General features: G+C 75.3%; 58 protein-coding genes (2 of these 58 cut by a window edge). 29 read left to right on the forward strand and 29 right to left on the reverse strand.

Going from position 1 to position 53508, the window contains the following annotated elements; genetic code table 11:
• Positions 1–640: the 5' portion of an EamA family transporter gene (locus ACZ7JZ_RS27185; protein WP_470943642.1), read on the reverse strand. 416 nt of this gene lie to the left of the window's left edge; the window shows 640 of its 1056 coding nt (coding positions 1–640); its start codon is at positions 638–640; the stop codon falls past the left edge of the window.
• A 46-nt stretch (positions 641–686) separates the two neighbouring features.
• Between ACZ7JZ_RS27185 and ACZ7JZ_RS27190 the strand changes: the two genes are divergently transcribed.
• Positions 687–1256, forward strand: a complete 570-nt coding sequence (locus ACZ7JZ_RS27190) for a MarR family winged helix-turn-helix transcriptional regulator (RefSeq protein WP_470943644.1) — start codon at positions 687–689, stop codon at positions 1254–1256.
• 34 nt (positions 1257–1290) lie between these two features.
• On the opposite strand, the gene ACZ7JZ_RS27195 is transcribed toward ACZ7JZ_RS27190, so the two are convergent.
• Positions 1291–1791: a DedA family protein gene (locus tag ACZ7JZ_RS27195; RefSeq protein WP_470943646.1), complete on the reverse strand. Its 501-nt coding sequence runs from the start codon at positions 1789–1791 to the stop codon at positions 1291–1293.
• Between the two features lie 397 nt (positions 1792–2188).
• Between ACZ7JZ_RS27195 and ACZ7JZ_RS27200 the strand changes: the two genes are divergently transcribed.
• The 4 genes from ACZ7JZ_RS27200 (at position 2189) to ACZ7JZ_RS27215 (ending at position 6589) form a co-directional block, all read left to right on the forward strand.
• Complete coding sequence (locus ACZ7JZ_RS27200; protein ID WP_470943648.1) at positions 2189–3493, forward strand: hypothetical protein; 1305 nt, start codon at positions 2189–2191, stop codon at positions 3491–3493.
• 8 nt (positions 3494–3501) lie between these two features.
• Complete coding sequence (locus ACZ7JZ_RS27205; RefSeq protein WP_470943650.1) at positions 3502–4269, forward strand: bestrophin-like domain; 768 nt, start codon at positions 3502–3504, stop codon at positions 4267–4269.
• 111 nt (positions 4270–4380) lie between these two features.
• Positions 4381–6420 carry a flavin monoamine oxidase family protein gene (locus ACZ7JZ_RS27210; RefSeq protein ID WP_470943651.1) on the forward strand — a complete coding sequence of 680 codons (2040 nt, stop codon included), beginning with the start codon at positions 4381–4383 and terminating at the stop codon, positions 6418–6420.
• Between the two features lie 43 nt (positions 6421–6463).
• Positions 6464–6589, forward strand: a complete 126-nt coding sequence (locus ACZ7JZ_RS27215) for a hypothetical protein (RefSeq protein ID WP_470943652.1) — start codon at positions 6464–6466, stop codon at positions 6587–6589.
• An 82-nt stretch (positions 6590–6671) separates the two neighbouring features.
• Here ACZ7JZ_RS27215 and ACZ7JZ_RS27220 read toward each other — a convergent pair whose 3' ends face one another.
• Positions 6672–8048 carry a lipase family protein gene (locus ACZ7JZ_RS27220; protein WP_470943653.1) on the reverse strand — a complete coding sequence of 459 codons (1377 nt, stop codon included), beginning with the start codon at positions 8046–8048 and terminating at the stop codon, positions 6672–6674.
• A gap of 261 nt (positions 8049–8309) precedes the next feature.
• On the opposite strand from ACZ7JZ_RS27220, the gene ACZ7JZ_RS27225 reads away from it, so the two are divergent.
• Positions 8310–9605 (forward strand): RsbRD N-terminal domain-containing protein, encoded by a 1296-nt coding sequence (locus ACZ7JZ_RS27225; protein WP_470943655.1) that lies wholly within the window; start codon positions 8310–8312, stop codon positions 9603–9605.
• A gap of 354 nt (positions 9606–9959) precedes the next feature.
• On the opposite strand, the gene ACZ7JZ_RS27230 is transcribed toward ACZ7JZ_RS27225, so the two are convergent.
• A complete protein-coding gene (locus tag ACZ7JZ_RS27230; RefSeq protein ID WP_470943656.1) occupies positions 9960–11705 on the reverse strand; it encodes an FG-GAP repeat domain-containing protein in 1746 nt (581 codons plus the stop codon).
• 254 nt (positions 11706–11959) lie between these two features.
• Positions 11960–13153: a serine hydrolase domain-containing protein gene (locus ACZ7JZ_RS27235; RefSeq protein ID WP_470943658.1), complete on the reverse strand. Its 1194-nt coding sequence runs from the start codon at positions 13151–13153 to the stop codon at positions 11960–11962.
• Positions 13154–13277: 124 nt separating this feature from the next.
• Here ACZ7JZ_RS27235 and ACZ7JZ_RS27240 point away from each other — a divergent pair, with 124 nt between their 5' ends.
• The 4 genes from ACZ7JZ_RS27240 (at position 13278) to ACZ7JZ_RS27255 (ending at position 15658) form a co-directional block, all read left to right on the forward strand.
• Positions 13278–14207 carry an AraC family transcriptional regulator gene (locus ACZ7JZ_RS27240; protein WP_470943736.1) on the forward strand — a complete coding sequence of 310 codons (930 nt, stop codon included), beginning with the start codon at positions 13278–13280 and terminating at the stop codon, positions 14205–14207.
• Positions 14208–14355: 148 nt separating this feature from the next.
• Entirely contained in the window at positions 14356–14631 is a 276-nt protein-coding gene (locus tag ACZ7JZ_RS27245) for an early set domain-containing protein (protein WP_470943659.1), read from the forward strand.
• Positions 14632–14762: 131 nt separating this feature from the next.
• Positions 14763–15143 (forward strand): STAS domain-containing protein, encoded by a 381-nt coding sequence (locus tag ACZ7JZ_RS27250; RefSeq protein ID WP_470943661.1) that lies wholly within the window; start codon positions 14763–14765, stop codon positions 15141–15143.
• 107 nt (positions 15144–15250) lie between these two features.
• Entirely contained in the window at positions 15251–15658 is a 408-nt protein-coding gene (locus tag ACZ7JZ_RS27255) for an ATP-binding protein (RefSeq protein WP_470943662.1), read from the forward strand.
• A 272-nt stretch (positions 15659–15930) separates the two neighbouring features.
• Here the strand turns inward: ACZ7JZ_RS27255 and ACZ7JZ_RS27260 are convergent, their stop codons facing one another.
• The gene (locus ACZ7JZ_RS27260; RefSeq protein ID WP_470943664.1) at positions 15931–17451 is read right to left on the reverse strand and encodes an FAD-dependent oxidoreductase; all 1521 of its coding nucleotides are present in this window, start codon (positions 17449–17451) and stop codon (positions 15931–15933) included.
• A gap of 164 nt (positions 17452–17615) precedes the next feature.
• Here ACZ7JZ_RS27260 and ACZ7JZ_RS27265 point away from each other — a divergent pair, with 164 nt between their 5' ends.
• Entirely contained in the window at positions 17616–18710 is a 1095-nt protein-coding gene (locus ACZ7JZ_RS27265; RefSeq protein ID WP_470943666.1) for a carboxylate-amine ligase, read from the forward strand.
• 124 nt (positions 18711–18834) lie between these two features.
• Here the strand turns inward: ACZ7JZ_RS27265 and ACZ7JZ_RS27270 are convergent, their stop codons facing one another.
• Positions 18835–19533, reverse strand: coding sequence for an HSP18 transcriptional regulator (locus ACZ7JZ_RS27270; protein WP_470943668.1), 699 nt, complete (start codon positions 19531–19533; stop codon positions 18835–18837).
• Positions 19534–19670: 137 nt separating this feature from the next.
• Here ACZ7JZ_RS27270 and ACZ7JZ_RS27275 point away from each other — a divergent pair, with 137 nt between their 5' ends.
• From ACZ7JZ_RS27275 to ACZ7JZ_RS27285, 3 genes are all read left to right on the forward strand, one after another.
• Positions 19671–20105: an Hsp20/alpha crystallin family protein gene (locus tag ACZ7JZ_RS27275; RefSeq protein ID WP_470943669.1), complete on the forward strand. Its 435-nt coding sequence runs from the start codon at positions 19671–19673 to the stop codon at positions 20103–20105.
• A 108-nt stretch (positions 20106–20213) separates the two neighbouring features.
• Positions 20214–20609, forward strand: coding sequence for a DUF2267 domain-containing protein (locus ACZ7JZ_RS27280; protein ID WP_470943670.1), 396 nt, complete (start codon positions 20214–20216; stop codon positions 20607–20609).
• Between the two features lie 137 nt (positions 20610–20746).
• Complete coding sequence (locus tag ACZ7JZ_RS27285) at positions 20747–21190, forward strand: DUF2267 domain-containing protein (protein ID WP_470943671.1); 444 nt, start codon at positions 20747–20749, stop codon at positions 21188–21190.
• 31 nt (positions 21191–21221) lie between these two features.
• Here ACZ7JZ_RS27285 and ACZ7JZ_RS27290 read toward each other — a convergent pair whose 3' ends face one another.
• From ACZ7JZ_RS27290 to ACZ7JZ_RS27300, 3 genes are all read right to left on the reverse strand, one after another.
• Positions 21222–22097, reverse strand: a complete 876-nt coding sequence (locus tag ACZ7JZ_RS27290; protein WP_470943673.1) for a tat (twin-arginine translocation) pathway signal sequence — start codon at positions 22095–22097, stop codon at positions 21222–21224.
• 296 nt (positions 22098–22393) lie between these two features.
• Complete coding sequence (locus tag ACZ7JZ_RS27295; protein WP_470943675.1) at positions 22394–22723, reverse strand: hypothetical protein; 330 nt, start codon at positions 22721–22723, stop codon at positions 22394–22396.
• A 94-nt stretch (positions 22724–22817) separates the two neighbouring features.
• Complete coding sequence (locus ACZ7JZ_RS27300) at positions 22818–23243, reverse strand: arsenate reductase ArsC (RefSeq protein WP_470943676.1); 426 nt, start codon at positions 23241–23243, stop codon at positions 22818–22820.
• 68 nt (positions 23244–23311) lie between these two features.
• On the opposite strand from ACZ7JZ_RS27300, the gene ACZ7JZ_RS27305 reads away from it, so the two are divergent.
• The 3 genes from ACZ7JZ_RS27305 (at position 23312) to ACZ7JZ_RS27315 (ending at position 25568) form a co-directional block, all read left to right on the forward strand.
• Positions 23312–23626 carry an ArsR/SmtB family transcription factor gene (locus ACZ7JZ_RS27305; RefSeq protein WP_470943678.1) on the forward strand — a complete coding sequence of 105 codons (315 nt, stop codon included), beginning with the start codon at positions 23312–23314 and terminating at the stop codon, positions 23624–23626.
• Positions 23627–23718: 92 nt separating this feature from the next.
• Positions 23719–24513 carry an aquaporin gene (locus tag ACZ7JZ_RS27310; RefSeq protein ID WP_470943680.1) on the forward strand — a complete coding sequence of 265 codons (795 nt, stop codon included), beginning with the start codon at positions 23719–23721 and terminating at the stop codon, positions 24511–24513.
• Positions 24510–25568 carry an ArsO family NAD(P)H-dependent flavin-containing monooxygenase gene (locus ACZ7JZ_RS27315; RefSeq protein WP_470943682.1) on the forward strand — a complete coding sequence of 353 codons (1059 nt, stop codon included), beginning with the start codon at positions 24510–24512 and terminating at the stop codon, positions 25566–25568. Before ACZ7JZ_RS27310 ends, ACZ7JZ_RS27315 begins: the two co-directional genes overlap by 4 nt.
• A gap of 41 nt (positions 25569–25609) precedes the next feature.
• Here the strand turns inward: ACZ7JZ_RS27315 and ACZ7JZ_RS27320 are convergent, their stop codons facing one another.
• Entirely contained in the window at positions 25610–26107 is a 498-nt protein-coding gene (locus tag ACZ7JZ_RS27320) for a GNAT family N-acetyltransferase (RefSeq protein ID WP_470943683.1), read from the reverse strand.
• Positions 26104–26472: an ArsR/SmtB family transcription factor gene (locus tag ACZ7JZ_RS27325; RefSeq protein WP_470943684.1), complete on the reverse strand. Its 369-nt coding sequence runs from the start codon at positions 26470–26472 to the stop codon at positions 26104–26106. The genes ACZ7JZ_RS27320 and ACZ7JZ_RS27325 overlap by 4 nt, the downstream gene beginning before the upstream one ends.
• 185 nt (positions 26473–26657) lie before the next feature.
• Here ACZ7JZ_RS27325 and ACZ7JZ_RS27330 point away from each other — a divergent pair, with 185 nt between their 5' ends.
• Both ACZ7JZ_RS27330 and ACZ7JZ_RS27335 read left to right on the forward strand, forming a co-directional pair.
• Positions 26658–28022: an NAD(P)-binding domain-containing protein gene (locus tag ACZ7JZ_RS27330; RefSeq protein WP_470943686.1), complete on the forward strand. Its 1365-nt coding sequence runs from the start codon at positions 26658–26660 to the stop codon at positions 28020–28022.
• 206 nt (positions 28023–28228) lie between these two features.
• Entirely contained in the window at positions 28229–29044 is an 816-nt protein-coding gene (locus ACZ7JZ_RS27335) for a sulfite exporter TauE/SafE family protein (RefSeq protein ID WP_470943687.1), read from the forward strand.
• Between the two features lie 91 nt (positions 29045–29135).
• Here the strand turns inward: ACZ7JZ_RS27335 and surE are convergent, their stop codons facing one another.
• Positions 29136–30059 carry a 5'/3'-nucleotidase SurE gene (gene surE / locus ACZ7JZ_RS27340; RefSeq protein ID WP_470943689.1) on the reverse strand — a complete coding sequence of 308 codons (924 nt, stop codon included), beginning with the start codon at positions 30057–30059 and terminating at the stop codon, positions 29136–29138.
• Positions 30060–30128: 69 nt separating this feature from the next.
• Positions 30129–31385: an MFS transporter gene (locus ACZ7JZ_RS27345; RefSeq protein WP_470943690.1), complete on the reverse strand. Its 1257-nt coding sequence runs from the start codon at positions 31383–31385 to the stop codon at positions 30129–30131.
• An 895-nt stretch (positions 31386–32280) separates the two neighbouring features.
• Between ACZ7JZ_RS27345 and ACZ7JZ_RS27350 the strand changes: the two genes are divergently transcribed.
• The 3 genes from ACZ7JZ_RS27350 (at position 32281) to ACZ7JZ_RS27360 (ending at position 34027) form a co-directional block, all read left to right on the forward strand.
• Entirely contained in the window at positions 32281–32514 is a 234-nt protein-coding gene (locus ACZ7JZ_RS27350) for a hypothetical protein (RefSeq protein WP_470943692.1), read from the forward strand.
• A gap of 30 nt (positions 32515–32544) precedes the next feature.
• Positions 32545–32940 (forward strand): glycoside hydrolase family 3 C-terminal domain-containing protein, encoded by a 396-nt coding sequence (locus ACZ7JZ_RS27355; protein WP_470943694.1) that lies wholly within the window; start codon positions 32545–32547, stop codon positions 32938–32940.
• Positions 32941–33019: 79 nt separating this feature from the next.
• Positions 33020–34027: a LacI family DNA-binding transcriptional regulator gene (locus tag ACZ7JZ_RS27360; protein ID WP_470943696.1), complete on the forward strand. Its 1008-nt coding sequence runs from the start codon at positions 33020–33022 to the stop codon at positions 34025–34027.
• Here ACZ7JZ_RS27360 and ACZ7JZ_RS27365 read toward each other — a convergent pair.
• From ACZ7JZ_RS27365 to ACZ7JZ_RS27375, 3 genes are all read right to left on the reverse strand, one after another.
• The gene (locus ACZ7JZ_RS27365; protein WP_470943698.1) at positions 34015–34449 is read right to left on the reverse strand and encodes a phosphatase PAP2 family protein; all 435 of its coding nucleotides are present in this window, start codon (positions 34447–34449) and stop codon (positions 34015–34017) included. The genes ACZ7JZ_RS27360 and ACZ7JZ_RS27365 overlap by 13 nt on opposite strands.
• On the reverse strand, positions 34437–34832 hold the full coding sequence (locus ACZ7JZ_RS27370) for a hypothetical protein (RefSeq protein ID WP_470943699.1): 396 nt from the start codon (positions 34830–34832) through the stop codon (positions 34437–34439). Before ACZ7JZ_RS27370 ends, ACZ7JZ_RS27365 begins: the two co-directional genes overlap by 13 nt.
• Before the next feature lie 97 nt (positions 34833–34929).
• A complete protein-coding gene (locus tag ACZ7JZ_RS27375) occupies positions 34930–35919 on the reverse strand; it encodes an alpha/beta hydrolase fold domain-containing protein (protein ID WP_470943700.1) in 990 nt (329 codons plus the stop codon).
• A 297-nt stretch (positions 35920–36216) separates the two neighbouring features.
• On the opposite strand from ACZ7JZ_RS27375, the gene ACZ7JZ_RS27380 reads away from it, so the two are divergent.
• The gene (locus ACZ7JZ_RS27380; protein WP_470943702.1) at positions 36217–36993 is read left to right on the forward strand and encodes a class I SAM-dependent methyltransferase; all 777 of its coding nucleotides are present in this window, start codon (positions 36217–36219) and stop codon (positions 36991–36993) included.
• A gap of 186 nt (positions 36994–37179) precedes the next feature.
• Positions 37180–38073, forward strand: a complete 894-nt coding sequence (locus tag ACZ7JZ_RS27385; RefSeq protein WP_470943703.1) for a hypothetical protein — start codon at positions 37180–37182, stop codon at positions 38071–38073.
• A 15-nt stretch (positions 38074–38088) separates the two neighbouring features.
• On the opposite strand, the gene ACZ7JZ_RS27390 is transcribed toward ACZ7JZ_RS27385, so the two are convergent.
• Positions 38089–39417 (reverse strand): citrate/2-methylcitrate synthase, encoded by a 1329-nt coding sequence (locus tag ACZ7JZ_RS27390; RefSeq protein WP_470943705.1) that lies wholly within the window; start codon positions 39415–39417, stop codon positions 38089–38091.
• A 64-nt stretch (positions 39418–39481) separates the two neighbouring features.
• Here ACZ7JZ_RS27390 and ACZ7JZ_RS27395 point away from each other — a divergent pair, with 64 nt between their 5' ends.
• Positions 39482–40672: a citrate synthase gene (locus ACZ7JZ_RS27395; protein WP_470943707.1), complete on the forward strand. Its 1191-nt coding sequence runs from the start codon at positions 39482–39484 to the stop codon at positions 40670–40672.
• A gap of 76 nt (positions 40673–40748) precedes the next feature.
• Positions 40749–41327: a dienelactone hydrolase family protein gene (locus tag ACZ7JZ_RS27400; RefSeq protein ID WP_470943708.1), complete on the forward strand. Its 579-nt coding sequence runs from the start codon at positions 40749–40751 to the stop codon at positions 41325–41327.
• Positions 41328–41344: 17 nt separating this feature from the next.
• Here the strand turns inward: ACZ7JZ_RS27400 and ACZ7JZ_RS27405 are convergent, their stop codons facing one another.
• Positions 41345–41776: a hypothetical protein gene (locus ACZ7JZ_RS27405; protein ID WP_470943710.1), complete on the reverse strand. Its 432-nt coding sequence runs from the start codon at positions 41774–41776 to the stop codon at positions 41345–41347.
• 130 nt (positions 41777–41906) lie between these two features.
• A complete protein-coding gene (locus ACZ7JZ_RS27410) occupies positions 41907–42986 on the reverse strand; it encodes a virginiamycin B lyase family protein (RefSeq protein ID WP_470943712.1) in 1080 nt (359 codons plus the stop codon).
• A 375-nt stretch (positions 42987–43361) separates the two neighbouring features.
• Between ACZ7JZ_RS27410 and ACZ7JZ_RS27415 the strand changes: the two genes are divergently transcribed.
• The gene (locus ACZ7JZ_RS27415; protein WP_470943713.1) at positions 43362–43799 is read left to right on the forward strand and encodes an SRPBCC family protein; all 438 of its coding nucleotides are present in this window, start codon (positions 43362–43364) and stop codon (positions 43797–43799) included.
• A gap of 61 nt (positions 43800–43860) precedes the next feature.
• Here ACZ7JZ_RS27415 and ACZ7JZ_RS27420 read toward each other — a convergent pair whose 3' ends face one another.
• The 7 genes from ACZ7JZ_RS27420 to ACZ7JZ_RS27450 all read right to left on the reverse strand — a co-directional run bounded on the left by ACZ7JZ_RS27420 (position 43861) and on the right by ACZ7JZ_RS27450 (position 50473).
• Complete coding sequence (locus tag ACZ7JZ_RS27420; protein ID WP_470943715.1) at positions 43861–44430, reverse strand: hypothetical protein; 570 nt, start codon at positions 44428–44430, stop codon at positions 43861–43863.
• A 29-nt stretch (positions 44431–44459) separates the two neighbouring features.
• On the reverse strand, positions 44460–44945 hold the full coding sequence (locus ACZ7JZ_RS27425; protein WP_470943717.1) for a DUF3291 domain-containing protein: 486 nt from the start codon (positions 44943–44945) through the stop codon (positions 44460–44462).
• 48 nt (positions 44946–44993) lie between these two features.
• Positions 44994–45710, reverse strand: coding sequence for a helix-turn-helix transcriptional regulator (locus ACZ7JZ_RS27430; protein WP_470943718.1), 717 nt, complete (start codon positions 45708–45710; stop codon positions 44994–44996).
• A 72-nt stretch (positions 45711–45782) separates the two neighbouring features.
• Positions 45783–46490, reverse strand: coding sequence for a VanZ family protein (locus ACZ7JZ_RS27435; protein WP_470943719.1), 708 nt, complete (start codon positions 46488–46490; stop codon positions 45783–45785).
• Between the two features lie 85 nt (positions 46491–46575).
• The gene (locus ACZ7JZ_RS27440) at positions 46576–46965 is read right to left on the reverse strand and encodes a VOC family protein (protein ID WP_470943720.1); all 390 of its coding nucleotides are present in this window, start codon (positions 46963–46965) and stop codon (positions 46576–46578) included.
• 118 nt (positions 46966–47083) lie between these two features.
• Positions 47084–49732: a rifamycin-inactivating phosphotransferase gene (rph, locus tag ACZ7JZ_RS27445; RefSeq protein WP_470943721.1), complete on the reverse strand. Its 2649-nt coding sequence runs from the start codon at positions 49730–49732 to the stop codon at positions 47084–47086.
• A 183-nt stretch (positions 49733–49915) separates the two neighbouring features.
• On the reverse strand, positions 49916–50473 hold the full coding sequence (locus tag ACZ7JZ_RS27450; RefSeq protein WP_470943723.1) for a hypothetical protein: 558 nt from the start codon (positions 50471–50473) through the stop codon (positions 49916–49918).
• Between the two features lie 324 nt (positions 50474–50797).
• Between ACZ7JZ_RS27450 and ACZ7JZ_RS27455 the strand changes: the two genes are divergently transcribed.
• Entirely contained in the window at positions 50798–51805 is a 1008-nt protein-coding gene (locus tag ACZ7JZ_RS27455) for an ArsR/SmtB family transcription factor (protein ID WP_470943725.1), read from the forward strand.
• A gap of 42 nt (positions 51806–51847) precedes the next feature.
• Here the strand turns inward: ACZ7JZ_RS27455 and ACZ7JZ_RS27460 are convergent, their stop codons facing one another.
• Entirely contained in the window at positions 51848–52726 is an 879-nt protein-coding gene (locus tag ACZ7JZ_RS27460) for an isocitrate lyase/PEP mutase family protein (protein ID WP_470943727.1), read from the reverse strand.
• A 330-nt stretch (positions 52727–53056) separates the two neighbouring features.
• Here ACZ7JZ_RS27460 and ACZ7JZ_RS27465 point away from each other — a divergent pair, with 330 nt between their 5' ends.
• Complete coding sequence (locus tag ACZ7JZ_RS27465) at positions 53057–53464, forward strand: DUF3224 domain-containing protein (RefSeq protein ID WP_470943728.1); 408 nt, start codon at positions 53057–53059, stop codon at positions 53462–53464.
• 9 nt (positions 53465–53473) lie between these two features.
• Here ACZ7JZ_RS27465 and ACZ7JZ_RS27470 read toward each other — a convergent pair whose 3' ends face one another.
• A protein-coding gene (locus tag ACZ7JZ_RS27470; protein WP_470943730.1) for a hypothetical protein crosses the window boundary here: on the reverse strand, positions 53474–53508 show its 3' portion. It continues 169 nt past the right edge of the window; only the last 35 of its 204 coding nucleotides appear in the window; its start codon lies beyond the right edge, outside the window — the gene reads right to left on this strand; it ends in the stop codon at positions 53474–53476.

Below are 53508 nucleotides of genomic sequence, written 5' to 3' on the forward strand. Positions count from 1 at the left end.
CCGGGACCAGGAAGAGCCCGCCGGCGGTGAGCTGCCAGGCGGTGGACGCCAGTACCCCGGCTTCGGCGGAGGTCCCGCCGGCGGTCCCGACCGCGGCGCTGGAGTCCGTACCGCTTCCGGATCCCTTGCCGCCCCCGGCGTTCCACCGCTTGGCGAGGAGGTGCCCGTAGCAGGAGACCAGTACGGCGGCCGAGGAGGCGAGCACGCCCGCGGGGCTCACGGCCTCCACCCCCGTCAGCAGCATCAGGCAGACCCCGGCGAGCCCGAGGCCCGCCCCGGCGAGGTGGGCGGGGCGGGGCCGCTCGGAGACCAGCGGCCAGGCCATGAGCATCGTGGTCAGCGGGGCCACCGCCATGACCGTGGAGGCGACGCTCGTCGGCAGCATCTGGGCGGCGAGGTAGACCAGTACGAAGAACATGCTCACGTTGAGCAGCCCCAGCACCGCCGACCGCCCCCACCACGCCCCGCGCGGCAGCCGGCGGCACACGAGCAGGAGCAGGAGGCCCGCGGGCAGGGCGCGCAGGGCGGCTCCGTAGAGCGGGTAGTCGGCCGGGAGGTACGCGTCCGTGACGAAGTAGCTCGTCCCCCAGGCCACCGGCGCGAGCGCGGTGAGCGCCACCCAGCGGGCGTTGGCTTCCATGGAAGCTAATATAGCTTCCATGGAAGGTAGTGCGTCTGGAGGATGCGTGGAGAACGTGGTGGAGGCTCCGGCGGAGGTGTCGGCGTCGGCACCGGCTACGGCGCCGGACCGGGTGGCCCGCATCCAGGAGGACTGGCGCCGTGAGCGGCCCGACCTCGACGTGGGCCCGCAGGGCGTGATCGGCCGGCTGCACCGCCTGGCGGACCGGCTCACCGAGGAGCTGTGCCTCGTCTACCGGCGCTACGGGCTGGGGGAGGGGGAGTTCGACGTCCTGTGCGCCCTGCGCCGCGCGGGCGCACCCTACGAACGCGCGCCCGGCGAGCTCGCCGCACACACGATGGTCACCACCGGCGCGATGTCGAAGCGGATCGACCGCCTGGAGGAGGCCGGACTCGTCACCCGCCGCCGCTCCGAAGGCGACCGGCGCGCCCGCATCGTCGCCCTCACCGGCCCCGGCCGCGAACTGATCGACCGCGCCTTCGCCGAGCACATCGGCAACGAGCACCGGCTCCTGGCCCTGCTGGCCCCCGCCGATGCCGACGCCCTCGAAACCCTGCTCACGACCTGGCTCGCCCGCATGGAGCCGCCGCTTCCGCCGGCTCCGCCGAACCCGTAGGCCCACGGACCGCCCGAGATCAGGAAGGGGCGGCCTACGACTCCCCGGCCGTGGGCCCGCCCGGGGTCACGACCGCGGACCCCTTCCTGCGCTGCACGCTCCTGCGGTAGGCGGCCGCCCCGCCCGCCGCCAGCACGAGGACGGCCACGGCGGCCACCCCGAGCGCGGTGTGCTCGGCGAAGAGCCTGCCGAGCCCCGCGAGCACGCCGATCCCCACGGTCGCGTAGATCAGTGCCCAGGCGGCCCCGCCCACGAACAGCGCGGGCAGGTAGCGGCGCAGCGGCATCCGCATGCTGCCCGCGAGGAAGTTGGCGGCGGTCTGGAAGCCGACGGTCAGGAAGGAGACGGCCACCACCGGGGCGCCCCACCGCTGGATCGCGCGCTCGACGCGCTGGAACCGCTCGGAGGAGATCCGCCCGGCGAACCGGCTGCGCCGCGCACCGGCACCGGCCAGCCACCCGACGGCGAAGGTCCCTCCGGCGCGGAGCAGCACGATCACGTACAGGGCCCCGGCGGTCAGCGCGACCTTATCCACGGTGCCCCGCCCAGGGGCAGGGCGCACACGCCCGGTCTCCGTCTCCCACCTGCGCCCCGCCTCTACCCGTACCCGTGCCGTCAGCCGCGCGGCCTGCCGCCGCGCGGCACCAGAACCCTAACCTGCACGTCCGTACGCCAGGCAAGGCCACCCTAACCGAACGCGCATACGGGGGGTACAGGGCGCCGGGTCGGCGGGGCCGGGCCCGCCCTCCCGGGCTGCACCCCCGCCCCGGAGCGCGTGGCGGAACGTCTTGGTTGATCCTTCGATCACATAATGCGTTATGGCTTTCGGTCGGAAAGTGTCCGGAGTTGCGCAGGCAATTGTGCTGTCCGGCCTCGGGATGTGCCTCATCGGTTCGGCGCCTGCCGGCGGGAAAGACGGAGACGTGCTCCGGATGACCGTTACGACCAACAGCGTCTCCGTACCCGGGGTGCGGATCCGTGCCGGGCAGCGGGCGGTGCGCGTGTACCGGCTGCGGAATTTCGCGGAATACGGGCTGCGCGGCCTCGGTGTGCGGGACCCCCAGGTCGCGGGCGGCTCCGTGCGGTGCCCCCGGGACTTCCTGGCGCCGCTGGGCACGATGACCTGCCGTGCGGAGGTCGCCCCCCGCCCCGGCCGCCACCTCGTGCGGGTCACGGCTGCGGGCGCGGCCGCGTGGGAGGAGTACGGCCGCGCCCGCGCCTCGGCCACCGCCGGGTACGAGGTCCGCCCCGCCGTGCTGACCCTGCGGCGCACGGCCTCGCAGAAACGTCTCTTCTATCGCATCGCCTACGCGGGCCCCGCCGCCCTGGAGAACCTGCGCCTGCACGATCCGCTCCTGCACGATCCGCGCCTGCGCAAGGCCGCCCCCCTGACGTGCTCCTCGGGCGCGGGCCTGCCCCGCCGCCTGCCGGCCGGCGGGAGCGTCGAGTGCTGGGCGCCGGGACCCGCGGGTCCGGGACGCCACGCCTCCGTGGCGCGGGTCTCCGGAACGGCGAAGGACCGGGCCGTCTCCGCGAAGGGCGCGAGGCTGCCGCCGCTCGCGCTGTCCGCCCGGGCGGCGGCGGGGTACTCCGTGCCCGTTCCCCCACCGCCCGCCACCAGGCCCTCCGCTCCGCCGGAGGGCGGGCGGCCCCGGCCCCCGGGCACCGCCCCCACCCGCGGTGCGACTCCTCCACCCGTTACGACTCCACCCGGTACGACTCCACCCGGTACGGCTCCCCCCGGGGCGCCGCCCGCCGGGACGCCCCCGCGCCCCGCGCCCCGCCCGCCCGTGCCGCCCCGCCCGCCCGCCGAGGGGACGCCCCCGCAGCCCGAGCCCGGCGGCCAGCCACTGCCCGGCGCCCCGCCGGGCGGCCTGCCCGCGCCCCCGCCGGGGGACGCCGCAGGCCCGGCGGGCGACGCGGCCGCGGCGCCGCCCGCACCACCGGGCGCTGCCGGTGCGGCTGACCCGTACCTCCTGGCGGCCGGCCCGGCGGCTCCCGTGGGCCCGGTGCCCGACGCCCCGCCCTTCACCACGCCCGACCCCCCGCCCGACGGGGCCTCCCCGACCCGGCTCCCCCGGAGTTCGGCCCTGTCGGCGCGGCCGTCCCGGACGGACGGCGACGGGCTCATGCAGCCCGCGGACTGGGCGGTCATGGCCTTCCTGATCGTGCTCATCCCGGCCGTGCTGGCCGCCATGAGTTTCGATTCGCGTAAATCCAAATCCTCGGGGAAATGAAAGCTGACATGCTCGGTCTGGGTATCTTCTACGCATTCCTGGGTGCTGCGACGGCGTGCGGTCTGACATGGGCGCTCTCCCGCAGCGAGGCTTCCAGAAAGGCCCATCTCGAAGCCCCCGCGCTGGGTTTCGTGGGCAGCGCGACGCTGGCGCTGTTCGTGCTGACGGCAGCCTTCCTGGTCGCGAGTTCCTGGCAGCAGCGCAATGCCGCCGGCGACCACACCTACCAGGAGGCCCGGAGCCTGGAGGCGGCCTACGCCGGGGCCCGCGAACTGCCGCCCGCTGCCCGCCTGCAGGCCCGTGCCCAGCTGAGGGCGTACACCAGGGAGGTGGCGGGACCCGAGTGGTCCTCGATGCGGTCCCAGCAGATGAGCCCGCGGGCGGCCGCGGCCCTCGACGGGGCGAGGCTGACCGTCGCGCGGGCCGCGGGGGAGGGCGACGAGGAGAAGAGCGCCCGCGAATCGGTGGGTGTCGCCCTGGAGCACGTGGCCACCGCCCGCAACCAGCGGTCCAGCGATATGCGGTGGGCCGTTCCGGACCCGATCTTCTACGCGCTGATCGCCACGGCCGTGCTGGTCGTCCTGTTCCCGGCGCTCGTCGGCATCAACGCCGGTCCGCGGCACATGCTCGTGATGGTCCTGCTCGGTACGGTGCTCGGTTTCGGGGTGTACCTGGTGTCGTGCCTGCAGTACTCCTTCGCGCCGCCCCTCGGCATCGAGCCGGACGCCTACCGCCAGACGCTCGCGAGGTTCGACCAGATCGACACGGCCGCGTAGCGGCGGCGCCCTGCGCGAACTCCCTCCGTCCTTGGGCTGTTTGGGCTAATGATCGCCGGATGCGCCCGTGTGGCCGGGAACCGGCCTGCTCGACCGTTGCATGGTGGCGTGATGCGAGCCAATCGATCCCAGAATCCGGCCGGTTCCCCCCAGCGGTCCGCTTCCCTGTCGCGGCGCGAGTTCACCGTCGGTTCCGCCGCGGTTGCAGCCGCGGCGGCCGTTGCCGGAGCCGGGGCACCGGCGGTCGCCGCCCCCGTTCCCGCCCCGGCGCCCGTTCCGCAGGCCGCGCAGGCCGTGCAGGCCGGCGCGCCGCTGTCCCAGCGCTGCCTCCAGATCGCGCACGCGCTGCTGATGCGGGGGCCCGACGGGCAGGACCTGGTGCCGGCCTACCGCAGCGTGCTGGTGGACGGCCTGCCCCGCTCCTCGGCCGCGCCGAAGAAGGTGCTGGTCGTAGGGGCGGGCCCGGCGGGACTGGTGGCGGCCGCGCTGCTGAAGCGGGCCGGGCACGCGGTCACGCTCGTGGAGGCCAACGGCAATCGTGCGGGCGGCCGGATCAAGACGTTCAGGACGGGCGGGCACGAGGGCGCCGCGCAGCCGTTCGCGGACCCCCTCCAGTACGCCGAGGCCGGGGCCATGCGCATTCCGGGAAGCCACCCGCTCGTCATGGCCCTCATCGACCGCCTGGGCCTGGAGAAGCAGAAGTTCCGCCTGGTCGACGAGAACCCCGACGGCAGCCGGGCGCAGCGGACCTGGATCCACGTCAACGGCCTGCGCGTCCGCCGTGCCGACTACGCGCGCAGCCCCCGCCGGGTGAATCGTTCCTTCGGAGTGCCCCGGGCCCTGTGGGACGTCCCCTCCGGCAGGATCCTGCAGGACGCGCTCGCGCCGGTCCGCGACGAGATCAGCACGCTCGCCCCCGACGGCCGCCGCGTGGACAAGCCCGCCGACGAGCTCGTCGCCGGATGGGCGCGGATCATCGAGCGCTACGGCGACTGGTCCATGCGCCGCTTCCTCAGCGAGTCGGCCCAGCTCGACGACGCCACCGTCGACCTGGTCGGCTGTCTGGAGAACCTCACCTCGCGGCTCCCGGTCTCCTTCATCCACAGTTTCCTCGGCCAGGCCCTGATCAGCCCCGACACCGCCTTCTGGGAGCTCAGGGGCGGGACCGCGAAGCTCCCGGACGCGCTGCTGGAAGAGGTCCGGGACGCCGTGCGCTTCGACCGGCGCGTCACCAGGATCGAGTACTGGGACCCCTCCCGCCCCCACGCCGACACCTCCCGCGTCAGCGCCGGGGGCCCCCGGGTCTGGGTCGACACCGTGTCCGAGGGGCGCGAAGGCGTCCCGGTCCGCGAGCAGTTCACCGCGGACCTCGCCGTGATCACCGTGCCCTTCTCGGGGCTGCGGCACATCCGGGTCGCCCCCCTCATGTCGTACGGCAAGCGCCGGGCCGTGACCGAACTGCACTACGACAGCGCGACGAAGGTCCTCCTCGAATTCAGCCGCCGCTGGTGGGAGTTCGGCGAGGACGACTGGAAGCGCGAACTCGACACCATCGACCCCGGTCTGCACGCGGCGTACCAGAAGGGCCGGGCACCCGCCGACGGCAGTCTGCTGGGCGGCCACGCATCCGTCACCGGCGAGCGCCTGTCCGCGGGCCAGCGCGCGTACTACGCGGCGTACCGCTCCGCCACCCGCGACCAGCCGGAGGCCCTCCAGAGCCTCGGAGGCGGATCGGTGAGCGACAACCCCAACCGCTTCACCTTCAACCCCTCCCACCCTGTACCCGGCAGCCCCGGCGGGGTCGTCCTCGCCTCCTACAGCTGGGCGGACGACGCCAGGCGGTGGGACGCCTTCGACGACGACGCCCGCTACCCCCACGCGCTGGCGGGGCTCCAGGAGGTCTACGGCCAGCGCATCGAGGTGTTCTACACCGGCGCCGGGCGGACCCAGAGCTGGGCGCGCGACCCGTACGCGTACGGCGAGGCGTCCGTCCTCCTGCCCGGGCAGCACACCGAGCTGTTCCCCGACATCGGCACCCCGGAGGGGCCCCTCCACTTCGCCGGGGACCACACCTCCCTCAAACCCGCCTGGATCGAGGGCGCCCTCGAATCCGCCGTCCGCGCCGCCCTGGAGGTCCACTCCGCCCCCTGACCCCGCCCGATGCGATTTCCTTCTCTTCTGGCAGGGGCGGGTGATGCGGGCCATGACGCGGCTCGGCTTCACCTGCCGCGGCCTCGCACAGGGCGCCGTGCCCGCACCCGGCACCGGCCCGCTGCAGCGGGCCTCCGCGGCGCTCGGGGCTCCCCCCTCCGACGGATGACCGCGGCGCCCGTCCCCGGTCGGCATCGGGGGCGGGCGCCGGTCCCCGCCGTGCGGGCGGGGGGCTGTCGGGACAGCAGGGGTCAGGACAGGGGGGCCGGCTGCTGCGGGGCCAGGGAGTTGCCCGCCGGGATGCGGCCGCAGTCGGACGGGGCCTGCCTGCCCGCGAAGCGGTCGTTCAGCCAGCCCAGGGCCACGGGGGCCCAGGCGACGGCCGCGGTGGTGTGGCTCAGCAGCTCGTGCTGGGTGTACTTGACGGCCGCGTCGCCGGTGGCGCAGTACTGCCGGGCGAGCGTGCGCACGTCGCCGGAGACCATGACCCCGTCGCCCGTGCCGATGCCCCGGTGGTTCGAGAAGGTCCCCTCCAGGACGCCCGCGTCGCCCTGGGCGATGAAGCCGGGGACGGTCGGGGTGGGGGCCGAGCCGAGGTTGAGCTTGTTCATGGCCTCGACGAACGCCGGGATGGAGTTGGGATCGGCGTACTCCGGCTTCGCCATCTTCTTCCAGCTCAGCCCGGGGTACTGGCCGATCGCGTTGATGATCGAGCCTCGCTCCAGCTGCTTGTACACCTTCAGGCCGTAGTCGTTGAGGTAGGAGGCCAGGTCAATCCCGTACGAGCGGGAGACCCCGATGACGGCCATGGGGATGACCCCGGACCAGGCCAGCGAGCCGTCTACGTACTTCAGGTTGTGCGCCGGGTTGACGAGCAGGCCGCCCTCGGCGTAGCCGACCAGTTTCCGGTTGACGTCCGGTGCGTAGGACGGGGCCAGGGAGACCGCCCAGTTGGTGGCGATGGCGCCGCCCGAGTAGCCGATCAGGCCGAAGGAGGTGGCGGAGTTCAGGCGGGTCTCGGAGGAGCGGGTGGCGGCGCGGATCGAGTCCAGGGTGTTCGTCCCGTACTCCGGCCCCGCGGCGAAGTTCGCCTGCTGGCCCTCGGTGTCCGGGATGACGACGTCGTAGCCCTTGAGGAGCAGCGGAACCAGCAGCAGGGACTCGGCGTTCGGGATCAGGCCGCCGAGGGTGACGTCGCCGGCGATCGCGCGGGAGGGCCCGTCCTCCGGGTTGAGCGAGTCGTAGAACGACTGGTACGACACGGCCTTGCTGCCGTCGCCCAGCGAACTGCGCACCACCGTGGTCACGTTGGCGGCCGGGCGGCCCTGCGCGTCGGTGGTGCGGTAGAGGAGCTGGACGGCCTTCACCGGGGTCGGCAGGCCGATCAGGTGGTACTGGAGCGTCCGCGTCTTGAGCACGGAACCGGGCGCGAAGGAGGAGAGCGGCGCGCTGCCGCTGTACGCGTAGAACGGGTCGGCCGCAGTCGTGCCGGCCGCAGCGGTACCGGCCGTGCCCGCGGCGGTGGTCGTGGCGGTGGTCGCCGGGGCGGCGGCGGCCGTCGGCGCGGCGGTCGCGACGGCGGCGGTGGCGACGGCGAGAGCGAGCAGGCGTACGGCTGCCTTGGTCATGGTTCCTCGATTCGTGGGGGATGCGGGCGCGGCGGGGGAGGCCGGCACCGGCCGGGGAACGGGGCGGGGACCGGACGGGGGATCGGACGGGGACTGGTTGCGGAACGGGCGGGAGGGCGAGGGGGCGACCGGGTCCGTCCCGCTTCTGGCCATCCACCAGCCGGTCGTGTTACCAACCAGTAGGAGAACTCCCGGAAACATCATGGACGCCGCCGGCCGCCACGTCTCCGGGGTGGGGAACAGAGATTTGCGAGGTGGATTGTGACCGCATCCAAGGCCGAAGGGCCCGACTCGGTGCCGCATTTCGGGGGCGTCCCGGTCCACCAGCGCCTCCACGCCGCCGCCGGCGCCCTCGAACGCGCCGTCATGGCCCGCCTGGTCGAACGCCTCCCGGTATACGGAACACTCCCCTCCGAGCACCTGGGCGGCGATATCGCCCGCCAGGTCGTCCTCGGCATCCGCAGCTTCGCCGAGGTGCTGCGCACCGGCGAACCCCCGGGCCGGGAGGAGCAGGTGGCGATCCGCGAGTCCTCCGCCCGGCGCGCCGACGAGGGCGTCCCGCTGGAGGCCGTGGTGAGCGCCTACCACCTCGGGGCGGAGGAGTGCGCCGCGCAGGTGTTCCCGACGGCCGGGCCGGGCGACCTGGACGACGTACTGCTCGTGCAGAGCCGCCTCCTCGCCTACCTGCGGCTGGTGAGCTGCGAGGTCGCCGCCGGGTACGTGCAGGAGCGGCAGACCGCGCTCGGCGACGAGCAGGTCGCCCTGCAGTCGCTGCTGTCCCGGCTGCTGGAGGGCGGCAGTCCGCAGGCCGCGGCCGACCGGGCCGGTATCCGGCTGCCGCCCTGCTACCTGGCGCTCAGCCTCGCCGTCGGACCGCACCCCGACGAGCTGGTGCCCGGCCTCAACCACGAGGTCGCCGCCCGCCGCAAGCTCCGCCGGCTGCGCAACGCGCTCCAGCGCCGCACCGCCGGGGTCCCGCTGTCGGTCCTGTCCGGCGAGGGCGGGCTGGTCCTCCTGCCGTACGAGACCCCGGCCGCCGAGTTCGGCCCGGCGGACCGGGAGCGGCTGGACCGGCTGGTCGGGGAGCTGGGCCGGGCCTGCGGGGCCGAGGTGCTGGCCGCGGCGGCGGCCGCGGTCCCCGAGGAGGTGGCGGAGGCCGCCCGGCTGGCCGCCGAGGTGCGGGCGGTGGCGGAGGCCTCGGGCCGCGGCCCCGGCGCGTACCTCCTGGAGGACGTCCTGCTCGAATACCAGCTCAGTCGTCCGAGCCCGGCCCGCGAGGGCCTCGCCGTCCTGCTGGCCCCGCTCGACGGCCGCCCCGAGCTCATCGACACCCTCCGCGCCTTCCTCGCGGGCAGCCTCGACCGGCGCAGGGCCGCCGCCCGGCTCCAGGTCCACCCCAACACGGTCGACTACCGGCTGCGCAAGGCGGCGGAGTTCACCGGCCTGGACGCGGCCCGCGGCGCCGACGCCCTGACCCTCCGCGCCGCCCTGGCCGCCCGCGACGCCCTCCAGCAGTCCCTGCGCACCCCGTCCCCGCACACCCCGCCCCCGTCCTGAACCCGGCCCCGGCGGCGACAAGGGCCGGTCGGGTACGTCCACCGCGGCGACCTCGGCGTCACCGGCCGCGAGGTCCTGCGCACCGACCCCGCCCTGCGCGAGGAGTACGGCGCGGTCAAGCAGTCCCTGGCCGCGGACCCGCACCTGGACACGACCGCCAACCTGGCGGGCAAGTCGGGCGTGCTTCAGAAGGTCCTGGCCGCATCCGGGGAGTTCGCGGCAGCCGAACTCCGCGGGATCCACCGCCTGAACGACCCCCTGGCCTGACCGCCTGACCGCCTGACCGCCTGACCGCCTGACCGCCTGACCGCCTGACCGTGCGCCCGCCCGGCCGCGGGGCGGGCGCGTGGCGCCCTACAGCATGTTCTTGTAGATGTTCCAGCCGTTGCCGAACTTCACCCGGGCGGCGAACGTCGCGGTGCCGGCGCTGCCCGTCGAGGTGTACAGGTACATCTCGCCGTTGGGGAGGCGGGCGAGGACGTCGCCCTTGCTGTCGCCGTTGATGTCACCGGGCACGACCAGGGCGTCGTACACGTTCCAGCCGGACGCGATCTGCTCGCGGGCGGCGAACGGCGCGGCGGACGTTCCCGTCCCCTTGTAGAGGTACAGGCGGCCCGTGGTGTCGCGGGCGAGCAGGTCGGGCCGCCCGTCACCGGAGTAGTCGCCGGCGCCGACGAGCGAGTTGTAGGTGTTCCATCCGCTGCCGATGCGCACGCGCGTACCGAGCTTCGTGTACACCGCCCCGTTGCCGGGGTGCAGCCACAGGACGCCGGCGGAGTCGCGGCTCAGCAGGTCGCCCTTGCCGTCGCCGGTCAGGTCGCCGGGGCCGACCATGGCGTTGTAGCTCCACCCCGTGGCGGCCTTCTGGCCGCGTATGTACAGGTCGGTGCCGATGTTCTGCACGTAGCTGGCGTGGTTGTGGCTGTTGAGCCCGGTGGCGTACGTGTTGCGCGACCCGGCGGTCTCGGTGCCGACCTTGGTCGGGGGCGAGAGGTAGTCGCCGTTGGCCAGCGCGAGCCACTTGACCAGGCTGTTGTCGGACTGGGTCATCAGGTTCTGACCCTTGCCGTAGAGCTGCGTGGTGCCCGCGCCGAGGACGAACTCGTTGCGCTCGTAGCCCTTGCCGAAGTACGTGGGCGCGGCCAGCTTGCCGGCGCCGATCGACTTGTAGTGGTACTGCACGCCGTCGTAGGTGCGCGCGAGCAGGTCGCTGCGGCCGTCGCCGTCGCCGTCGTCGGAACCGGTGACCATGTTGTACGCGTTCCACCCGCCCCCGATCTTGACGCGGGGCTTGAGCGGGGTGGTGGCGCTGCCGGCCCCCTTGTGGAACCAGAGCTCTCCGGCCAGGGTGCGGCCGTAGACGTCGCCGATGCCGTCCCCGTCCACGTCGTTGGCGCCGACGAGCTGGTCGTACACGTGCCAGCCGGAGGCGACCTTGACCCGCGCGTTGAACGGCCTGCCGACCGTACCGGTCCCCGTGTACAGCCACAGGCCGCCCGCGTGGTCGCGCGCCAGCAGGTCGGGGCGCCGGTCGCCCGATACGTCGCCCGTGGCGACGACGCGGTTGTACGTCTGCCAGCCGCCGCCCGACCACAGCGGCGCCGAGGTCGCCTTCGGCCCGGCCTCGTAGAGCGTCAGGACCCCGTCGAAGGACAGGGAGAGCAGCTCGGGCCTGGTCGTACCGCCCACGTCACCCACCGGCAGCAGGTCCTTGAAGGAGGACTCGGGGTCGGTCTTGTAGACCGTGTACGGGCTCCAGGCCTTGATCGACGACAGGTAGACGGCGACTTCCTGGTCGTACTCCATGACGATGAGGTCGCTGACCCCGTCCCCGTCGACGTCGTGCCGCGGCTTGGCGGCCGCGGCCGCCCTGACCGGCGGCGCGGCCGGCTCCGGCAGCACCACCGTCGGGTACCCCCCGGCCCGGCGCGCGCCCTGGCCGGCGACCGCCCCCGGCGCGGAGAGCCCGGGCACCGGCCCCTGCGGGCCGACCGGACCCGCGGCGGCGGCACCGGGCGCGGTGGCGAGCACGCCGGCGGCCAGCGACAGCACGCCCCCGGCGGCGAGGACGCGCAGGCGTCCGCGATGCGGTGTAGTCAAGATCCCCCCCTGAGGATCGAGCAGCGGGAGCCCGCCGGGGCACGACCCACCGCACCCCCGCCCACACGCGTCCGTACGTGTCCGGCCCCCACTTCCGTCCCTGCACCCTAAGCCGCCCCACCGACAACGCACCACGCGCCTCAGCAGCCCGTCGGGCCGCAACTGCCCCTCATGCGCGCTCCCTTACCCGCGCGGCCGGGACGGGGCGCAGCCCGCGGGCCCCGAGTCCGCCCGTCCGCCGGGGTGGTGCGGGGTCAGTGCAGGCCCCCGTACGCGGCCATGACCAGGTTCGGGCCGCGGTCGTCCTGGTGCCGGGCGGGGTCGAGCATCTGGTTCATGACGTACGCGACCGTCATGCGGGTGCCGGGGTCGTTCACGACGAGGGAGCCGCCCCAGCCTCCCCAGCCGAAGGTGTCGCCGAAGCCGCCGAAGCCCGTGGTCCAGGACACCGGGGTGCCCAGGACGCGGTCCTCGCCGCGGAAGACCTCCTGCCGGGCCGGTGCGCAGCCGGCGGGGGAGAGCAGGCGCACCCCGGCCGCCGAGCCGCCGTTGGACAGCACGGACTGGACCAGGGCCACGGAGCGGGCGTTGCCGAAGCCGTTGACCGCGGGGATCTGGGCGCGGCGCCAGGGCGTGGAGTTGACGTCCCGTACGCGGATCCGCGTGCCGCCGCCCGTCTCGCGCGGGGCGCCGTCCGGTCCGGGCGGGGCCGTGGCGGCGTAGTCGTCCGTCAGGGAGGGCGGTGCGATGAGGGGGGCGACGCGGTGGTCGTGTTCGGGGGCGAGGCCGATGTGGAAGTCGGCGCCCAGCGGACCGGCCACCTCCTGCGCGAAGAACTCGCCCACGCTGCGCCCGGTGATGCGGCGGACGACCTCGCCCACGAGGAAGCCGAAGGTCAGCGCGTGGTACCCGGCGGCCGTGCCCGGTTCCCACTGCGGGGCCTGCGCGGCCAGGGCCGCCGTCACCGCCTCCCAGTCGCACAGGGTCGCCACCGTGACCGGTCCGGCCAGTTCGGGCAGGCCCGCGGTGTGGGACAGGACGTGCCGGACCCGTACGTCCTCCTTGCCCGCCGCGGCGAACCCGGGCCAGTACGCGGCCACCGGCGCCGACAGGTCGAGCAGGCCGCGGTCGGCCAGGACGAGGGCGCACAGCGCCGTCATGTTCTTGGTCGTCGAGTTCACCCCGGCGAGCGTGTCGCGCCCCCAGCGCACCGTGCGGTCCGCGTCGGCGTACCCGCCCCAGAGGTCGACCACCGGCTCGCCGCCCAGGTAGACGGCGACCGAGGCGCCCACGTCCGCCGTCGCGAGGGAGGCGGCGAAGACCTCCCGTACCGCCGCGAACCGCGGCTCGCACTGCCCCTCGACCTCGATTCCGGTCCTGCCGTCTCTCCTCGTCCTGGTCCTGGTCCCGGTGGTGGCGGCCGCGGTGTCGTTCTCGGTTCCGGTCATGCTCACGAGCATCATGGGGGCGGCGTGCGGCCGCCCCACACTTCCCGTACCGGTTGTGTCGGGTGCCCGGCCGCCGGAGCGGGGCAGGGTCGGGGAAGGCCGGGGGACGGAAGGGCGGATGCGCGTGCTGGAGCGGCTCAATCAGGCGCTGGACCACCTGGAGGCCGGCCTCGGCGGCGGGGCGGACCCGGCCGGGGCGGACCCGGGCGGGGTGGACGTGGCCGAGGTGGCGCGGATCGCCGCCGTGTCGGAGCACCACTTCCGGCGGATGTTCTCCACCCTCGCCGGGATGACGCTGCCGGAGTACGTGCGGCGCCGGCGGATGACCCTGGCGGGGGCCGAGGTGCTGGCGGGGGAGCGGACGCTGCTGGAGGTCGCGGTGCGCTACGGGTACGGCTCCGGGGAGGCCTTCGCACGCGCCTTCCGGTCGGTGCACGGCGTCGGGCCGGGCGAGGCGCGGCGCACCGGCGCACCGCTCACCGCGCAGCCGCGGATGTCCTTCCGCCTGGTCGTGGAGGGGCGGGCGGCGATGCGGTACCGGATCGTGGAGAAGGAGGCGTTCGCCGTCGCCGGGAGGCGGGCGCGGGTCCCCCTCGTGCACGAGGGGCCCAACCCGGCTGCCGAGGCGCACCTGAGGGGCTTGGACGGGCAGACGGTCGTACGGATGAAGGAGCTCTCTGACCCCGGCCGGGAGCCGGCGGGGATCCTGTCGGCGGCGGTGCACCTGACCGGCAGCCGCGGGGAGGGCACGGAGGCCGACTACTGGATCGGCGCGGCCATCGAGCCCGGGGCGGCCGCGGGGGACCTGGACGTGCTCCCCGTACCGGCCGGGACCTGGGCGGTCTTCGAGAGCCGCGGCCCGCATCCGCAGGCCCTCCAGCAGCTGTGGCGGGACGTGTTCACGCAGTGGTTCCCGTCGAATCCGTACACGAGCCGGCCGGGCCCGGAACTGCTGCTGACACGGCCGGTGGCGGATTCGGGCACGGGTACCGGGGCGGGTACGGCGGACTCGCAGCTGTGGATTCCGGTGGAGCGGCTCCCGTCGGTTTGGTAGCAGAAGGTGACGAATGGGGTGTGACGCCTTACGGAGCGTGGTGGACGGGTGAGGTCTGGGCCGAAGGGGCCAGTCGTCCTGCGGGGCCGGGCCCCGGGCCCCACGATGGGGTGCGTACCCGTCCCCGACGATCCAGGAGAACCGTTTCATGCTGCACCGCACCCTCAAGAAGGACCGGACCGAGGTCACGTTCATCCTGCCCGGGGACATCCCTCCGGGGCCGGTGAGCGTGGTCGGCGACTTCAACGGCTGGCAGCCGGGGGTGCACACCCTCCAGGACCGCGACGACGGGCACCGCGCCGTCACGGTCGTGCTCCCCAGCAAAGCGGTCCACTCCTTCCGGTACCTGGCCGCCGGGGACTACTGGTTCAACGACGACAGCGCCGGCGACCGCGAGGGCTCCAACAGCCGCCTCCACACCTGACCGGACCGGGTCGCTCCGCTCCCCGCTGACCTGCCCGGACGGCGGGGAGCGGCGTACCGTGGAGGAACCACCGGCCGCGGGCCCCGGCGTACGGGACGGCGGTACGGGGTGGGAGGGGCGAGGAGGCCGCCGTGGACGCGGAGCCGACGGAACTGCCCCCGGCCGCACCCGGGCTGAAGACCGACACCCTGCGCGTCGGCGACGCCCTCGTGTGCATCCTGGCCGGCGACCTGCACACCGGCACCAGGGAGATCGGCGGGGCGGCGCTTCTGGAGGCCCTGGACTCGGGTCCGCGCCTGCTCGCGGTGGAGCTGAACGCCGTGGAGCTGTTCACCGCCGACGGGCTCAACCTGCTGCTCGCCCTCCGCGGCCAGGCGCGCGGGCGCGGCGTGGAACTGGTCCTTGTCGCGCCCAGCGCGGCCGTCCGGCGCGTACTCGACGCCACGGGCGCGGGCGGGTCGTTCACCGTGCTCCCGACCGTCGCCGAGGCCGTCGGCCGCCCCCGGTCCTAAATCCGCGCCCCGCAGCCGGTGTAGCCCGGTGGAGGGCGGGCAGGCGACAGGACCACGCTTCAGGAGCACGCTTCAGGAGCACAGGTCTAGAGTCTGCCGGGGCCGTCATGGGCCGACCGCTTTTCGCAGTGCAGCACCGCGAGCTCGCCCTCGGCGACACCGCGGGCCCGGAGGCGTGCAACGCCGGCATCTCGTGGGTGCGCCAGACCCTCACCGACTGGGACCTCCTCGACCGGGGGCAGGACGCCCTCCTCGTCGCCGCGGAGCTCCTGTCCAACGCCGCCCGGCACGGCGGCGGCGTCCGCAGCCTGGCCCTGGCCCGGCACGGCCGCATGCTGCGCGTCTCCGTCACCGACCACCGTCCCGACCCGCCCCGGCGCCCGGCGCACCACCGGCCCGAGACCGTCGGAGGGCACGGCGTGTTCATCGTCGACCAGCTCGCCCACCGGTGGGGTACGCACCCGCACGGCCACGGCAAGACCGTCTGGGCCGAACTCCCCCTCGCGGATGCGTGACCGCGGGCGGGAGGGCCCCCGGGCCCTCGGCGGCGGCCCTCCGCCCTCCTCCTGCCCGGACCTCCGTCCCGCGCTGGAACCGGAGCAGGCGGTGCTGCCGCGGGAGGCTGGAGACCGTGCGCGTCGTCGCCGGGCCGGGCCCTGGGAGGCCGGCCCGGCCCCGCCCGGCAGCGGAGGGCCGCGCAGCAGCAGGCGTGGGGCTTTTCGGCAGTACGCGGCGCCCGCCCGGTCGGTCACGGGGCGGGCGCCGCTCTGCTCCCCCGCCCACTCCCTCAATCGGGCAGGTCCTTCGGATCGCGCCGGTCCAGGGGCAGCAGCGCCGGGCCCTGGAGGACGGAGCCGTCGATGCCGAAGCGGGAGCCGTGGCACGGGCACTCCCAGGTGCGTTCGGCGTTGTTGAAGGCCACGAGGCAGCCCATGTGGGTGCAGACCGCCGATACGGCGTGCAGCGCGCCCTGGTCGTCGCGGTGCACGGCGCAGGGTCCGCCCGCGGCGCGGACGACCGTACCCCCGCCCGGCGGCAGGTCCCGGACGGGGCCGTTGGAGCCGTCGCCGAGGGCGTCGAGCCGGTCCTTGACGAAGTGCTTGCCGATGTCCCACTGGGCCTTGAGCACCGACGGCGCCGACTTCACCGCGGAGCCGAGCCGCCCGGGGTCGTAGAGGCCGGCCCAGCGCTGCGGCTCGCCCGCCACCAGCGAGGCGATGAGCGAACCCGCCATGACCCCGCCCGTCATGCCCCAGCCGTCGAAGCCGGTGGCGACGTAGACGTTGCCGCCGCCCAGGGGGAGTTCCCCGACGAGGGGCACGTCGTCCGAGGAGGCGTTGTCCTGCGCCGCCCAGCGGTCGGACACCCGCCACCCGGGGAAGTGCCGCTCGGCCCAGGCCTCCAGGCGGCCGTACCCGGCGAGCGTGTCCTCGCCGCTGCCGGGGGTGAACGCCTCCCCGGTGACGACGAGCAGCCGGCCGCCGTCCGCGAGGGGCGCGGTCCGCACCGAGCGCTTGCCGCCCTCCCGGGTGATGTACATGCCGTGGGGGTCGCGGTCGGCGGGCAGGGGCCCGGCGACCACGAGGTCGCGGTGCTGGGTGAGCCGGGCCGCCAGGACGGCGTGGTCGAAGACGGGGTGGTGGGTGGCCACGACGGCGTACCGGGCCGAGACGGTGGCCCCGTCCTGGGTGGTCAGGCGGCACGGATCGCCGTTCTCCAGGCGGACCACGCGCGTCCCCTCGTGGATCCGGCCGCCGCGCGCGACGATGTCGGCCGCGAGCCCGCGCAGGTACTTCAGCGGGTGGAACTGGGCCTGGCCCTCGACCCGCACCGCCCCGCGGACGGCGAAGGGCAGCCCCGTCCCGGTGACGAACGACGCGTCGAGCCCGGCCGCCCGCGCGGCCTCCGCCTCAGCGCGCAGCGCGTCGACCCCGTCGGGGTGCTCGGTGTACGTGAGGGCCGGGCGGGTCTCCAGCTCGCAGTCCAGGTCCAGTTCCCGCGCCACGTCGAAGACGTGCCGGAGCGCGGCGCTCTGGGAGTCCGCGTAGTCGCGGGCCGCGTCCTCTCCGTGCCCGTCGCGCAGCGCGTCGTAGACCGTGGTGTGCAGGGCGGTGAGCTTTCCCGTCGTATGGCCCGTGACGCCGCCCGCGAGCCGGTCCGCTTCGAGCACGACGACGCGCAGCCCGGCACGGGCGAGCTCCCAGGCGGTACTGAGGCCGGCGATGCCGCCGCCGACGACCGCGGCGTCGGTTTCGACCTCGGCGTCCTGCGGGAGGGGGGCGAAGGACGGCAGGGGGGCCGTCCGCATCCAGTAGGAGTCTGCGGGACAGGGGAGTGGGGGAAGTCGGTTCATGGTCAGCGCGTGCCCGCGGAAGCGGGCGTGATGCGCGCGGGGCGGGCCGGGGTGCGAGGGGGCGGGCCGGTGCGAGGGTCCGGGGCGTGATCGCCCCGATGCGGGGTAGCCGCCGGGACGTGATCACCGTAGGAGTGGAAGAGGAGTACCTGCTGCTCGACCCGGCGACGGGCGAGCCGGCACCCCTGGTGGAGGACGTGTGCCGGACGGCGGGCCTGGGCCCGTACGCCGAGCGCGACGAGGTCCAGGACGAGCTGCTCCAGGCCCAGATCGAGGTGGCCACCCCCGTCTGCCGGAGCCTCCAGGAGGTGGGGGGCCACCTGCTGCGGCTGCGCCACGCCGTCGGTGCGGCCGCGGAGGCGAACGGCTGCCGGGTCGCCGCCACCGGCGCGGCCCCGCTGCGCGGGCCCCTGCCCGTACCGGTGACGCCCACCGCGCGCTACCTGCGGATCGAAGGTGCGGCGCGGCAGCTCGTCGACGAGCAGCTGATCTGCGGGATGCACGTCCACGTCGGCATTCCCGACCGGGAGACGGGCGCCGCCGTGCTCAACCGGATCCGCAGCCGGCTGCCCACCCTGCTGGCCATGTCCGCCAATTCGCCGCTGTGGGACGGCCGGGACACCGGCTTCGCGAGCTGGCGCACCATCGTCTTCGGCCGCTGGCCGGTCAGCGGCCCGCCGCCGTACGTCGACGGGCTCGCCGACTACGAGCGGCGGCTGGACGCCCTCGTGGCCTCGGGGGTCATCGCCGACCGGGCCCAGGCGTACTGGCACGCCCGGCTCTCCGACCGCTACCCGACCGTCGAGGTCCGCTGCCTCGACGTCCAGCTGCGGGCCGACGACGCCGTCATGTTCGCCGGGATCGTACGGGCCCTCGTCGCCACCGCCATCGCGGAGGAGCGGGCGGGCGCCGCACAGCCCGCCGTGGAACCGGAGCTCGTCCAGGCCGCGACCTGGCACGCTGCCCGGCACGGCATCAACGGCACCCTGGTCGACCCCCTCGGGCGCCCGCGCAGCAGCGGCGACGTGCTGTTCTCACTCCTCGACCACATCAGGCCGGCCCTGGAGGAGGCGGGTGACGTCCGCGCCGTGAGCGGCCTCGTCCACCGGCTCCTCCAGGACGGCACCCCCGCGGACGGCCAGCGCCGCGCCCTGGCCGAGGGCGGGATGGCGGGCCTGATCGACCTGGTGACGGGCACTGCGGCGACCGAATGACGGACGTACGTGCGGGTACGGGCGCCGGGCGGCCCGGGCAGCGGGTAACCGGGGAACCCGCACTCCTTCGGGGAACCCGCAACCCACCACGCGCACCCCGGGACCCGGGCTCCGGAGAGAGCCTTCAGGTGCCGTCCTGACCTGCCGCGCTGCGCCGGTCGCGGGTGTCGCGGGTGTCGCGGCGCAGCCGGTCGGCGTGTGCGGTCACGGCGTCGATGCGGTCGGCCAGTTCGGCGTCCTCGACGCGCAGGTGCGCCCGGCTGTCGCCCAGCGGGCCGACGAGCCGGGCCGCGTCGTCCCCGGCGAGGGCGAGGTTCAGGTCGCCGACCGCGGTGTCGGCGCCGGCGGGCAGACCGGTGAGCGAGGTGACCTGCCCGGCCAGCCGCCGCAGGTCGCCCGCGTTGTCGCGCGCCCAGTCGCGTACGCTCCGGTCGGCCGCCCGCGAGGTGCGGGTGGCCTCCACCCGCTGCTCGCGGGTCGAACCGGCCTCTCCGGGGCGCCGGCGCAGGTAGCGGCGCTCGGCGGCCTGGCGGCTGGCGACGCCGAGGGGTCCGGCCAGGTCCGCCCAGCTGGCCCCGTGGTCGCGCGCGGTTTCGATCAGGACGCTCTCCCATGCGGCGAGCTCTTCGCGGACCTCGCGCAGGAGGACCAGGGCCGTCAGGGCCGCCTCGGGGCCGGATGCTGCCCCGGGTCCGTCGCCGTCCGGGCCGGGGTCGGTGTCGGCCGCCGCCCGGGCGTCGCGTACGGCCCGCCGGATGCCGTGCAGCGCCGCGGCCGCGGCCGCGAAGGCGACCGGCGGCGGCTGTGTACCCGCCTCGTCCATGGGGTTCTCCTCGCGTCCGGCTGAATGTCATCGCTTGGATGACAGATTACTTGTCATCGGTTGGATGACATGTTACAACGGAAGCACCTTGAAGCGCATTGGCAGTCTCTGCCTGAACCAACTGGAGGTGTTTCGCGATGTTGATGCGCACCGACCCGTTCCGCGAGATGGACCGCATCGTCCAGCAGCTCTCCGGCACGTCCGGTACGTGGTCGAAGCCGTCCGTGATGCCGATGGACGCCTACCGGGAGGGAGACGCGTACGTCGTCGCCTTCGACCTCCCCGGAGTGAGCCCCGAGGCGATCGACATCGACGTCGAACGGAACATGCTCACCGTCAAGGCCGAGCGCCGGCCCGCAGCCAGGGGCGACGGCGTGCAGATGGAGCTCGCCGAGCGGCCCCTCGGCGTCTTCTCCCGCCAGGTCGTCCTGGCCGACACGCTGGACACCGAGCACATCGAGGCCGACTACGAAGCGGGCGTCCTGACCCTGCGGATCCCCATCTCCGAGCGGGCCAAGCCCCGCAAGGTGGCCATCCGGGCGGAGTCCGGGCGCAAGCAGATCTCCGGCTGACCGGCCCGGCCCAGTGACGGCCGGAGGGCGCGGGCCCATCCCCCTCGGGCACCCGCCCTCCGGCACCCGGCCCCTCACCGCCGCCCGTTCACCGGAGGTGACCCACCGATGCCGATACGCCCTGACGCGTTCCTGGCACAGGTCCAGGAGCGCGGCGAGTACCGCACGCGCGCAGAGGCCGAACGGGCCGCCCGGGTCGTCCTGGCCCTGCTGGGCGCCCACCTGGCGGGCGGGGTACGGGCCGAACTCGCCGCCCGGCTCCCGGAAACGTACGCCCTGATCCTCCTCAACCCCCTTCAAGCGGCGGAGCCGCTCACACCCGAGCGCTTCGTCCGCGCGACCGCCGCCTGGATCGAAGGCGCCACCGAGGCGACCGCCCTGTGGGACATCGGCGCCGTCCTGTCCACCGCGGCCGCGGCGGCCGGCGAGCCGCTGATGCGCGAGGTCCTGCTGCAGCTCCCGCCGGGCTACGACGCCCTCTTCGGCCCCGCGCAGCCCCTCTGACCCCCTGCCCCGTGCCGGTGAGCCGCCGGGCACCGCCGTACGCCCCTGGTCCCGGGATCCGCATCCCGACCGGGCCGGACGGTGCCCCGGCCGCGGCCCCCGGGCACTCGACCTGAAGGAAGGAAGGCACACCAGCCATGTACCACCAGCCCCGACCGGCAGGGTCCGCCGCTGCCATGACGTTCGACCAGATGCTGGAACGCGTGCGCTACGAAGGCGCCTACCCCACGTCCGAACGCGCCGAAGCCGCCGTCCGCGGCGTCCTCGCGGCCCTGGGCCGACAGGTCACCGGTGACGAACGGGTCGACCTCGCACAGTGCCTGCCCGTGGAGGCCGCCCTCGTGCTGACCGCTCAGGTACCGGCGGCCGAACCCCTCACCGGCTGGGGCTTCGTCAAGGACCTCGCCGCCCGCACCGGCGTCACCCCCGCCGTGGCCCGGTGGAACACCGGCGCCGTCCTGTCCGTCGTCGCCCGGCTCGCGGGCCCCGACCTCCTCGCCCGCCTCCTGCGCCAACTGCCCGGAGGCTACGCACTCCTCTTCGGGCAGGCGGAGCTCGTCCGGCAGAAGACGGCAGCCTGAACCGGACCCTCCGGGACCGGCCCCCACCGGTCTACCCGCCGCCGAAGAGCCCCGCCAGCCCGCGGGCGGGGTCCACGGTGTTGGTGAGGTTGGCGTACGCGACGACGAGGGCGGCGGCCGCGGCCGCGCCCCAGGTCCCGGCGGCGGTCAGGCGGGCCGTCCGGCGGGACCGCCGGACGGCCCGGAGCCCGGCGCGCCGCCACCCGCGTACCCCGGCCGCCGCGGCTGCCAGGGCGCACAGCGCGGCCGTCAGGGCCAGGACGGCGTGGTAGCGGACGAAGCCGTCGACCACGGCGGCGAGGGCCGGCGCGGCCGGGGGAGGCCCGCTCCCGGCGGCTCCGGCCTCCAGTGCGGCCCGTACCCCGCCCAGCACCCGCGCCACCTCGCCGTCGGCTCCGCCGGTGGTGAGCGCGGGCAGCAGGGAGGCGTACGGTGCGGCCGCGCCCTGCACGTTGGCGACCAGGACGAGGAACGCGAACGCCCCGACCAGCCAGGCGAGTCCGGCCGCCGCTGCCAGGACCGGGGCGGGCGGGCGGAGCCGTGCAGGTTCCCCGGCCGTCGGCCGCCGGGCCTGCCGGGCCCGCCTGCCGAGCGACACCGCGAGGGTGACGGCCGCGGCCAGGAGCAGCGCGGCCAGTCCGGCCTTGACCAGGTGGAAGCGGAACCAGAGGTCCACCACGGTCTCCAGCTGCCGGGGGAAGGCCTCGCGCCCGGAGTCCCAGTGGTCGACGAACCCGCTGCGGAAGGGCCCGGCGATCCGGGCCGCGTGCACGGACCCCGAGCTCAGGGAGAGGGGCACCAGGTGCACGGCCGGGAGCAGCACGAGCACCGCCGCGGCGGCGGCGCTCGGCAGCGCGGCCCGCCACCGCGGGGGCGACGGCGGTAACGGACGGGCGGCGGCAGTCATGGCGGGCCTTTCGGTCGGGAGCCGGAGCCTGCGCCGGAGAGGGCGCAGGTATCCGGGACCGGTCCCGTGGACGCGGCCCGGTGTGAGGACCGGGGTGGCGGCCGGTGCGGCGTCCGGCCGCCGTGTGCGGTGGCCCCCGACCGAAACGTAGCGGCCCCGGGGGCGGAAGTCCCTGGGGCCACCACCCCCTTCCTCCCGGGGGCCGTCCCCCTTCCGCGAACTCCCGTACGGAGCCCTCGTGCCGTGTGCCTCCAGAGGCGTGCGCTGCGGTGCCAGCGTCGGGAATCGGTGCGCGGTCAGGGTTGCCGGCGATGCCGCCGGTCCGGCCGGAGCGTCCCCAGGACGGCGAGGAGCAGGCAGGCGGCAGCCGCGCTCATCGAGGCGTAGAAGAGCCACTCGAAGAGCATGCCGTTCGCGCCCTCCACCGTGCCGTCCGCGCGGACGCAGGACTTCTCGAACGGGAAGCGGGAGGTGCGGAGTTCGCCGCAGCGGTACTCCAGGTCCTCGTGCAGTACGGCGGCCCTGACCCAGGACAGGGCCCAGACGAGCAGGAAGATGCCGCCGAAGGCACAGACCGCGCCCCACAGCCGGTTCAGCCGGGCGTCGTGCGCGCTGGTTCCCGTCACGGGGCGAAGCGTACGGTAACCCCCGCCCGGTACGGTCCGGCGAGGCTGTGATCCGGCCGCCCCCGCGTCGAGGCGTCCGCCCCGCGTCGAGGCGTCAGCCCCCGTGCTTCGGCTGGGCGTCGATTTCGGCGACGAGGTCCTCTACGAGGGTCCTGATCTCGTCGCGGATGGGGCGGACGGCTTCGACGCCCTGGCCGGCGGGGTCTTCGAGCTGCCAGTCGAGGTAGGTCTTGCCCGGGAAGTAGGGGCAGGCGTCGCCGCAGCCCATGGTGATGATGTAGTCGGAGGCCCGGGCGGCCTCGGGGGTCAGCACCTTCGGGGTCTGGTCGGAGATGTCGATGCCGAGCTCGGCCATGGCCGCGACCGCGGAGGGGTTGATCCGGTCACCGGGCACCGAGCCGGCGGAGCGGACCTCGACCCGGTCCCCGGCGAGGTGGCGCAGGAACCCGGCCGCCATCTGGGAGCGGCCCGCGTTGTGGATGCAGACGAAGAGGACGGACGCGGCAGGCGTGGAGGGCATCGTTCTTCCTTGGGGGCGAGGTCAGCCAGGACTGGTGTCAGTGTCGACTGGTATGAAAGTATCAGTCCATGATGACGTCAGTCGACACTGATCTGATCCGGGTGCTGGCCGACCCGCTCAGGCTCCAGATCGTGACCCTCCTCGCCCGCGAGACGCTCTGCACCACCCACCTCGTGGAGGAGACGGGTGCCAGGCAGACGAACCTCTCGAACCACCTGAAGGTGCTGCGCGAGGCCGGGGTCGTCGAGACGGAGCCCTGCGGGCGGTTCACCTACTACCGCCTGCGGCCGGACGTCATCGAAGGCATTGCCGGTCAGTTCGCCGACCTCGCCCGGACCGCGCGCGCCACCGCCGAAGCGAACCTCAAGCGGTCCTGCCCTTAGGCCGTCTCTTCCGGGTCGCCGCGGCCTGATCCGCCAAGATCCGAAAGAGACGGCCTCATCCGCGTCCAGCCTCACCTGCCCGAGGAGAACCGTTGTCCCCCACCGAGCCCGTCGGCACCGCCCCCGCAGCGGCACCCCCGATAGCCGCCGACGCGCCCCGGCCCGAGCCCGGCGCGACCCCGCCCCGTGCGCCGCTGACCGCCCGCGCGGCCGCCGAGCTGCTCGGCACCGCCGCCCTGGTGGCGGTCGTGGTCGGCTCCGGCATCCAGGCCACCGGGCTCACCGACGACGTGGCCCTCCAGCTGCTGGCGAACTCCACCGCCACCGTGTTCGGCCTCGGCGTGCTGATCCTCCTCCTGGGCCCGGTCTCCGGCGCCCACTTCAACCCGGCCGTCACCCTGGCCGAGTGGTGGACCGCCCGCCGCGGCGGCGGGGGCGTCACCGCCCGCGAGCTCGCCGTCTACGTCCCCTCGCAGATCGCCGGCGCCATCGCGGGCGCCGTCCTCGCCGACGCGATGTTCGGCGAGCCCCTGGTGAAGTGGTCCACCCACGACCGCTCGGCGGGCAACCTCCTCCTCGGGGAGGTCGTGGCCACCGCGGGCCTCATCCTGCTGGTCTTCGGCCTGGCGAAATCGGACCGGCTGCGCTTCGCGCCCGTCGCCGTGGCCTCGTACATCGGCGCCGCCTACTGGTTCACCTCCTCCACCTCCTTCGCCAACCCGGCCGTCACCATCGGCCGCGCCTTCACCGACACCTTCGCCGGCATCGCCCCGGCCTCCGTCCCCGCCTTCGTCGCCGTGCAGCTCATCGGCGCCGCGGTGGGCCTGGCCCTGGTAGCGGTCGTCTTCATGCCCGGTGAGTCCGAAAAGGAGCAGCCCGCCGCATGACGCAGTCCACGGACGTGGTGGTGATCGGCGGCGGCCAGGCAGGGCTCGCCGCCGGCTACCACCTGCGCCGCCTGGGCGTCGAGCACGCCATCCTCGACTCCCAGGCCTCGCCCGGCGGGGCCTGGCAGCACACCTGGGACTCCCTGCGCCTGTTCTCCCCGGCCCCCTACTCCTCCCTCCCCGGCCGCCTCATGCCGGCCCAGGCCGGCGAGGTCTACCCGGACGCCCGGCACGTCGTCTCGTACCTCGCCGACTACGAGAAGCGCTACGACCTCCCGGTCCGGCGCGGAACGTGGGTCTCCGCCGTCCGCCGCGACGGAGACCGCCTGCGGGTCGAGACGGATTCCGGCGACTGGCGGGCCCGAGCCGTCGTCAGCGCCACCGGCACCTGGACCCGGCCCTTCCTCCCCGCGGTGCCCGGCCGCCGCGACTACCAGGGGCGCCAGCTCCACACCGTCCAGTACACGAGCCCCGCCGAGTTCGCCGGACAGCGGGTGGTCGTGGTCGGCGGGGGCAACTCCGGCGCCCAGATCGCCGCCGACCTCGCCGGCACGGCCCGGCTGACCTGGGTCACCCAGCGGCCGCCCCGCTACCTGGCCGACGATATCGACGGCCGCGCCCTCTTCGACCACGCCACCGCCCGCCGCCGGGCACTGGACGCCGGCCGCACGGACACCGGCGGCGTCGCCTCCTTCGGCGACATCGTCGCCGTCCCGCCCGTACGCGCCGCCCGCGACGCTGGACTCCTCGCCGCGAAGCCGATGTTCACCCGCCTCACCGCCGAGGGCGTCGTCTGGGCCGACGGTACGCAGTCGCCGGCCGACGCGGTCATCTGGTGCACCGGCTTCCGCCCCGCCCTCGCCCACTTCGCCTCGATGCGCCTGCGCGGCAGCCGCGGCCGCATCGCCACGACCGGCACCCGCGCCGTCGACGAGCCGCGCCTGCACCTCCTCGGCTACGGCGACTGGACCGGCCCGGCCTCGGCCACCCTCATCGGCGTCGGCCGCCCGGCCCGCGAAGCCGCCCGCGAGATCGCCGCCCTGCTGAAGGGCTGAGCCCGTGCTGGACGCCGGGGCCTGCGCTGAAGCCGACCGGCTCAGTCGACCTGCGGGCTGCGGCGCTCCAGCAGGACCACGTCCCGCCATGCGCCGTGGTGGCGGCCGATCCGTTCGCGGGTGCCGATCACCCGGAACCCGGCCCGCCGGTGCAGGGCCAGGCTCGCGGTGTTCTCGGGGAAGATGCCGGACTGGACGGTCCAGATACCCGCCGCTTCCGTGGAATCGATCAGGGCGTCCAGCAGGGCGCGGGCCACTCCTCGGCCGCGGGCTTCGGGGTGGACGTAGACGGAGTGCTCGACCACGCCCGCGTACGCGCACCGGTCGGAGACCGCACTCGCCGCGACCCACCCCAGCACCCGGCCCCCGTCGTCTACGGCGACGAAGCGGTGTCCGGGCAGCCGGGACGCGTCGAACGCGGCCCACTCCGGGGCCCGGGTCTCGAAGGTGGCGTTCCCCTCGTCGATCCCGGCCTGGTAGATCGCCAGGACCTGCTCGGCGTGCCCGGACAGCAGGGCCTCGATCCGCACCCCGGTCATGCCGCGCCCGCCGCGCCTGCGAGGAGTGCGCCCATCGCGGCCAGCACCGAGGGCTCGACGCGGTAGTACACCCAGGTCCCGCGCCGCTCGGAGGAGAGCAGCCCGGCCTCCTTGAGCTTCTTCAGGTGGTGGGAGACCGTCGGCTGCGAGACGCCGACGTCGGAGATGTCGCAGACGCAGGCCTCGCCGCCCTCGTGCGAGGCGACGGCGGAGAACAGGCGCAGCCGGACCGGGTCGCCGAGCGCCTTGAACATCTTCGCCGCGGCCTCCGCCTCGTCGGCGGACATCGGGCGCTCGTGCAGCGGCGGGCAGCAGGCCGCGACGGCCTCGGGCTCCAGCAGCGGCAACACCTTCGTATGTGACATGCATCTATGTTGACACATATCGAATCAGAGGGGCAGGGGTCATGTGGCCGCCGGCCGAAGCCCGCACGGCGCATGATCCACGATCATCCGACTTTGATGAGCTTCTATGTTGACCATCATCGAATCAACTGCCATGCTGGCTGTGCACGACATCGACAGACTTCGAAACAGCCAGGGAGCCGACCGTGAACGCGCCTGCCACCACCGACCTGCCCGTCGTCGTCATCGGGGCCGGTCCCGCCGGACTCGCGGCCGCCGCCCACCTCCTCGACCGCGGCATCACCCCGCTCGTCCTCGAAGCCGGACCCACCGCCGCCACCGCGGTCCGCGAGTGGGCGCACGTGCGGCTGTTCTCCCGCTGGGGCGAGGTCGTCGACCCGGCCGCCGAGAAGCTCCTCGCCCCGACCGGCTGGACCAGGCCCGCCGCCGACACCTACCCCTCCGGCGGCGACTGGGCCGAGCAGTACCTCCAGCCCCTGGCCGACGCCCTGGGCGCGCACGTCCGCTACGACGCCCGCGTCACCGGCGTCTCCCGCACCGGCCGCGACCGCATCGTCGACGCCGACCGCGAGGCCCAGCCCTTCGTCGTCCACTACGTGAACGCCGACGGCCGCGAGCAGCGCGTCCTGGCCCGTGCCGTCATCGACGCCTCCGGCACCTGGTCCACGCCCGGCCCCGCCGCCGGCAGCGGCCTGGCCGCCCTCGGCGAGAAGGCCGCAGCCGACCGCATCGCCTACCGCGTCCCGGACCTGAAGGACCCCCGCACCCGCGCCCGGTACGCGGGCAGGCGCACCGCGGTCATCGGCTCCGGGGCCTCCGCCTTCACCGCCCTCGCCCAGCTCGCCGACCTGGCGGAGTCCGAGGACGGGGCCGGCACCCACGCCACCTGGGTCCTGCGCCGCGGCATCTCCGGATCCACCTTCGGCGGCGGCGAGGCCGACCAGCTCCCCGCCCGCGGCGCCCTCGGCCTGGCGGCGAAGGCCGCGGTCGACGCCGGGTACGCGGACGCCGCCACGGGCTTCCGTACGGACGCCTTCGAACAGGACGGCGACGGCCGCCTGGTGCTCGTCGGCGAGGACGGCCGCCGGCTCGACCCCGTCGACGAGGTCATCGTGCTGACCGGCTTCCGCCCCGACCTGTCCTTCCTGGACGAACTGCGCCTGGGCCTGGACGAGCGCCTCCAGGCCCCGCTGGCGCTCGCGCCGCTGATCGACCCGAACCAGCACTCCTGCGGCACCGTCTACCCCCACGGCGTGAACGAGCTCTCCCACCCGGAGAAGGACGTCTACCTCGTCGGCATGAAGTCCTACGGCCGCGCCCCCACCTTCCTCGCCATGACCGGCTACGAGCAGGTCCGCTCCGTCGCCGCGGCCCTGGCCGGGGACCGCGAGGCCGCCGAGCGCGTCGAACTCACCCTCCCCGAGACCGGAGTGTGCGGCGGCGCGGGCCTCTTCGACGAGCCCGAGGCCGCCGAAGCGACCGGCGGCTGCTGCGCGGCCCCCGCCACCCTCACCATCGGCACGGCGCCCGCAGCCTCCGGCACCTGCTGAGACGAGCAGCCCCCACAGCGGCGCGGCCCCGACGGCCACGGGGCCCGCTGCCGCCAGCCGCAGACACGCCGCAAGCCCTGAAGCCCCCGCTGCCGGAGCCGGTCCTCGGAGGTCCCGCCGAAGCGCGGGCGACGGCCCGGTGCGTTCCGCCGAAGCCACCAGGACGCCGTAGCGCACCGAGGCCCCGACCAGCGAGGATTCCGGTCGTGACAGCTGACCGGCCACTCGCCCTGCGGCGCCCGGCCCCTACGACGCCCGTGGTGTTCGGCGCGGGAGCGGCGATCGGCGTCCTGGGCGGGATGATCGGCCTGGGCGGCGCGGAATTCCGCCTGCCGCTGCTGATCGGCCTGTTCGGGTTCGCCGCGCTCTCCGCCGTCATCCTCAACAAGGCGATGAGCCTGGTGGTGGTCCTCACCGCGCTGCCCGCCCGGCTGGCGGCCGTGTCCGCTTCCGAGCTGGCCGCGCACTGGCCGGTTGCGGTCAACCTCCTCGCAGGGAGCCTGCTGGGCGCCTGGGCGGGTGCGTCCTGGGCGGTGCGGATGCGCTCCGCGACCCTCTACAAGGTGCTGGCCGGGCTGATGGTGCTGATGGCAGGGGCCCTGGTGTTCACGCACTTCTCGGCCCTGGGCACCCTCGGCCTGACGCCGTGGGCGCGGGTGCCGCTCGGGGTGGCGGCCGGGTTCGGCATCGGCGTGGTCGCGGCCGTCATGGGCGTGGCCGGCGGCGAACTGCTGATCCCGACGATCGTGCTGGTCTTCGGACAGGACATCAAGACCGCCGGGAGCCTGTCCCTGCTGGTGTCGCTGCCGACGATGCTGGTGGCCTTCGCCCGCTACAGCCGCGACGGCAGTTTCGCCGTACTCGGCGCCAACCGCCGCTTCGTCCTGGTCATGGCCGCGGGCTCGATCGCCGGGGCGGTCCTGGGCGGGCTGCTGCTCGGGGCGTTCCCCGATGCGGTCCTCATCCCCGTACTGACCCTGATCCTGCTCGTCTCCGCCGTCAAACTCGCCCACCACGAATGACCGGAGGGAAGTCCTCCTCCCGGTCCGTGACCAGGAGGAGGCTCTTCTCCGGCTCGCGCCGAGGCCCCGGCCTGCGGGGCGTCGCGGGTCGTTACGGGCGCAGGCCGGTCAGGAGGTGGGCGGTCCGGGCGAAGTCCGTGCGGCCGGTGTTCCAGTCGGGGGCGATCGGGGTCAGCGAGATGCGGTCCGCCGCCACCGCCTCCACGTCGCCGCCGCGCTGGGCGGGGGCCGGGAGCACCGAGACCGCCACCTTCCAGGTGCCGTCACCGGAGTCGGTGTAGTCCGCCTCCAGGCCCGGCTGCGGGTCCTGCGTGGTGACGGAGACCCCGCGCGCGCCGCCCCTGCCGTCGGCGCCGACCACCGGGTGGTTGAGGTTGATGCCCACGCCGGCGGGCAGCAGCGGGCCGTTGCCCGCCCGGCTGCTGAGCCGGTCGATGAGCTTGACCGTGAACTCGTTGGTGGGCCGCATGGCGTTGAAGATCTGCTCCGGGACCGGCACCGCCAACTCGCCGGTGCTCACCGCGATCGCGGGCACCCCGCGCTCCAGCGCCGCGACCGCGCCGCCGACCGTACCGGAGTGGGTGGCCAGCGCGGCCACGTTCGGGCCGAAGTTGGTGCCCGAGACCACCAGGTCGGGGGCGCGGTCCCCGAACACCTCGGCCAGGCCGAAGGACACGGAGTCCCCGGGGGTCCCGTCCACCGCCCACACCTTGGCCTCGGGGTGCCGGACCGTGATCGTGCTGCCGCTCGACACCCGCGTACCGGCACCGCTCTGGTTGGTGAGCGGGGCGACGATCGTGACGTCGTGGCCCGCGGCGGTCAGCCGCTGGAAGAGCATCCGGATGCCGGGGGCGTCGTAGCCGTCGTCGTTCGTCAGCAGGATGCGCAGCGGTCCGGCCGGCCGGACCGGGCCCGCCGGGGCGGTCTGCGGGGCGGCACTCGCCGGCGCCGTCCCGGCCAGGGCGGGGACGCACAGCAGCAGGGCGGCCAGGGGCATGACTCGCTTGGAACGCACAGGTGCTCCTTGGAAGGTAGGGGAGGGGAGGTGAGGGGTGCGTGGGGCAGGTGGGCGTATGTACGTACGTCAGCGGACGCCGCGGATCGGGATGATGGCCAGCGCCCCCAGCAGGGACAGGGCGCCGCCGATGAGGAACAGCGGGGTGTAGCCGCCGCCGAACGCGGTCACGATCGCGGAGGCCACGAAGGGGGCGATGATCTGGGGGCCGGCGTTCGCGATGTTCAGGACGCCCATGTCGCGGGCGGCGTCCTCCGCGCGCGGCAGCACCAGCGTGACCACCGCGGTGTCCACCGCCATGAAGCAGCCGAAACCCAGGCCGTTGAGGGCGTTGAAGACGATCATGCCGGTCCAGGTCGGGCTGACCACCGGGATCACCATCACGGCCCCGGCCAGCGCCGCGGACACCCCGACGAAGACCTTGCGCCGGTCCAGCCGGTCGGACAGCAGCCCGCCCACGACGGTCGACAGTGCCATCGCCCCCATGGACAGCGGCGTGAGCACCGCCATCGCCTCGGCCGGTGACAGCCCGGCGGGCAGGGCGATGTGGTCGTCCAGGATGTACAGCTGGTAGCCCATGACGGAGAAGTAGCCGAGCACCATCAGCGCCCGCCCGATGAACGCCCACCGGAAGTCGTGCACGGCCAGCGCGGACAGGAACGAGGCGAAGCGCTCGCGCTTCGACAGCCGCGGGGCCGCCGGCGCGCCCCCGGGCCGCGGCACGTCGCGGCAGAAGAGCGTCAGGAGCAGCGCCCCGCCCGCGGCGACCGCGCCGAGCACCAGGTACCCGGTCGTCAGCCGGCCCTCGGTCTGCGAGGCGATCATCACGCCGGCGGTGCCGCCCACGGGCAGGGCCAGTCCGACCAGGGCCGAGGCGGTGCCCCGGCGGGCGGCCGGGACCCGGTCGGGCACGATCGCGGTGACGGCGGCCTGGTACACGTTCATGGTCGCCTGCACCAGGCACCAGCCGATGCCGACCATCAGCACCGTCCGGGCCCCGGCGAGCAGGGAGAGGGCGGCGAGCGCCGCGAAGGCGCCGCCGAGGATCCACGGGTTCCGGCGGCCGGTGCGGTCGGACAGGGCGCCGGCGAGCGGGTTGAAGACCGTGCCGAAGACGGCGCTCACGCCGCCGATGACACCGAGCAGGGCGACCTTGTTCGCCGGGTCGAGCCGGGCGACGTGCGTCGGCAGGAGGATGGAGCCGACGCCCATGTACACCGCGAACATCGACGCGTTCGCCACCAGGAGCAGCAGGAGCAGACCGCGCTGGCGCGGCGCGGGAGCCGCCGGAGGCGCCTCGGAGTGGATCAGTTCATCAGCTGTCACGGTGGCCACCGGGGTGTGCGGGCGCGGTGTTCGCGCGGAGGGGGTTCGGGGCGTGCACGGGAACTCCTCGGAAACGGAGCTGAGCGCGGACCTGCGCGCCGAAGCCGTGGGGAGGGAGGAAACGAGGAAAGGAGTGAGGGGGAGCGAGGGGGAGGGGCGCGCGCCGGATGGCGAGTTTGCGCAGGGGTGCCGCACGGGTGGGAGCGGCGGCCGGAACCCGTGTGGTTACACGTGTTATTCCGGGCTTGCAGCATTGTGTAGCACCCATCGAGCCCGTTGGGTAGGGCTCTGACCGTATTCAAGGTCGAGCTGTGACCGGGGCGCGGCAGTTGTCGGATCGCACGTGTAACTACTTGCTCGTCGGTCTTGTGCCCGCAGGATCCAGGGGTCATTGTTGGCTGGAAACAGTGGGGCGCGTACGGGCTTCAGCCGGTGCACTTCAGGCGGCAGGCGGCAGGCGGCAGGCGGCAGGCGGCAGGCGAAGGCCCGGGCCCGGGTTCCCGGACCGACCGCCCCGCAGGCGGCGCCCCCGCCCCCTCTCGCGCGCGCCCCCGCGTACCGCGGCTGCGCCTGCGCCCGCGTCCCGGCCTCGCGCCACCCGGAATTTGCGGCGCGGAGCCTTCCGCTGAAGGTGTTACACGTGTAACTTGAACGGTGTGGCCGCCCTCGGGAGGGCTGCGGCCCGCCCGGCCGGTCCCGGCCACCTGACATGCCCGGGACCGGCCGCCCGAGTGGCCGTCGAGCGCATCGACGCCTCGGCTGCCCGCCTGCTGCGCGAGAGTTCGCCCCCGGGCTCTGCGGCGACCCGTACGCGGGCCCCGCTGAGGCCGAACACACCTGCGGCAGAGCGGAGTTCACGGCCGCCGGGTTCGCCACGCAGAGCAGGTCGGTCACCGTGCTCAAGGACCGTCCGGCCGGTCCGGCCGCGCCGCTGCTCCCGTTGCGCGCGGGCGCCCGTATCTACGTCCGCGGCGTGGACCCCGAGGTCGCGGCCCGCCACGGCACCGTGGTCGCCCGCCCCGAGGAGGCCGCGGTCGCGGTGGTGCGCACTCCCCGTACGACGAGCGAACCGAGGGCTTCGAGAGCTTCTTCCGCGCCGGGCGCCTTGAGTTCACCGAGGAGGAGCTGAGCCCCCCCCCTGCTCGCCACCGCCGCGCCCGTGCCCACCGTCTTCGGCGTCTTCCTCGGCCGCCCGGCCGTGCTCCCGGAGCTCACGGCTGCGGCGGCCGCGCTGGTCGCCGCCTGCGGTGCCCGCGGTGCCTGCGGTGCCTGCGACACCGCCCTCCTGGACGTGCTCTTCGGCCGTGCGAAGGCCGGCGGCCGGCTGCCCTTCGCGCTGCCGCGCTCCACGGCCGCCGTCGCCGCTGGCTGCGAGGGCCTGCCCGACGACTCCGGCGAGCCGCTCTTCCCGTACGGGCACGGGCTGGACCTCGACCCGGAGCCGACCCGGACCCGGAGCCGCCCACCCCCTGCCCCCGCCCCGGACCGCCCCCGGGACACGCGGGCGTCGCCGGACGTGACCACCCGCCTGGCGGCGCCTTCTTTGCGCTGGTAACGCGTGTAACCTTGGCGGTGGCCGGCCCGAGCCGGCCCACCGCACCCCCCGGGACCGGGGAAGAGGGGCAGGGAGCGCCATGGGCAGGGAGCAGTCCGCACCGGCAGCCGTCACGAGCGCGGACGTCGCGCGCCTGGCGGGGGTGTCGCGGGCGACCGTCTCCTTCGTCCTCAACAACACGCAGGCGCACCGCGTCAGCGACACCACGCGCGCCCGCGTGCTCGACGCCGCCCGCCGGCTGGGGTACGTACCGCACGCCGCGGCCCGCTCGCTGCGCGCCGGCCGGAGCAACCTCGTCCTCGTCCCCGCCTCCGTCTCCGCGGCCGGGCGGCTCGTCAGTGCCTGGGTCGACGACCTGGAGAGCGAGCTGGAGCGGCACGGGTACGTGCTCGTCCTGCACGCGGGCCGCTTCCCCGATCCGGTGAGCGCCGCGCGCGCCTGGGCGGAGCTGCGCCCTGCGGCCGTCGTGGCCCTGGACGGGGAGGGGCTGAGCGGCCAGGCCGTGGAGGTGCTGGTCCGGGCGGGGGTGCGGGGCGTCATGGCCTTCGCCCCGCGCGAGGTGCCGGGCGCGCACACGATCGACCTCGACCAGGCGCGCGTGGGCGCGCTCGCCGTCGAGCACCTGGTCGCCCGCGGGCGCCGCAGCATCGGCGTGGTCATGCCGCAGGAGCGCGGTCTCGACACCTTCGCCCGGCCGCGGCTGGCCGGCGCCCGGGAGGTCGCCGCGCGCAGTACGGCGGCCGTCACCCCCGTGGAGCTGGCCTACACCCACGCATCGGCCGTCGCCCTCGTCGCGCAGTGCCGCGAGCTGGGGCTCGACGCGGTCTTCGCCTACAACGACGAGTACGCCGCGCTGCTGCTGCACGCCCTGCGCGGCGCCGGGGTCGCGGTCCCGCAGGACATCGCCGTCGTCGGCTGCGACGACCTCGTGGTATCGGCCCTCCAGGAGCCGCCGCTGACCTCCGTACGGCTGGAGCTGCCCACCACCGCGGAGGTGGCCGACGCCCTGCACGCGCTGGTGGACGGCGGGACCCCGCCGCGGGTGCGCGGCGTGGAACCCGTCCTGGTACAGCGTCAGTCCTCCTGAGGGGACGGCCGCCCGGGGGCCGTTCCACCGGCGGCGGTGCAGGCCGGACCCGCGGGGGCGGCGGACTCCTCCCGGCGCAGCAGCGGGGCGAAGGCGCACCACATCAGCAGGGCCGTGCCCGCCCCGGTGGCGGCGCCCGCCACGGTGTCGGTGAGCCAGTGTGCGTGCAGCCAGGTGCGGCTCCACATCATCGCCAGGACGAGCCCGGCCCCGGCCGCCCACCAGCCGCGCCGCCGCCCGGGGGGCACCAGCAGGGCGATCGACACCACCACGAGCAGGGCGGCCCCGGCCACGTGTCCGGAGGGGAACGAGCCGTGGTCGACCCGCACGAGCGGGTTCTCGGGGCGCGGCCGGTCCACGCCGAGCTTCAGGGACTGGACGACCAGGAGGTTGCCCGCGAGGTAGGTGGTCAGCAGGAACACCAGCGAGGGCCAGCGCCTGCGGACGGCGAGCAGGGCAGCAGTCCGAGCGGGACCACCGCGCCCAGGGGCCCGCCGAGCCCGTTCAGCATGGCGGCGGCCGCGGCGTACGGGCCCTCGTGCGGGCCGCCCATCCAGCGCAGCCAGGTGTCGTCCAGGCCCTGGAAGGCGGGTCGTTCGGGCCGTACCAGGACCACGGCGCCGAGTGCGGCGGTGACCAGCAGGAGGAGCGCTCCGAGGAGGGCCGTGCGGGGGACCGCGGCGGGAGCGGGGGCCGGGCGTCGGTGGGAGGCGGGCGGTACGGGCGCCGGCAGGTGCGCCGGGGGTGCGGATACCGGTGCGGGTGAGGGTGCGGGTGCGGTGTCGGGGGCAGGGGTGGTGGTCATGGGGATCTCGGCTCTCGGCTCTCGCCCCGCGCGGGCCTTGCGGTGCCCCGCGCGGGGCGTGGTGCGGGCTGGCTCGGGCGGTGAGGGGGCGACCGGGTCAGGCGGAGAGGTGGCGGGCGAGGAAGGCGACGCTGTCCTCGACGAGGGAGGGCACGTCGGGGGAGCCGAGGAAGATGTGGTCGGCGCCCTCGACCGGCTGGAGGGCGGCTTCGCCGCCCGCCTCGCGCAGGGCCGCGGCGAGGATCTCGCTCTGGCTGTAGGGCAGCAGGCTGTCGGCCGTGCCGTGGACCAGGAGGAAGGGCGGCGCGGTCGCGCCGGCGACGTAGGTGACGGGGCTGGCGGCCCGCGCGAGCCCCGCCCGCTCCCCGGGCGTGCCGCCGAGCAGGGCGTCGAAGGGGTTCGGGAAGGCGCTGCCGTCGGGCGCGGGGGACATCGGCAGCGGGTGGGCGAGCAGGGCGCACAGGTCGGTGGCGGGGTACCAGCCGACGACGGCCCGGACCGAGCTGTCGCCCTCCGCGACGCCGACGGCCCCCTCCAGGGCGGCTCCGCCGAGGGCGTCCGGGCCGGCCTCGGCGTCCGGCCGGGCCAGTCCGGCGAGTGCGGCCAGGTGGCCGCCCGCGGACTCGCCCATCACGCCGATGCGGTCCCCGTCGATGCCGAGTTCGCCGGCGAAGCGCCGTACGTAGCGGATGGCCGCCTTGACGTCGTGCAGCTGGGCGGGGAACGGCGCTTCGAGGCTGTGCCGGTAGTCGATGGAGACCAGGGCGAGGCCCGCGCCGAGCACGGTGCCGTGCAGCAGCTCGACGGGCACGGTGGGCGGCGGGAAGCGGCGGTCGCCCTCCAGCCAGCCGCCCCCGTGGATCCACACGACGGCGGGCACGGGCCGCCCGGCCGCCGGGACCTGTACGTCCAGCAGGCAGGGCCGGTAGCCGAGGGTGCTCGCGTACGTGAGCCCGTCGTACCGGGCGACGTCGTCCGCGCCGACCTGCGGCGGGGCGGGCACGCGGTACGGCGGGGGCGGCCAGGCCCCGGGCTCGGGGGCCTGGGCCGGCTGTCCGGCGGGGACTGCGGGGGCTGCGGGGGTCATGTTCGCCTCTTTCGGGGGGCGTGGTGTCGGGCGCGCGGCGGCACCGGCGGAGTGGGGGAATCCTGTCGGATATCCGGATCGCCCTGTGCTCCCGAGGTGGTTCGGCCTCGTGTTGTTACACGTGTAACACAGATGGCGCGCCCCGGTACATGCTTTGAGCTCAAGCAAGTCCATCGAGGGGTGGTCTCGTGAGGTACACGAGCCATCGCGGCGTGAGTCGCCCGTACCGCTGGCGATCCCGCCAGCCCGCCGGCCCGGCGGTTCCCCGCCCCGGAAGGGACCGCCTAGTCTCACGCCATGCCCGAGACCCCCGTAGCGCGGTTCTACGACGACCTGGCCGACGACTACCACCTCATCTACGCCGACTGGAACGCGAGCGTCCGCCGCCAGGGGGACGCCCTGCACGCCCTGCTCGGGCGGGAGGGGGCCGCGGTGCTCGACTGCTCCTGCGGCATCGGCACCCAGGCCATCGGCCTGGGACTGCGCGGGCACCGCGTCACCGGTACCGACCTCAGCCCCCGCGCCGCCGCCCGCGCCGCCCGCGAGGCCGCCCTGCGGGGCCTCGCGCTCCCCACCGCCGCCGCCGACATGCGCCGCCTCCCCTTCGCCGAAGGCTCCTTCGACGCCGTCGTCTGCGCCGACAACTCCCTTCCCCACCTGCTGACCGCCCGGGACGTGCGCACGGCCCTGGCCGGGATGCGCCGGGTCCTGCGCCCCGGTGGCCGGCTGCTGGTCAGCACCCGCCCGTACGACGAACTGCTGCGCGAGCGCCCGGGCGCGACCCCGCCGCAGGTGCACCAGGCCCCGGACGGCCGGGGGGAACGGGTCGTGAGTTTCCAGCTCTGGCACTGGCACGAGGACGGCGAGCGCTACGACCTGGAGCACTTCCAGCTCCTTCCGACCGCCGCCGCCGGGGACTGGCGCGTCCAGGTCCGCCGCACCACCTCCTGGGCCCTCACCCGCGACCGCCTGACCGCCCTCGCCGCCGAAGCGGGCTTCCGGGAAGCCGAGTGGCTGATGCCCGAGGAGACCGGCTTCTTCCAACCGCTGCTCAGCGCCCGCGCCGACGGCTGAAGGGGCGGGGGCCGTCCGGTGACGGGGCATCCGGTGAAGGCCCTCCGGCGGAGGGGCGGGGGCCGGGACCGTCCGTACCACCCGCCCCGGCTTCCCAGCGGAGCGGTCCGGTGGGACCATGGCGCCACCGCCGGCACCCACCAGCGTGGGGGTGCGCTCGTGCGGCGCCACCGTCCTGGAGTCCCCATGAACATCCGGCTCCGCGCCACCCGTCCCGCCACCGCGCGCCGCGCCCGCCGGCTGCTCGCCGCGGCGGCGGTCGCCGGGCTCCTGCTGACCGGCTGCAACGACGGCTCCCCGGAGGCCCGCACCCCTGCCGGATCCCCTGCCACCACCCCTGCCGCAACCCCCTCCGGGCCGCCCCCGGCCTCCTCCGGAACCTCCGCCCCCGCACCCTCGCGCTCCGGCGAGCCGGCGCCCAGCCGCCCGGCCCCCGCCGCCTCCTCGCCCGCGGCGGCCGAACCGGCCCTCGGCGCGGGCCTCCAGCCCCTGTGGCCGTTCAGCACGTACGCGCAGGTGCGGGAGTGGCAGCGGGCCTACCGCGCAAGCGGGCACCAGCCCTGGCACCTGGACGCGGAGGAGACCGCGCTCGCCTTCACCAGGGGCTACCTGGGCTTCGGGGAGATCGACCGGATCGCCTCACGCTCCGTCAGCGGCCGGCACGCCCGCATCGGCGTCGGCCCCGGCGCTCCCGACGAGGCCCGGCGCAGTACCGCGGCGGTAGTCCACCTGGTGCGGTACGGCAGCGGGCCCGACGCCCCCTGGGCGGTGGTCGGCACCGACGACACGACGTTCTCCCTGACCGTGCCCGCGTACGGCGCCGCGGCCCGCTCCCCGCTGCGGACCGGCGGCCGGATCACGGGCGTGGACGAGAGCATCCGGGTGGAGGTCCGCCAGCCCTCGTCGGAGCGGCCGCTGGGGACGTCCTGCTGCCTCCCGGCCGGGGGAGCGGACCAGCCGTGGGCGGCGACCGTCGGCTACAGCCGCGCCACCGACCCGGTCCTGACGGTCGTCGCCTCCACCGGCGGGCACCTCAACGAGGTCGAGCGCTTCACCGTCACCGCCGTACGCACCCGCTGACGCGCGAGCCGCGGTTCACGCTCCGGCCCCTGCCTCCTCCCCCGTCCCCGCCCGCTCCTGCGGGGCCGGGGGCTCCGGCAGCGGCCGGGGCGGCCGCGGGCCCTGGTACTGCCCGCTCGGCCGCATCCGCAGCGGGCGCTCCTGGTACTCCTCCAGCGCATGCGCGATCCAGCCCGCCGTACGGGCCACCGCGAAGACCGTCTCACCGGCCTCCGCCGTCATCCCGCACGACACCGTCAGCACCGCCAGCGCCAGGTCCACATTGGCGTGCAGACCGCCCTGACGGGCCATCACCGCGGCCACCCCGCGGGCCGCGGCCAGCGCGGGACCGGCCTGCTCCAGCCCCTCCAGCCGGGCGAACAGCGCGGTCGCCCGGGGATCCTCGCCGGAGTAGAGGCGGTGGCCGAGGCCCGGGACCCGGCGTCCGGCCCGCAGGTGGTCGGCGACCACCTGCGCCGCCCCGCCCCGCTCCAGGACCTCCGCCAGCATCCGGTGCGCGAGCCGCCCGGCCGTGCCGTGCAGCGGCCCCTCGAGTACGCCGAGCCCGGCCGACACCGCCGCGTACGGGTGCGCGCGCGCCGAGGCCGCCACGCGCACGGCCAGGGTCGAGGCGGCCAGGTCGTGGTCGGCCAGCAGCGCCAGTGCCAGGTCCAGTACGGCGACCGCCTCCGGATCCGGCTCCCGGGGCGTCAGCCGGGACCACAGCCGCCGGGCCGTACCGGCGTCCCCGGCCGCATCCCCGTCCGCCCCGGCCCGGTCCGCCCCGGTGCCGTCCCCGCCCGCCGCGGGCAGGGCGCCGACCAGCGTCGGGACCAGGCCGCGCGCGGCGCCGAGCACGGCCTCCTCCGACAGGTCGAAGCGCAGCGGGTCGGCCACCGCGGCGGCGGCGACCGCCACGCGCAGCCGGTCGACGGGGCCGCCGTGCGCGGGCAGGGCCGCCACCGCGCGCCGGGCGGCCTCCAGCGCCTCGGGGGGAGCGGTGAACCGGGCCCCGGGGGAGAGGCGGCCCGTCCAGAGCCACTCGGCCACCTCCTCGTACCCGTAGCGGGAGGCCAGGGCCACGGCGTCGACGCCGCGGAAGGAGTACCGGTCGGACTCGATGAGGGTGAGGGAGGTGCGGACGGCCAGCTCCCCGGCGGCGGGGGCCGCAGCCTCGCGGCGGCTGCGCCGGGCCAGCGCCTCCACCTCGGCGGCGTCGAAGCTGCTGCCCCGCCCCGCCGGGTCCCGCCGGCTCGCGAGCTGCCCGCGGCTGACGTAGGCGTACACGGTCGCCGGCTTCACGCCGAGCAGCCGGGCCGCCTCCTGCGTGCCGATCCTGCGTCCCCCGTCGGTCTGCTCACTCATGCCCACACCCTACAGAGGTCTTGCAATATTGATTCAATCAACATTGACAAGGATTCAATCCATCATGGATGGTCGATGCATGAACACCACCGAGACCACCCCCGAAAACCCGGCGGCCGCAGTACCGCGGGGCCTCGCCGGAGTCGTCGTCACCGAGACCGCACTGGGCGACGTACGGGGCCGCGAGGGCTTCTACCACTACCGCCAGTACTCGGCCGTCGAACTCGCCGCGCACCGCACCTTCGAGGACGTGTGGCACCTCATGTTCCGCGGCGCCCTCCCCGCCGACGCCGCCCAGCGCGAGGCCTTCGCCGCCGAGACCGCCGCCCTGCGCACCCTCCCCGGCCCGGTACGCGAAGCCCTGCCGGAGCTGGCCCGCGCCACCCGCGCCTCGGGCCCGCTCGCCGGACTGCGCACCGCGCTCTCGCTGCTCGGCGCCTCCGCCGGCTTCCGGCCGGTCTACGACCTCGCCCCCGGGCCGCGCGCCGCCGACGCCCTCGCCGCCTGCGCCGCCGTCCCCACCCTGCTCACCGCCCTGCACCGGCTCGGGCAGGGCCTGGAGCCCGTCGCACCGCGCGCCGACCTCCCGTACGCCGCGAACTACCTGTACATGCTCACCGGCGAGGAGCCCGACCCCGTCCGGGCCCGCGCGATCGAGCGGTACCTGATCTCCACCGTCGACCACGGGTTCAACGCCTCGACCTTCACCGCCCGTGTGATCGCCTCCACCGGCGCGGACGTCGCCGCCTGCCTGACGGGGGCGATCGGAGCCCTCTCCGGCCCGCTCCACGGCGGCGCCCCCAGCCGCGCCCTGGACACCCTCGACGCGATCGGCACCGCGGACCGGATCGGTCCGTGGATCCGCGAACGGGTGCTCGCCGGGGACCGGATCATGGGCTTCGGGCACCCCGTCTACCGCACCGAGGACCCGCGCTCGCGGATGCTGCGCGAGACGGCCCTCGGCTTCGGCGGCCCCCTCGTGGACTTCGCCGTGGAGGTCGAGCGGCAGGTCGAGGAGATCCTCGCCGAGCTCAAGCCGGGCCGGGAGCTGCACACCAACGTGGAGTTCTACGCGGGCGTGGTCATGGAGCTGTGCGGACTGCCCCGCGAGATGTTCACCCCGACCTTCTGCGCGGCCCGCGTGGTCGGCTGGAGCGCCAACATCCTCGAACAGGCCGCCGACTCGAAGATCATCCGTCCCGCCGCCCGCTACACCGGCCCCACCCCGCCCCAGCCGGTGCCGGCCGTCGGCTGACCGCCCCGCTGTCAGTGGCGGGCGGCATACTCGAAGCGCGGGGCCACCGCGGCGCCGCAGGGGGCGAGGGAGCGATATGGCTGACGTGCTGGTCTTCCACCATGCGCAGGGGCTGACCGACGGCGTGCGCGCGTTCGCCGGGCGGCTGCGCGCCGCCGGGCACACGGTGCACACGCCCGACCTGTACGGGGGCAGGGTCTTCGACACCCTCGACGAGGGCATCGGGTACGCGTCGGCCACCGGGTTCGGCGCGATAGCCGCCCGCGGGACCGCCGCCGCGGGGGAGCTGCCCGCCGGGCTCGTGTACGTGGGCTTCTCGCTCGGCGTCATGCCGGCGCAGGAGCTGGCCCAGACCCGCCCCGGCGCGCGGGGCGCGGTGCTGCTGGAGGCGTGCGTACCGCCCGCCGAGTTCGGCGGCGACTGGCCCGCGCAGGTCCCGGTGCAGGTCCACGGCATGGACGCGGACCCGTTCTTCGCCGGTGAGGGCGATGCCGACGCCGCCCGCGCGCTCGCCGCCGCGGCGCCGGACGCCGAGCTCTTCCTCTACCCGGGCGACCGGCACCTGTTCACCGACAGCAGCCTGCCGGGCTACGACGCCCGGGCCGCGGGGGAGGTCGTCCGGCGCGTGCTCGCCCTCCTCGAACGCCTCGCGTAGGGGGGGGGCTCGGCGCGTCAGTGCACGAAGGAGTAGCTCCGCCACGGCTGCGCCTTCGGCGCGATCTGGTCCTGGGTCGCCGTCGCCAGGTACGTGAAGCTGCCCTTGCACTGGTCGTTGGTGTACAGCCGCATGTCGATCAGCGTGCCGTTCTGCACCAGCTTGGCGCCGTCGACCAGGCGGTGGCAGCCCTTCACGGACGGGCTGGTCTCCGCGATGATCAGGTGGCCCGCGCCCTCCTCGACCGCCGTGGAGTGCTCGCCCTCCTCGGCGTGCACGTCGACCTCGGCGTGCTCGGGCGGCTTTGCGGCCGACTCGTACATCACGGGCCCGACGGCCGTCCGGCCCAGGGAGGAGCACGCCGTACCGGCGAGCGCCAGGGCCAGGACGGCCACGGCGGTACGGCCCAGGCGGCGTCGCCGGGAGGCGGGGCGGGTTGCTGCGGTCATGGGGGTTCCTTCACGGGGTTCGGGGGAGAGGGGGAAAGCCGGAGGGGACGGTGGAGGGGCCGGGAGGGTTACGGGGCCGGAGGGACCGGGTCGGCGGAGCAGTCGGTCGGGCCCCGGTCGCGGACGCCGCTCACCGGTCCTGCCGGGAGCGGGGTGCGGCGAGGAGGCCCGTGGGGGTGTTCAGGCCCCCGGCGTCCACGGCCGACGCGGCGCCGCGCGGCGGCAGGCGCAGGACCCGGTTGTTGAAGCCGTCGGCCGCGTAGAGGGTGCCGTCGGGGCCGAGGGCCAGGCCGAGGGGGCTGCTCAGGCCGGTGAAGGGCAGCGTGCTCTGCCGGCCGGTGCGCGCCTCGACCCGCAGCACCCGGTTGTTGCCGCTGTCGGAGACGTAGAGGTCTCCGGAGGGGCCCAGCGCCAGCCCGGTCGGCTGCGAGAGGCCGGTGACGGGGACGGTGCGCTGGCCGCCGCCCGCAGTGAGCCTGACCACCCGGTCGTTGACGAAGTCGGAGACGTACAGGTCCCCGCCCGGCGCGAGGGCCAGCCCCCAGGGGTGCAGCAGCCCCGTCGACGGCACGGTGGTCTGCCCGCCGCCGTCCGCGGGGACCTTCACGACGCGGTCGTTGAAGCTGTCCGCGATGTACAGGTCCCCGGCGGGGGACAGGGCCAGGCCGAGCGGGCGCGAGAGGCCCTCGGCGGGGACGGTGGTCTGCCCGCTCCCGTCGGGGCGCAGCCGTACGACGCGGTTGTTGCCCGTGTCCGCGATGTAGAGGCGTCCCGCCCGGTCCCGGGCCAGCCCCGTCGGCCGTGTCAGGCCGTCCGCGGGCAGGACTCCCGGCCCGCCCCGGCCGAGCGGCAGCGACACCACGCGGTTGCCGCCGTAGTCGGAGACGTACAGCACGGTGCGGGCCGCCGGCCGTACGGCGTCCCGCTCGGCCGCGCCCACGGGGGTCCCGGCGGCCAGCGCGGGCACGGCCAGCGCGCCCAGGAGGAGCAGTGCGGCGAGGGTGCGCGAGCGCCGCCGGGGCCCGCGCCCGCCCGGCCGGTGCGCGGTGGCCGACGGTACGGTCCGGTGCGCGGTGGCGGGCTGTCCGGTCATGTGCGGGGTGGCCGGCCGGCCGGTCCCCGCTGACCCGTCGGGCCCGACGGACCGCTTCGCGGCGGTGGTGCCCGGGGGGCCGTCCGCCCGCCGCGCGGCCCTGCTGCGTCCCACCATCCGCCCACCTCTTCCGGTCCGCCGGCCGCGGGTCGGGCCGGTGTGCTCGGGCCGACCCTAGGCAGGGCTCCCCGCGGCGCGGCGCGAGCCACGCCCTCGCCGGGGCCGCGGGCCACTCCTATGCAGGGAGGACGGGCCCGCGGCCCGCAGCCGGGGTCGTTCGTACGGGTTACCCGGAAGGTCCCTTCCGGTCGCTCGGCCGACAGCGAACCCGTACCGGGGGAACGGGCTGATATGCCGCGAACCATGACGGGTCGTCCGCCCCGCCCGTGCTTGAATCCCGGTCCCCGAACCCGGCGGTGTCCCGCACGACTCCCGCGTCCCCTTCGGCCGTCCCCCCGCGCGCCCGCGCGGCCCGACCCGCCCGGAGCAGCCGTGCGTACCGTCAGCACCGAGATCCTCATCCCCGCGTCCCCCGCCGAGGTCTGGAACGTCCTGGCCGACCTCGGCGCGTACGCCGAATGGAACCCCTTCATCCGCGAGGCCGCCGGCACCCTCGAGCCGGGGGCCCGGCTGGAGCTGCGGATGTTCCCGGAAGGCGGCAGGCCGATGTCCTTCCGCCCGAAGGTGCTCACCGCCGAACCGGGGGTCGAACTGCGCTGGCTGGGGCACCTCCTGGTGCCGGGGGTCTTCGACGGGGCGCACCGGTTCCGGCTGCAGCCCACCGCGGACGGCGGCACCCGGCTGGAGCACAGCGAGGAGTTCCGCGGCCTGCTGGTGCCCTTCGTCGGCCGGATGCTCCGGGGGACCCGCCGCAACTTCGAGGCGATGAACCGCGCCATCGTCGGCAGGCTGGCCGCAGCGGACCGGTGAGAGGGGCCCGGCGCGGGCCGGCCCCAGCGGCACCGCGTGCGGGCGCCGGACGCGGCCCGGTTCAGCGGCGCCCGCGCCCGCGCCCGGCGGCAGGCGGCGCCGCCTGCCGCCGGGCGGCGCCGGCCGGCCAGACCACCTCCACCGGCATCCCCGCGGCCCGGGCCGCGGCCACGGTGTCGGCGGTGCCGCCCGTACGGCCCGGGAGGCCGTCCCAGACGGCCACGAGCAGTCCGGCGCGGTGGAGGAGCACGCGGTTGGCCGCGGCGTACGCACTGCGCCCGGCCCGCCGGTACGGCATGACCTTGACCTCGGCGGCCGCCCGGCAGAGCCGGTCGAACTCCTCGGCGTACCCCTGCCCCACCATGCGCTCGCGGTAGTCCGCGGAGGGGAGCACGGCGACGAGCCGGCCCCCGGCGCGGAGCACGGCGTCCGCGAAGAGCGCATCCGTCCCGGCGGCCAGGCAGGAGAGGCCGGTGAGCCCGGAGGCGGGGAAGCGGGCCAGCAGCGCGCGCAGCGCGGCCGCGACCAGGGGGACGGTCTCCTCGGACAGGTCGACGTGGCCGGTCACCGCGATGGTGGTCGTGGGCGTCGCGGCGACCGCAGCCGCGATCGTGGTCGAGGGGGTGGTCATCGGCTCCTCCTGCTGCGGTCTGAACGGTCTCAGTGCGCCGGTGCGGTCTCCGCCTCGGCGGCGGTGTAGGAGGAGACGAAGGTGAAGGCGCGCGGGGAGGGCCCGTTCGCCCGCAGGTCCGCCAGGCGCTCCAAGGCCTCGCCGACGGTGGGGACGTGACCGGCCGGCACCCACCACAGCACGAGGTGCGACTCGGCGTGCCGGTCGAACCATTCGCGGCGCCGGCGCATCAGGTCGAGGTGCCCGCTGCGGTAGACGTAGTCCCACAGGGGCTGGCGGTCCTCCCAGACCGACAGGTTGACGATGACGTCCTCGCCCGCCGGGCGCAGGCCGGTGGCGTCGCCGCTGCCCTCCTCCACCAGCCGCCAGACGAATCCGGGGGTCGCGTCGGCGACCGCGTTGAGCGGGTCGAGCATGTCGGCGAACGGCGCCATGCGCGGGTCGTCCAGGGGGTACCGGAGCGTGGCGATGTTGAGCTGGGCCAGGTGGAAGGCGGCGTGCGGAGAGGTCGTCATGCCCTCATCCCAGCACGCCGCCGTTTTCTATGTCAATCAATATTGTTTTTAGAGATGGCCGCTGCCGCCCCCGTCGCTGCCGTCCCCCTCGACCACCACGCAGCACTCCCCGGGCCGCGCGTCCATCCGCGCCCGGACGCCGCCGCCCGCCCCGAGCAGCCCCTCCAGGAGCGCCAGGTTCATCCCGCAGACCAGCGGGGGGAAGCGCTCCGCGACCGCGTGGAAGGGGCAGTTGCGCATCCGTACGACGGGCCCGGCGGCCGGTGCCCCGCCGCCGCTGTCCCCGTCCGGCTCCCCGCCGCCCTCCAGATGCGGTTCGTAGCCGCGGGCCGCCAGCACCTCCACGGCCTCCGCGAGGCCCGCGCACGGCGGCGCCGCGGCGCGCAGGGCCTCGCCGCGGCGCCGCGCGGCCGCGCGCAGCCCCTCGTCGAGGCCGGCCTCCTCGGCGGCCTCGGCCAGCAGGTCGGCGGCCGTGCGGTAGTCGCGGGCGGGCAGGGAGACGGAGCGCTCCGTCCGCGAGCGCGTGTACACCTTCGCGGGCCGGCCGGCCCCCGGGCCCGAGCGGCCGGTCAGCCGGCGGCTGCCGCTCTCCAGCAGCCCCGCCTCCGTCAGCCGGTCCAGGTGGTGGGCGGCGAGCGTCCGCGCCACCCCGGCCGCCTCGGCGGCCTCGTTGCGGCCGACCTCGCGGCCCTGCGCGGCCACGTACTCGTACAGCCGGCGGCGCACCGGGTCCTGCAGTGCGGCGATCACGTCGATGTCGTTCACCACACCAGTCTACGAATCTACGAACAACCCCGATTGGCGATAGAAGCGCCTGCCCGGGCGGTTCGGGGGCGGTCAGCCCGTGCCGGCGCGGGGGCGGCGCCCCGGACGCCGTGCGGCCGTGCGCCGGACGGCGGCGCTCCAGGCCTCGCGGCGGCGCTGCCACCAGTGGCGGCGGGGCCGGTGGACGGCGCGGCTCAGGCGCCGCCCGAGGAACAGGTAGCCCAGCAGGGCGCCCGCCGTGTTCAGGATGGCGTCGTCGATGTCGAAGGCCCGCCCGGTGACCAGGGCGCCCTGGACCAGCTCGACCAGGATCATCACCGCGGCCGTGGGTACGGCCACCCGCAGCAGCCCCCGGGTCTGGGGGACGAGCACGGGCAGCAGGATCCCGAACGGCACGCCCAGCAGCAGGTTCCCGCCGAGCTGCTTCGCCGCGGAGTTCACGGACGCGTTCTCGAGGTAGGCCTCGATCGAGGCGCCCGGGCGGACGTTGCTGTGCACGATGCCGGCCGAGGCCGCGGAGGGCTCCAGGGTCAGGCGGGCCAGGGCGATGCTGAACAGCACGAGCCCCACCAGGCTCGCCAGCATCGCGAGCGCGCGCAGCGCCGGGTGCATGCGGCGCTGCGCCGGGGCCCCGGACACCGCCTCCTGCGCGGGAGCGCCGGCAGCGGCCGGGACCGGGGGGCCCGCGGGCGGCTGCGGCGGGGCCTTGGGCGGGGGTGGGGGCGGGGTCGAGGAGGAGGGTGCGGTGGTGGCGGTGGCGGTCCTCTTTCGCTTGAACACAGGTCGCTCCTTCGCGGCTGCTGTGCGGGCACGGGTACGGGCTCGGGCTCGGGTACGGGCACGGACGTCGGCGCGGACACCCGGCCTACTGCCGTACTCCTGCTGCCGCGAGGGTGAAGGAGTGGCCCGCGGGGTCGCTGAAGAGGCGCGCGGCCCGCGGGCCCGGCTCGCTGTCGGAGGAGACCGGGCGCGCCCCGAGCGAGACCGCTTCCCGCTCGGCCTCGTCGAGGTCTTCCGCGGCCACGAAGATCCGCAGGTGGGCCTGTTGGGAGTCCTCGGGGCGCGGCCAGCTCGGCGGCGCGTGGCCGTGGTCGCGGCGCACGGCGAGCTGCTCCCCGGCCTCCGTCACGACCTCGACCAGGTCCGGTTCGCGCCCGGCGCCGGTCTCGGCGCCGAGCAGTTGCGCGTAGAACCGGGCGAGGGCCTCGGGTTCGGCGCAGTCCAGTACGAGAACGCTCGTCTTCTTGACCGTCATGGCCCGCGCCTACCCGGGCCCGCCGATCCCATGCGCCTTATCCAGAAGGGCAGTTGGGGACGAGCGGGGGCCCCGGGGTGGAGTCCCCGGCCCCGCCCCCGCCCCCCCCTCCGCCTCCTCAGTCCAGGAGCTCCACGTGCCCGTCCGTCCCGTGGACACGGATGCGCTGCCCGTCGCGGATGAGCCGGGTGGCCTGTGCCACCCCGACCACGGCCGGCAGCCCGTACTCGCGGGCGATGACCGCCCCGTGCGTCATCAGGCCGCCCACCTCCGTGACGAGTCCGGCGGCCCCGACGAACAGCGGCGACCAGCTGGGGTCGGTGAACGTGGTGACCAGGATGTCGCCCTCGGCGAGCTCGGCCTCCGCGATGTCGAGGACGACGCGGGCCCGCCCCTCCACCGTCCCCGCGGAGACCGCGAGCCCGATCAGCGCCCCCGCCGGGGCGTCCCCGCGCCGGTACGACCCGCTCAGGGCCTCGCCCTCGGAGGTGAGGACCCGGGGCGGGGTCAGCGCCTGGTGGACCGGGAAGTCCTCCCGCCGCTGCCCGATGAGCTCCGCCAGCCGCCCGTGGTCCGCCCCGGGCGCGCGGACCACGGCCTCGAACTCCTCCAGGGTCAGGTAGAAGCAGTCCTCCGGCGCGGCGAGCACCCCGGCCCGCACCAGCCGCCCGGCCTCCCGCAGCAGGGCCTCCTTGTACACGGCGTAGCGGCTGATGATCCCGTACTTGGGGTACTCCCGGTATCCGACGAAGGTCCGGACCCGCTTGATCATCCGCTGGGTCTCGGCGGCCTTCGCCTCCCCGTCCGGCAGCGCCCGCAGCCGCGCCAGGACGTCCTGCTCCTTCTCCGCGGCCCGCTGCCGCCCCTCCTCGAAGCGCCGTGCGGCGGCGCCCGGACCGAAGTTGCGGACGTTGTCGAGGATCGCGGGCACCAGGGCAGTGGGGCGCTCGCGCCAGCGCGGCCGGGTGATGTCGATCTCGCCCACGCAGCGCATCCCGTACCGGTCGAGATAGGCCTCGAGGGCGTCGCGCGCCTCCTTGCCGCCGGGCAGGTCCGCGAGCCCGTCGGGGAGGTCCTCGTCCCGGGCGCCCTCCAGGAAGGCCGCCACCTGCGGGTACGGGCGGACCGCGTCCGCGACGCCGAGCAGGTCCAGGCCCATCTCGGAGGTGATGTTGTCGGGCGCGGACAGGGTGAGCGTGTCGGCCGCGTTCTTCTCGCCGAGCCATTCCAGCAGCTTGTCGTTGAGCCACCAGGTGGCGTCCATCCCCGCCGTGATCGCCTGCATGCTCAGCGGGTCGGACAGGACCCGCTTGTGCTCCTCGAAGGCCTCCCGCAGGAAGTCGAACAGCTCCGGCCCGCTCTTCGCCCGGATGTCCCGCTCCAGCGCGGCGACGGACTCCCGGCTGCGCGCGATCAGCCCGGCGACCACGGCCGGATCGGTCGGCAGGGGCTCCGCCGGCCCGCCGCCGGGCCCACCCGCACCCGGCGGCGGACCGGCGGGAGCGCCCCCCGGCCCGGCGGGGGCGCCCTCGGGCAGGGCCGGCCCGAACTCCCCGCGCTCCAGTACGGTCTCCAGCGCGTCCCGCATCAGCGGGTCGCCCTTGCCCAGGGCCTCCACGAGCCCGGCGCGGGCGGCCGGCGAGGCCAGGCGGGAGGTGACGTCCACGAACAGCCGGCTGCCCGCCTCGCACATGGGCACCATGGCCGTCCGCTGCCACATCGAGTACCCGAGGGGCTTCATGGCATCGGTCATCATCTGCCCGTGGCCTACGGAGACGTACACCCGGAAGCCCTCTTCTTCCGCGGCGGGGACGGGGAACAGCGTGGTCACCGCCCGGCTCTGCACGATGCGGAAGCCGTCCTCCGCCAGGCACCACTCGATGTCCTGCGGCCGCCCGAAGTGCGCCTCGATCCGCCGACCGAGCCGCACCAGCCGCAGCACCTCCCCCTCGCTCAGCGCCGGCTGCTCCCGCTCCTGCGCCGCGACCGGCACCGTCTCCGTGCCGCCGCCCGGCAGCGGCCGTACGGCGCGCTCCTTGGCGGCGACGACCCGGCCGACGACCCGGTCGTCCCGCACGGTGAAGACGTCCGGGTCCACCAGCCCGGACACCAGGGCCTCCCCGAGGCCGAGACCGGCGTCGACGGTCGCGACCCGCCGGTTGCCCGTCACGGGGTCGGCCGTGAACAGGACTCCGGACGCCCGCGGGAAGACCATGTGCTGCACGACCACGGCCATGTGCACCGTACGGTCGTCGATGCCCCGGCGCCGCCGGTAGGCCACGGCCCGCTCGGTGAACAGCGAGGCCCAGCAGCGGCGCACGTGCCGCAGGACCTCGTCCGCGCCGACCACGTTCAGGTACGAGTCCTGCTGCCCGGCGAAGGAGGCCGTCGGCAGGTCCTCGGCGGTCGCGCTGGAGCGCACGGCGTACGGGGCCTTGTCGCCGTGCCGCGCCAGCGCGCCGCCGACCGCGGCGGCGAGCCCGTCCGGGACCGGGGCCTCCTCGACGGTCCGGCGGATCCGCGCGCTGAGCGCGGCGATCGCCTCCCTGTCGTCCGGGGAGGTGCGCGCCAGCGCGTCGAGCTGCTCCCCGATGCCGGGCGCCGCCGCCATCGCCCGCCGGAAGGCGTGCGTGGTGACGCAGAACCCGCCCGGCACCCGGACCCCCTCGATCCGCGCCAGCGCGCCGAGCTGCGCGCCCTTGCCCCCGACCGCCGCGGTCTGCGCCGCCCCGACCTCTTCGAGATCCACCACGTACTGCTCGGTCACTGCGGTCCTTTCGGGGTTGTGTCGCATAGGGCGAAGATTGTGCGACGTCCCCGGGGCCTTGCCGCAAGCCCCCCAGTGCGCTATAAGTTGAGTACGGCAAGGAGATGTCTCTCCCTGCCTTTTCTTATTTTCCGACCGGTCCGGGCCGGCAGGCCGGGTCCGGGCCCGTCAGGTCGGCTCCCGTCAGGGGCAGAGCTGGCCGGGGCGCGGGCTGCAGCCCGGGTCCTCGGGGTCCCCGGGGCCGCCGGGCCGGTAGTTGGACCACCACAGCGGGGTGGAGCCGTAGTACACCACCATGTTCCCGGAGTTGTGGAGGGCCAGGTAGGCGCCCGGGTGGTAGTGCGTCTGGCTGTTCCACACGGGGCGCATGGCGGCGTCGTACACGACCAGGTTGCCGTCGGCCTGCATGTACAGCTCGTTGCCGACCCCGTAGCTGCCGCGGGCGGTCCAGACGGCCGTGCCGTCCCGGTAGAGCACGGCGTGGCCGTCGAACTGCATGGCGAGCATGGTCCGGCCGTCGGGCGAGTACCAGGCCTGGCCGCGGGACAGCCCGCTGGTGCCGTGGATGATCGTGGCGTCTGCGGCCACGGCCGCCGGGGCCGCCGCGGGGGCCTTCCGGGCCCCGGCGGCGTCCGCCCCGGGAGCGGCGTGGGCGGGCCCGGCCAGCAGGCCGACGGCCGCCAGGGCCGCCCCGAGGGCGACGGCGGTACGGGCAGCGGGCGAGCGTCGCATGGCTGTCATGACGGGCGGTCTCCTCAGGTCGGGAACGGGGAAGCGCGGACTCCCGGAATCTCCGGAACTCGCGGTGTCCGCAAGCCGGGTGCACCGGGGTGCCCCGGCCCGGACCGGGGCGGGCGGCCCCTGACCGCCGCCCCGGCCCGGCCAGTCTCACCAGCCGCCGATCCGTCCCACAACACCCTTCGACCACCGTCGAATCCGGACAGCGACGGGCCCCCTTACGGCAGTTCCCGGCCGGATGCGCGACGCGCCGCCGCAGCTCCGCGGCCGGGCCGCCGGCCGCCTCGTACGCTCGGCAGCCGTCTGCCGTACGCGGAGAGGAAGCCGGTGCTGCGCATCCACTTCACCCCCGACGACCTGACCCGCGTCCGCGTGGCCCGGTTCCCCGATCCGCTCGCCGAGACCATCCTCAGCCTGCCCGTCCTCCAGGACCGCGGGCGGGGCGGCGTCGCCCTCGAGGGCTGGCGCGAGCGCACCCGCGGCAGCCTGCGCGCCCCCATGCGGCCGCTGTTCGAACTGGCCCCCGCCCAGGTCGAGTACGTCCCGGAGGCCTTCGCGCACGCCGCCACCGGCACCCTCGCCGACAGCCTCGACCACACCTGGTCCCTGCCCCGCGCACAGTGGGCCGCCGACCTCCGCGCCACAGCCCGCCTGCGCCCAGGCGCGCCGGGCTGGATCCACGCGCTGCACCGCGGCGACCGCGAGTGGGGCGAGGTGGTGCACGGAGCCCTGTCCTCCTACCACGCCGTCGCCGTCGCCCCGTACTGGGCGCAGATCACGGCGGCTGCACACGCCGACCGGGCGCGGCGCGCGCTGGCGCTGGCCGACGACGGGGTCGAAGGGCTCTTCGCCGGCCTCCACCCCGGGGTGCGCTGGTCCGCCCCCGTACTCCACTGCCCCTGCGAGACCGATGCGGACCTGCGGCTCGCCGGGCGCGGCCTGCTGCTCGTGCCCACGTTCTTCTGGCCCACGCCGATCGCCCTGGTCGACAACGCGGATCCCGGCCGGCCGCTGGTGCTGCGCTACCCCGTCGCCCGCGACCTCGCCGACTACGGCCGGATCTGGGCCCCGTCCGCCGGCCCCCGCCCGGAGGGGGCGCTGGGCGCCCTGCTCGGCAGCACCCGCGCCCGGGTCCTGCGGGCGGCCGAGACCCCCGCGAGCACGGGCGAGCTGGGACGGCGTACGGGCACCTCGGCGGCGACCGCCAGCCACCACGCGACGGTCCTGCGCGCCGCCGGGCTGCTGACCACGGACCGCGAGGGCAGCGGGGTCCGCCACGCCCTCACCCCGCTGGGCCGGGCCCTCCTGGCGGACGCCGCGGCCCCCGGGGCATGAGGGCGCCTCACGGCCGCCGGCCGCTGCCCGGACCCGCCGGGGCTACACACCCGCGCCGGCGCCTTCGCGGGCGGTCGGTACGGGGCGGTGGCGGGCGAGGTTGCCCGCCAGGAGCTCGGTGGACTCGCGGACGCCGATCGCGCCCGGCTCCTCCGCCGCCGGGAGGCGGCCGTCGGAGAGCCGGAGCTCGGTCAGGGCCGCGTCCATCGCCCGGTGCGCGGCGAACAGGCACGGGGTGCTGTAGATCGCCGCGTCGACGCCGAGCCCGCCCAGCTCGCCGAGCGAGAGCCGGGGCGACTTGCCGCCGGCGATCTGGTTGAAGAGCAGGGGCTTGTCGCCGACCGCGCGCCGGATCCGCCGGATCCACTCCACGCTGCGGACCCCGTCGACCAGCACCACGTCGGCGTCGGTGGCCGCGAGGGCCTGCGCCCGCCGGAGGATGTCCTCCTCCTCGGTGGCGTCGGTACGGGCGACGACCACGAGCTCCCGGCGCGTGGCGAGCACCATGCGGAGCTTGTCGAGGTACTCGTCCAGGGGCAGGACCTGCTTGCCGTCCGCGTGCCCGCACCGGCGGGGCCGCTTCTGGTCCTCCAGGATGATCCCGGAGGCCCCGGTGCGCTCCAGCGACTCCACGACGTGGCAGGCGACCTCGGCGTCGACGTAGCCGTCGTCGATGTCGACGAGGAGGTGGTGGCGGGGGAAGGCGCCGCGCAGCCGCTGGACGAAGGCCGTCATGTCCGGCCAGGCGATGAACCCGATGTCCGGCAGGCCGTAGTGGGAGGCCGCGAAGCCGAACCCGGACACGAACATCGCGTCGTAGTGGGACGCGGCCACGGAGGCCGAGTACATGTCGTGGACGCCGATCAGCGGGGTGGTGCCCGGTTCGGCGATCCGTGCCCGCAGGTCGTCTCCGTAGCCCATGTACATGATCCTTTCGCGGTCGGGGGTGCCCGCAAGCAGTCGCAAGCAGTCGTAAGCCGTCGGAAGCAGTCGGCGGTGGTCGGAGCCGAAGGACTGCCGTCGCGACGGCTTTGCCCATCCTTTCCCGACGGCCCGGCATGTCGCGCCTGCTGCGGCCGCGCGCTCACCCCAAGGGCGCAACCGGGGGACGGTGCGGGGTCGGCCGCCCGGGTGACGGGCGCTCAGCCCCGGGGGTGACGCGGCGGTGGCGCATTCCGAGGCCGGGGGCTGTCCGGTGGAGCGTGAACTTCCGCTGGAGCCGCTGTCGGTGGTGCGCCCTACGATCCGAGGATGCGAGCTTCAGGAATTTTCAAGGTTGCCGACTTCACGCCGACCCGGGTGTCCGGCTCACAGATCCAGACTGCCGTGGCCGTCGGCGTAGCCACGATGGACAAGAAGTACGAGGGCGACGTGACCGGGCGCTCGACGACCCTGTTCACCTCCGCGTTCGACGAGTCCACTGGCATGGGCACCTACCTCGCCATGGAGTCCTTCGACGGGACGCTCCGCGGCCGGGCGGGCTCCTTCAACTTCGCGCACTCCAAAACCACTCGGGGCGAGAGCCCGCAGGACGAGTTCTTCGTCATCGTTCCGGGCAGCGGAACGGGCGCTCTGGCAGGGATCAGCGGGACCGGGGGCATCAAGGTCGACGCGGACGGCACACACCACGTCTGGTTCGACTACGAACTCGACCAGTAGCGCAGCACGTCAGCGGCGGGCGTGTCTGCCGTGGGGGGAGCGGG

The organism is Streptomyces sp. NPDC038213 (assembly GCF_055600495.1).

Excerpts from the sequence above, each read along its gene's own strand:
- ACZ7JZ_RS27300 (WP_470943676.1), bottom strand. The coding sequence starts at position 23,243 with ATGCCCTCCACGCCTGCCGCGTCCGTCCTCTTCGTCTGCATCCACAAC.
- ACZ7JZ_RS27450 (WP_470943723.1), bottom strand. The coding sequence starts at position 50,473 with ATGACAGCCATGCGACGCTCGCCCGCTGCCCGTACCGCCGTCGCCCTC.
- ACZ7JZ_RS27460 (WP_470943727.1), bottom strand. The coding sequence starts at position 52,726 with ATGGGCTACGGAGACGACCTGCGGGCACGGATCGCCGAACCGGGCACC.
- ACZ7JZ_RS27235 (WP_470943658.1), bottom strand. The coding sequence starts at position 13,153 with ATGACCGGAACCGAGAACGACACCGCGGCCGCCACCACCGGGACCAGG.
- ACZ7JZ_RS27400 (WP_470943708.1), top strand. The coding sequence starts at position 40,749 with ATGGCTGACGTGCTGGTCTTCCACCATGCGCAGGGGCTGACCGACGGC.
- ACZ7JZ_RS27315 (WP_470943682.1), top strand. The coding sequence starts at position 24,510 with ATGACGCAGTCCACGGACGTGGTGGTGATCGGCGGCGGCCAGGCAGGG.
- ACZ7JZ_RS27255 (WP_470943662.1), top strand. The coding sequence starts at position 15,251 with ATGGGCCGACCGCTTTTCGCAGTGCAGCACCGCGAGCTCGCCCTCGGC.
- ACZ7JZ_RS27390 (WP_470943705.1), bottom strand. The coding sequence starts at position 39,417 with ATGAGTGAGCAGACCGACGGGGGACGCAGGATCGGCACGCAGGAGGCG.
- ACZ7JZ_RS27440 (WP_470943720.1), bottom strand. The coding sequence starts at position 46,965 with ATGACGGTCAAGAAGACGAGCGTTCTCGTACTGGACTGCGCCGAACCC.
- ACZ7JZ_RS27370 (WP_470943699.1), bottom strand. The coding sequence starts at position 34,832 with ATGACCACCACCCCTGCCCCCGACACCGCACCCGCACCCTCACCCGCA.
- ACZ7JZ_RS27200 (WP_470943648.1), top strand. The coding sequence starts at position 2,189 with ATGACCGTTACGACCAACAGCGTCTCCGTACCCGGGGTGCGGATCCGT.
- ACZ7JZ_RS27325 (WP_470943684.1), bottom strand. The coding sequence starts at position 26,472 with ATGTCACATACGAAGGTGTTGCCGCTGCTGGAGCCCGAGGCCGTCGCG.
- ACZ7JZ_RS27285 (WP_470943671.1), top strand. The coding sequence starts at position 20,747 with ATGTACCACCAGCCCCGACCGGCAGGGTCCGCCGCTGCCATGACGTTC.
- ACZ7JZ_RS27375 (WP_470943700.1), bottom strand. The coding sequence starts at position 35,919 with ATGACCCCCGCAGCCCCCGCAGTCCCCGCCGGACAGCCGGCCCAGGCC.
- ACZ7JZ_RS27275 (WP_470943669.1), top strand. The coding sequence starts at position 19,671 with ATGTTGATGCGCACCGACCCGTTCCGCGAGATGGACCGCATCGTCCAG.
- ACZ7JZ_RS27385 (WP_470943703.1), top strand. The coding sequence starts at position 37,180 with ATGAACATCCGGCTCCGCGCCACCCGTCCCGCCACCGCGCGCCGCGCC.
- ACZ7JZ_RS27260 (WP_470943664.1), bottom strand. The coding sequence starts at position 17,451 with ATGCGGACGGCCCCCCTGCCGTCCTTCGCCCCCCTCCCGCAGGACGCC.
- ACZ7JZ_RS27270 (WP_470943668.1), bottom strand. The coding sequence starts at position 19,533 with ATGGACGAGGCGGGTACACAGCCGCCGCCGGTCGCCTTCGCGGCCGCG.
- ACZ7JZ_RS27210 (WP_470943651.1), top strand. The coding sequence starts at position 4,381 with ATGCGAGCCAATCGATCCCAGAATCCGGCCGGTTCCCCCCAGCGGTCC.
- ACZ7JZ_RS27280 (WP_470943670.1), top strand. The coding sequence starts at position 20,214 with ATGCCGATACGCCCTGACGCGTTCCTGGCACAGGTCCAGGAGCGCGGC.
- ACZ7JZ_RS27405 (WP_470943710.1), bottom strand. The coding sequence starts at position 41,776 with ATGACCGCAGCAACCCGCCCCGCCTCCCGGCGACGCCGCCTGGGCCGT.
- ACZ7JZ_RS27205 (WP_470943650.1), top strand. The coding sequence starts at position 3,502 with ATGCTCGGTCTGGGTATCTTCTACGCATTCCTGGGTGCTGCGACGGCG.
- ACZ7JZ_RS27380 (WP_470943702.1), top strand. The coding sequence starts at position 36,217 with ATGCCCGAGACCCCCGTAGCGCGGTTCTACGACGACCTGGCCGACGAC.
- ACZ7JZ_RS27360 (WP_470943696.1), top strand. The coding sequence starts at position 33,020 with ATGGGCAGGGAGCAGTCCGCACCGGCAGCCGTCACGAGCGCGGACGTC.
- ACZ7JZ_RS27215 (WP_470943652.1), top strand. The coding sequence starts at position 6,464 with ATGCGGGCCATGACGCGGCTCGGCTTCACCTGCCGCGGCCTCGCACAG.
- ACZ7JZ_RS27420 (WP_470943715.1), bottom strand. The coding sequence starts at position 44,430 with ATGACCACCCCCTCGACCACGATCGCGGCTGCGGTCGCCGCGACGCCC.
- ACZ7JZ_RS27465 (WP_470943728.1), top strand. The coding sequence starts at position 53,057 with ATGCGAGCTTCAGGAATTTTCAAGGTTGCCGACTTCACGCCGACCCGG.
- ACZ7JZ_RS27305 (WP_470943678.1), top strand. The coding sequence starts at position 23,312 with ATGATGACGTCAGTCGACACTGATCTGATCCGGGTGCTGGCCGACCCG.
- ACZ7JZ_RS27425 (WP_470943717.1), bottom strand. The coding sequence starts at position 44,945 with ATGACGACCTCTCCGCACGCCGCCTTCCACCTGGCCCAGCTCAACATC.
- ACZ7JZ_RS27320 (WP_470943683.1), bottom strand. The coding sequence starts at position 26,107 with ATGACCGGGGTGCGGATCGAGGCCCTGCTGTCCGGGCACGCCGAGCAG.
- ACZ7JZ_RS27290 (WP_470943673.1), bottom strand. The coding sequence starts at position 22,097 with ATGACTGCCGCCGCCCGTCCGTTACCGCCGTCGCCCCCGCGGTGGCGG.
- ACZ7JZ_RS27245 (WP_470943659.1), top strand. The coding sequence starts at position 14,356 with ATGCTGCACCGCACCCTCAAGAAGGACCGGACCGAGGTCACGTTCATC.
- ACZ7JZ_RS27220 (WP_470943653.1), bottom strand. The coding sequence starts at position 8,048 with ATGACCAAGGCAGCCGTACGCCTGCTCGCTCTCGCCGTCGCCACCGCC.
- ACZ7JZ_RS27395 (WP_470943707.1), top strand. The coding sequence starts at position 39,482 with ATGGATGGTCGATGCATGAACACCACCGAGACCACCCCCGAAAACCCG.
- ACZ7JZ_RS27410 (WP_470943712.1), bottom strand. The coding sequence starts at position 42,986 with ATGGTGGGACGCAGCAGGGCCGCGCGGCGGGCGGACGGCCCCCCGGGC.